Genomic DNA, 57671 nt, shown 5'->3' with positions numbered 1-57671 from the left:
TATGTAAAAGGTTGATCAGATCTTGGGTCTAAATCAATTATAGATAACCTGTTATGACCAAATGTAATTTGATGTCCATTTTTATAAGTTTGCCAACCCATTTTGTCTGGACCCCTAAACGCTGTTCGCTTAAGTTTGTCTTGGACTTGTTGTTCATTGTAATTTAGGGTTGTTCCGTAAATTCCACACATAAATTTATACTATTTGGTTTTTTTTTTTGAAACAAAAATAGATATTAAATCCACTTATTCTTAATTATGCCTGTCAAATGTACTTTTATGCTATGAAATGTTTTTGGTTTTCTTTTTTTTCTTTCTTCTGAACAATTTACTACAATTTGACATACATCCAAATTGTAGTAAATATAAGAACCTCGTTGTTAAAGTAATTATGTATAGTCATCAAAATTGCTGTTAATGAAATTGTTAAGAGTAATTTGTAAATTTTCGTTTTATGATTTTTAAAGAAGCAACATAGATTAAATTAGAAATCATGAAATAAATTAAAACCAGAATAAGAAGCAGTATCAATAGCTTGCGTTTCTTACCCAAAAAATAATATACGATAGGGAATAATTAGGAGAAATAACTTAAATTATTTCCAAAACTAGAGCCAAAAGTGAAGAGATGGATGGCTCCTCAAAGTAAAAGGATTAATAAAAAGTATTTAATTATTTTCATGCCATTTTATTAAAGAGTCGTTTCGGAATATAAAATATAAATAGGAAGAAACAAACAGCAAATTTTGAAAAATTTAATTTTAAATCCCTGTCAGAATAAAATAACCATGATTTTATATATTTAAATGCTTGCCATCGAAAATATTTATACTTAAAAATATTCCTTTTGTTTACGTCCTTTAGTGCATAGTACGCACTGTAATACCCGCTTCGTGATACTTGTTTTCTTGTTTTTTTTGATGTTATCAGGCTGTTTGATGACACATGGGCTTTCAAGAATACAACATTCATACACAAGAAATCATATTTTTTATTAATTCTATTCCAGGTTTGGCTCTCTTGAACGTGAGCTTCCGAATCAGAATATAATGGATGGGCTTGTAATATGTTAGTTCGCCACGAAGCCCATTTATCGCCTACAAGTTCCTTTTTTATATCTAATACTCGTGTTTGAAAACTAACTTTCCATTTGTTTTCAGGGAATTTATCTCCTTTTATATTATCATCCTCATCAACAACTAATGTCCAAACTGAAGCTATGTTATTTTCAGTTTGATTTATTTCATCCCAAATTTTCTTTAAATCTTTGAATGTATTGGCAACGAATGTATCATCACTATCCGCAATTATGGTGATTGGATACGCGCATTTTTCTAAACCGAAATTTACAGCTTTCGGTTTTCCTTGATTAAAAGGTAATACGTAATATTCAATTGAGAACTCTTGAGTTTCATTTTTCCATTGTGTTATAAGTTCTTTAGTACTATCAGTACTTGCATCGTCAACAACAATCCACTTGAATCCCTTAAAGGTTTGGTGCTTTAGAGATTCATAAACACGATGAATAAGATCCTGTCTATTAAATGTTGGTGTAATAATATTAAACATATTGTTTATTAAGTTTATTAATATATAAGTATAAAATTAGACTATTAACTATAGAAACTATGGAGGTTGCCAGAGCTAAACCATAAACTCCCATTAAATCTATAAGGATAAAATTAAATGTAATATTTAAAAGTAAATTCATTACAGATGCTAGAACCATGAAATTATTCTTATTGATCGCAGTTAAAAATTTCACCATTATTAATCCCACAATATAAGATGGAATTTGAAGTAAATACATTTGCTGTATTTTGGATACGATAACAGTATCATCTCCTGTAAATGCATTTCTTTCAAAAATCAGCCAAATTATTGGTTGTGAAACGACTACCAAGATAACCATGATTACAAGACCAACAACGATTAAATATTTTAGTATTTTCTTTATTTCTTTGAATAGTAATTCTTTGTTGTCTACAGCTTTTTTAGAAAAATATGGCAGAAGGACGTTTCCAACAGAAAGACCTACAATAGAAATTGCAAATGCTGGTATTTTAATTCCATAATTTAAAGCCGCTATGGAACCAACAATCAACTGTGCTGAAAAGTATTGGTCAATTATTGGGTTTATTCCGCTTAATAGACTAGATGAAACTTTAGCTGGCAACTGTCTAAATAAAATGATGATATTTGCGGACTTAAAATCCGGCATGTTCATAAACAAGATCCCTCGTTTAAATGCGGTAATTGCTAAAAAGACAAAGCTTAAAATACTTCCAATTAAAGTGCCTAGTGCGAGAACAAGATTTCCAAGTTGTTCTTTAAAAAAAACAAGACAAACAATGATTGACAGTGCTATAAAAATAGAGGAAATAGAGGAGAGTCTAAATTCATTATCGATTGTTAATAGTCCACTAATTAAAGAGGAAAAGCCCCAAAATATAATACATGGTGCCACGAAATAAAATTGAAGTTTCACGAGATCATAATAGCTTTGCGTATGATTTTCAAAAAAAACTTCTAAATAAACATCTGTAAAAAGTATGGCAAAAATTAAAAATAAAAGTGCGACACCAACAGTAATTAGAATACTGGTACTTTGAAAAGCACCAATATTTTTCCCCGTTTTTAATTCGCTAACATAGTTGGGAATAAAAACACTGTTAAAAGACCTTAAAAAAACACCACTTACAAAGCCAGGCAATAACATAGCAACATAAAACGTGTCCAGTAATTCTGAAAGACCAAAACTATCTGCTATTAGTATTTCTTTAAAAAAACCAAAAAAACTAACCAGCAAGGATGCAAACCCTACTGTTATCATGTTAGAAATTGTACTGCTTTTAAATAAATTTTTTATTACAATTTTAAGATTGAATTTTGAACTCAATTGAGGTGGTTTTGATTAATTCTTAATTGGATATAATAGTACAAAAAAACTTTATATGAAAAAAGCCAAAGATTAGTCTGTTTTTTAATTTATAAATCAAATTCTCATCTTACTTTGTATTTCAATCCATCTCAAACTTTTTTTCAAATTGAATTGTCTAGTTTTGTCTAGTTATTTATCAGCTAATAAATTCTGTGTTTAACATATAAGTGCAACAAACATATTCTATAAATAAAATACCAGTGCTATCATTTATATATAGTGCCAGGAATTTTATTTTAATAATTTTCTAAATGGCCACAAGGTTAATATCATAAATTTGACAACATTTGAATCTATGGCTTTTAAATAATCCTCTAAACTATATGGTAGATATCTTGACGCACGTAATAAAACATAAAGATTTTTTAAAAAGAATTTTGGAGTTTTCTAATGATATGTGCTAAAGCCTGTTAAATCCTGCAATACTATTAATGGCAGAACAAAAAGCTCTTCTATTAACGCTAGTTGAGCTCAATGATTTTTCAACCGATATGATCCTCTAAATTCTGCTCGCTGTAATTTCACTCTAACTTGTGTTTCGTTATATTGAATTGTTGAATTGTAAATTCCACAGATAGTTATTTATTATTTATGATGAAACTACTTGTTTCATCCTTTACTTGAAAATATAGCCATATCGATATAAAAATAACAATATAGTTTGTAAAATACGTATGAGTAACCATAAGGATTAATGCTAGTGCTATGGATAAATACAAATATTCAGAATTTGTGTAAAAATAGTGTAGGCTTTTAAAAAGTAACATTACATAAATCCCTACCATTAATAAAAAAGGAATAATACCGGCTTCACCAATGACCAATAAATAACTATTATGTACACCCACTTTATTCAACTCTGAACCAGATAAGGCATTATAACCATTACCAAAAAAGGGGCGTTTGTTTATCATGTCATAGTATTGAGACCAGGTTTCTGTTCTAGAGCCTTCGTTAATAGCACTGACACTTGAACTGCTTTTATTTTCAATCAGGTTATTCAAGGCTGAAAGCCTTACGGTATTTACTTGTAAGACAGCAGCAAAACTAAAAACAAGAATTAGTGCTCCAATACCCACCATAAAGTTGGTGAGATTTCTTTTGTCAACAAATATCGATATCAAATTGATGAGCAACCACAATACGATAAATGTTCTAGAAAATGTCAATAAACCCGCTAATGTACAAATAAATAACCCTAGATATTTCAATTTTTTGTCGGGCATGCTAGTACTAATACTATACCCAATTATACAGATAAAACCTGCGCCATTTGGGTTTAAATAAAAACCACTATAGCGACCATAACCATTTTGAAACAATATAGCTTGTAATAATATACTTATAGCTCCAAATAATATTACAAAATACAATTCTTTTTTAGAGATATCTCTGGCCAATTGAGAGCCACCCACAACGATAATAATAAATTTAATAAATTCATTTATGTATGATTTAAAATCAACTAAAAAGATTAAGCCACTAATAACAAAGTAGGCCATACCCAAAATAATAAAAGGAATTGCAGGAGCTTTTTTCTCTCTCAGAAAAAAATACAATATAAACAGACCAAATGTTAAATAACTTGAAGCACCACTAATAGATGGACCGAAGGCCATCAATAAAAAACTTGGAAGCATCCAACAAATTAGTGCCAGTAAGGTGTATTTTAATATTCTCATTTAACACACATGATTAAATTTCATTTTCATTAAAAAACCAATATATCTTGTTAACTATTGAATAATTTTATTGGCAATGTAGATATAAATATTAAGTTAGCAATAATTGTTTTTCCAATTTTAAATTTTAAAGACTTATCAGAATAATATAATTTTGACTTAATATATTCGAAAGACAAATATCAATAATAGTTTAGCCGAAATAATAATTTAAACCTAAAACTACAAATTCACCATTATTATTGACTGCTGAAAAAAGTAAGTCTGATTTATTAAAATAACCCTTCGAAATCAAACTCAATTACAAAATTTCGTTATCTTGGAAATTTAAACCTGTGAACCAGAATTTAAATACTAAACATTTGATTAGAAAGTTATTTCATGAAAAAAAAATTTTTAATATTAGTATTTGTAATCTTAATTAGCGCGACTTATGGTTTATTAGTTGGCGTATATCGAATTTTCCCATTTAATTTATTGCAACACACTAAAGATAGAATTGAAGAAAAATACTTAGAAGAAAATCTTGAAGTCGAAAATCAATATTCTAAGATTATACTCGAGGATTTAATCTCCGTATCACCAAATAATTTGGACTCTCTGAAAACTAAACTAAATACAATTCTATTTGGAACAAAAACTTTGCCAACTAATTTACCAGATTTAATTTTTGATATTGAAGACCAATTTTATTCTGACTTAACTAAATTGGATAAGATTGAACAATTCGAGATTATACAAAAGTATGGCATAAGCTCTATCGGGTATATTTTTCATCCCAAAAAACCAATAAACAGGCTTCTGATATATCATCAAGGACATGGAGGTGATTTCTCTTTGGGTAAACGAACGATAGATTATTTTCTTGAAAGGGGATTTACGGTATATGCGTTTTCTATGCCAGCAGTAGGAAAAAATAGCCGTCCTGAAATTTATTTAGATAAATTAGGAGGGTTTACACTTAATGATCACGAGAAATTTAAATACTTGGAAAACCCTTTACAGTATTTTATATCCCCAGTAATTACAATGATTAATTATTCAATAGATAAGAACTTTAGTGATATCAGTATGGTAGGAATTAGTGGTGGAGGCTGGACAACTACATTGGCAGCTGCTGTTGACTCGAGAATAAAATTCAGTTCTCCAGTGGCTGGAACCTATCCAATGTTTATACGCTTTCATAGACCAGATAAAGCTTATGGAGATTATGAAGAAACTTATGAAAAACTTGTGTCTGAAATAAACTATTTGGATATGTATATAATGGGATCTGTTGGAAAAAGTAGAAAACAACTACAGATTCTTAATAGATATGACTCATGCTGCTTTGATGGGACTGATTATCAAAGCTATGATAAATTCATAGCAGCAAAAAGTCAAGAATTTAATGGAGGGTCTTTCGAGGTGTTTTCGGACACTAGTCATTCAGAGCACAAAATTTCTGAACTAGCTTTGTCTAAAATATTTGAAACAATACAATCTATTCCTAACGAAAATTAATGCCTATTAAAACATACTTTTTTCGAATTAATTAAAACATCAAACTTTTGACTGTACTTTAATATTTTAAAAAAAGTAAATAATTATTACTGATAATATACTTGGAGTGTCATCGTAAATCAAATATTGATAAAGATAGTTTTATACTTGAGTAATCACTTACTGATGTCTCTGGTCAGATATAAAAACTTATGGCACTTTAGTCCATAGTGGTTTAATGTAATAATTTTCTAAATGGCCACAAGGTTAATATCATAAATTTGACAACATTTGAATCTATGGCTTTTAAATAATCTTTTAAACTATAGGGTAGATATTTTGACGCACGTAACAAAACATAAAGATTTTTTAGAAAGAACTTTGGAGTTTTAAAATAATATCTATTGAAGAACCAATTAAATCCTGCAATACAGTTAATGATAGAGCCAAATGCCCTTTTTTCTAAACTCATTGAACTTAAAGAATCATCAACTCCGATATGGTAAATCCGAAGCACTTTATTGATGTATTTGGTGACAAATCCTTCTTTTGCAATCAAACTCCAAATAAGACTTTCGGGAATGAAGCCTTTGGACAATATTTGTTGATTGACTTGAATTCCTTTTAAAACACTTGTCTTGGTAAAACCCCATTTTTCACCTTTAATACCATTAATAGCATGTGATTTAAAAGTATTACTGAAATAAGGGTCTGTAGGAAATATATCTCCGAGGCTATTACCAAATTGGTCCTGACATAAGGCAGTAACGGCTGATAATGAATCTTTTAAGTGAAATGGAACAGTTAAATATTCTTCATTGAATATTTTAAGCGCATCGGGCAGGCATTCATCATCACCATCCAAGGTCAATAAAAGTTCTCCCTTTGCTAAAGAAATGGCTTGTACAAAACAACTCATTTTGTGCTGATTTTCAATATTATTGATATAGTGAATAGTTAGAGGGGACGTTTTGATAAGATGTTCAACGGTGTCATGAGACTTATCGGTTGAACCATCATTAATAATGAGCCATTCAAAGTCCTTGTAGGTTTGATTAACCAATGATTGATGGACTCTTATAATTGTTTTTTCACAATTAAAAACAGGTGTAAATACCGTGAATTTATAGTGATAGGTTTCATCTGATACTTTATGATAGGTAGGAATCAAGTCCTTTAAATCCATAATCCTATTGTATTAATTTTTGAATAATCTTGTCCCATCTTTTAACAATGTTTTCAGTTTGATATTCCTTAGCATTAAGATAGGCATTCTCTCCGATATTTTTACGAAGATCTTCTGAAGACATTAAAAGGCTTAATTTTTTTTCTAATGAATTTTGGTCATTAACAGGGATTAAAAAACCGTTGGAACCTTCATTAATAATTTCTGAAGGTCCACTAGGGCAATTTGTTGAAATACAAGGTAATTCAAAATACATTGCTTCAATTAAAACATTTGGAAATCCTTCAGATTGCGATGTAAATGCAAAGATCTTTGAGGAGTTATAATAGTCATAAACTTTTGTGCTATTCCCTACAAAAGAGACCTTGGATTCTAACTCAAGACTTTTTGTTAGATTAATGTAGTTATGTTTTTCTAAACCTTCACCAACAAATATAAGACGCCAACCATCAGTATTAATATTGCTGAAAGCTCTTATAAGTAGGTCTTGTGATTTATTCTTGTCTAATCTACCAACACTTAAAACAATATTTTCCTTAGAAGTATTCCTTTTTTTATTGCTTATTAACTCACTGGATAAAGGATTAGGTAAAATTGTTAATTTTTTCTTTGTAGTAAACTTGCTGAAATATGATAGATTTTGCTTGGTCTGTACTACTATAAAGTCAGCTTTCTTATAGTTTGTTTTCCTCAAATAGGTCCATATTTTCCCGAGAACTTTAATATTAGGATTAGAACGCTCGCTGATAATACAAGGAATTTTTTTGCTTTTGGAAGCAATGATGGCTAATATGTTAGCTGTTGTGGTAAAACCAATAGTGAGATCAATTTCATTGTCTTTAAAAATAGTTTTCAATCTTTTTAAAAGATAGAAATTATTGTGAAGAGCTTGAAAAACATTTTTACTGATTAGTGGTCTATTAGCACATTTAATATGATTGATATTATTATGTAAATAATAAAAAGGTTCTACGTCCCAAAGCGTGATAACAATGATTTCATATGTATTGCAAAGTTCATTTGCAAGTGTTGAAACCACTCGTTCAGCTCCACCAGGTTCGAGACCTGGAATAACAAATGCAATTTTTTTTTTTTTCAAATGTGACACTAAATATATAGGCATATTAAAATGAGCCTAATTTAATTAATAATATTCAAATATATAAAAAAACAAGTTATTTTATAAAAATTATAACTAATAGGAATCTCTTAATATATGGCATGATGTTTCATACTGATAAGTTCGTCTGTAACAATGGTTAATAAATTATAATACTCAAATAAACAGAAACTATTTTTACTAATACTCATTGTTATGATAAAAGATTACTTGCAATTCTTAATCGTTTTTTTATCCTTCTTTTTTTCTATACCATCACGTTAAAGTGTTTAGTTGAGAACGTTTTAAATAGTTATTAAATGTGGTTATAAGCTAACTAGTAATCTTTCTTTGCAAATGGGGTTGTGGTTACGTAACAAATTATTTCAAATTATCTGATTTGGTTTTTTGATGAATTATAGAAATAATAAATTTATAGAAATCAAGCATTGTGATTTTTTTTTAAGTTTTCTTTTTATTAGATATTATAAAAATCTAGCGCTTTTTTAGGAGGGTAATTCTTACAAACGTTAAAGTTTGTTATGATAACGTCTAGTTGTAAAGTATAGTCCGTATATAAAACTTAAAGAGTATTTCACCCGAATAATATTACATATAATAGGATTAACATATTATTTGTAAGTAAATATTTACTTATATATTCATTTAATCGAATAATTAGTGCTTTAAACGGTTAAACAAAAATATTAATTTAGATTGCCTAGCATTTAAGCCCCAAAATTAATAGCAAATGATATCCCCAAATTTTAATTGGGATTCTTATGGAATCTCAAGAAACTTTTTTTGTTGCCTACTTATAACACTGATTTTTAGTTTTTCATTCAGCAGTTATGCACAACTCGCATTTCCATCAGCCCAAGGCTTTGGAAAACTTGCTACAGGTGGTAGAGGAGGAACAGTAATTAAAGTTACAAATCTAAATGATAGTGGCGCTGGTAGTTTAAGACAAGCACTGCAATACACATCGGGACCAAGAACCATCGTCTTTGAAGTAGGTGGTACAATTACATTAAATAGTGCTTTAAGTGTTACCAATGGTAATGTGACTGTTGCTGGTCAAACTGCTCCAGGTGATGGTATTTTAATTAAAGGGTCAATGGTAATAGTTGAAGATTCTAATGTTATTATAAGATACATAAGATTTAGACCAGGTCAAAGTGCCCCTAATAATGAAGCTGACGCTTTAAGCATAACAGCTTGGGGAAGTGATATTGTTGAAAATGTTATTGTAGACCATTGTTCAATGAGTTGGGCAAAAGATGAAAATTTTAATATAAGAGCTTCTGGGTCATCTGGTTCCGTAAGAAACATAACTGTACAAAATTCTATAGTATCTGAATCTACTTACGGTGTTTTATCGGGTGGAAGAACTTACAATATTACTTTCTATAAAAATATGTTTGCCCACAATCAAGAAAGAAATATTAGAAATAATTATCCTCTTGATAATGAACTTGCTTTTGAAATGATAAACAATTTGGTTTTTGGTTGTTTAAATGGTACTCAAATGTCTTTTGGTGCAAAATTTACTGTTATCAACAATGATTATAAAAGATCTAGTGAACAGATTCTTTATCCTAACGTAGTAGGTGGTACTACCGCAGGACAAGGAACTCCTGCAAACACTTATGCTTTTATAGAAAATAATATAGTGCCTAATGGTACAAATGAAATTAGTGCTAATTTAATACAGTATTTAGAAACTACTCCTTTTGCTAATTCAGGAATTGTTCCAATACCTGCTAATCAAGTTGCAAACAGTATCATGTCTGACGTTGGTTGTAGTTTGCCAAACAGAGACGCAGTAGATATTAGGCTTATCAATCAATACAATACAAATACAGGAAGCGTAGCAACTTCTGGAACTTATCCAACAATTTTAGGCGGTACAGCTCCAGTTGATACTGATGATGATGGTATGCCAGATGCTTGGGAAATAGAAAATGGTTTAAATCTAAATGATGCTTCAGATAGAAATATTGTACAGCCTGATGGTTATACAAATCTAGAATATTACCTGAATGGAATAACAATTGAAGTTGTGGGGAATCAAGTAAATATAAATGCTTCAAATGCAGCTATTTGTCAAGGCTCAAGCACAACATTAACAGCATCAGGAGCAGATTCTTATATTTGGAATACCGGAGAGACATCTACAAGCATAGAAATTTCACCAGATATAACTACAACTTATACGGTTACAGGAACACACTCAGATGGAAGTACAACTCAAGACGAAATAACAATTACGGTAAATCAAATACCAACTGCAAACGCTGGACAAGATATTGACATTTGTCAAGGCACAGAAGTTATATTAACTGCAACAGGAGGAACTTCTTATTTATGGAATACTGGAGCAACTTCAGCTTCAATCAACGTGAGTCCAAATATTACAACAACTTTCACGGTAGAAGTTTTTGAAAACACCTGCTCAAGCACAGATGAAATTATAGTTACTGTAAATGAAATTCCAAATATTGATGCAGGACAAGATCAAACGATATTTGACGGCGAAAGCGCAACATTGACAGCAACAGGAGCAGACTCTTATTTATGGAGCACAGGTGAAACAACACAAACTATATCGGTAAATCCTTTATTGGATACCTCATATTTTGTGACTGGTACAACTAACAATTGCGAAAACACAGATACTGTTACCGTTTTTTTGCTAGATGACAGTGTCGCTGCTAATGCTGGAAGCGATATGGAGATTTGTAATGGACAAACCACTACACTTACAGCAACTGGCGGAACAACATATCTATGGAGTACAGGAGCAACTACTGCTTCAATTAATGTATCCCCTAACACGACAACAATATATACAGTAACAGCGTTTAGTGTGTCTGGAAATAATTCAGAAGACACTAGTGTTACAGTGACAGTAAACGAGATTCCGGTTGCAGACGCAGGAAATGATATTGAGGTTTGCTTCGGAAATTCAGCAATACTAACAGCGTCAGGAGGATCTTCGTATGTATGGAGTACAGGAGAAACATCTCAAGCAATAACAGTTAATCTAACTGAAACTACAATATATTCAGTAGAAGTATTTGAAAATAATTGCTCAAGTACAGATCAGGTAATTGTCATAGTGAATGCGTTACCAAATGTAAGTGCTGGAGGTGATGTGACAATTGTTGAAGGAGCATCAACAACTCTAGTAGCCACAGGAGCTAATACCTATTTATGGAGTACTGGAGAAACTACTGAAAGTGTTTCTGTAACGCCAAATACTACAACAGTATACACAGTTACTGGGTTTTTAGGTGATTGTGAATCTTCTAATGACGTAACTGTTTCCGTAGAAACAGAAACGATTACCGCTAACGCAGGATCAGATGTTTCCATTTGTAATGGCGAAAGTACAACGTTAACTGCTTCAGGAGGATCAACTTATTTATGGAGTACTGGAGAAACAACAGCGAGTATTTCTGTAAACCCAAATATCACAACAACGTATGCGGTTACCGCTTTTAATGCTTCGGAATCTATTTCGGATGACGATTCTGTAATAGTGACTGTAAACGAATTACCAAATACGTCTGCTGGAGGTGATGTTACTATTACAGAAGGGGAGTCAACGATATTAATGGCAACAGGAGCAGAGTCCTATTTATGGAATACAGGAGAGACAACAACTAGTATTTCAGTAACACCAAACAGTACAACAACCTATACTGTAACAGGATTTAATAATGGCTGTGAATCAACAGACGACGTAACTGTAACTGTTGAAATAGAAAATGTCACTGCTAATGCAGGAGTAGAGGCTACCATTTGTAATGGAGAAACGATCACTTTAACAGCATCTGGAGGAAGTACTTATTTATGGAATACAGGAGAAACAACACCAAGTATTTCAGTTACTCCAAATACAACAATGACATATACTGTTACAGCTTTTAATGCCGCTGAAACAGCCTCTGACGATGCTAGTGTTACAGTAACAGTAAATGAATTACCAAATACATCTTCTGGAAGTGATGTAACCATTATGGAAGGTGATTCTACAACATTAACGGCAACAGGAGCAGAGTCCTATTTATGGAATACAGGAGAGACAACAGTTAGTATTTCAGTAACACCAAATGTTACAACAACTTACGCAGTAACAGGATTTTTAAATGATTGTGAATTTACAGACGAAGCTACTGTAACTGTAGAACCTTTTGAATTTACAGCTAGTGCAGGAGCAGATCAAGCGATTTGCCAAGGTTATGAAACCACACTTACAGCGAGTGAGGGGGATAGTTATCTATGGAGTACAGGCGAAACCACACAAAGCATTACGGTTAATCCAACAAATACTCAAACGTATACGGTTACTGTTTTTGATGGAGCTTATCAAGATGATGCAGAGGTTCAGGTTGGTGTAAACCCAAATCCAAATGTGATTATTACAAACGGAGCTAATGTTATGATTTTAGAGGGTGAATTTATTACACTTTCTGCAATTGGAGCTAATACTTATTCATGGAATAATGGCGCAACACAGCCAAACATTGCTGTTAGTCCGTTAAACACCACAACGTATGAGGTGACTGGATTTATCAATAACTGTGAAGATACCAAAGCCATTATTGTAAATGTATTAGAACGAGTACAAGCAGATGCAGGAGAAGATTTATTTATATGCGACGAAGAAACCGTGACGCTTACAGCTATTGGTGGTGACGCGTATTTATGGAATAATGGCGAAACAACACAAACTATAGAAGTATCTCCAGATGAGGATACAGAATATTCTGTTTTAGTTTATAATGCATTGGATAGTGATGAAGATACGGTTATGGTTTTTGTAGAAGAGTGCAGTAGTACAGTAGAAATACCTGTTGAAAGCGAAACGTTTGATTTTATGATTTACCAAGATCCTACGAGCGACATATTGAAAGTTAGAATAGACGGTTTACAGTCTGTAACGGCTAGAGGATATTATATTTATGATTTATCAGGTAAAATTATACATACCGAAACATTTAATCCATCTGAGATGGAAGAGTTGTCCCAAATGACGAGAGAATTAGATGTTTCCGCTTATTCTATAGGTATATACGTTGTTAGATTAATCTATAACGATACAAGTTTAATAAAGAAAATCCCAATAAGGTAATAAAATAGTTAGTTGAATTGAGTTTGAAACCATTGTTAGTATAATATATTAGCAATGGTTTTTTAATTGATTTTAATAGATTGAATAGTTGCACTAGAATCACAATTTTTAATCCATAGTTCAATGTCTTTATCATCAATTTCATTTTCTAGAAGGTAGATTTTACAAGAATCCCCTTTAGTATCACTTTCAGAAAAGTTAACACTACTTGTTTTTATTAATTCGGAAACAGTAAGTGTATCTAAACTATAATTTTGCATGACACGCTGCGTGTCTTCAGAATAAAAGCGTTCTTTTATGCTAATATTTTTGATAGTTCTAGCATTAGGACTGTAATCACAAGATGTTTTTTTTCCGCCTAAAAAAAAAGCTAATAAAATTAAACCAATGGAGAATCCTCCCAAATAGTAACCTATTCGATGTAGTAGTTTCATGCGTTTTTATTTATTGTTTTTAAAGATCACACGTTGTTCGCAATTGATTATTCACTTGTGTAGTTGCGTCTTTAACATGTTAAGTTTATAACAATGATATTATTTTTACTAGAAAATTAACAGGTTGAGGTCACTGCAGTCTAAATCAAACCAATCTGCTACAGATTTGTTGGTTAAGATTCCGTGGTAAAAATACAACCCATTTTTTAAACCACGATCAAAACGAATGGCATTTTCTATACCACCATCTTCGGCAATTTTTAAAAGGTAAGGCGTAAAGATATTACTCAATGAGACAGAGGCAGAGCGCGAGTATCTTGCAGGAATATTGGGCACGCAATAATGCGTCACACCATTATAATCAAAAGTAGGTTTGTCATGATTTGTAACTTCACTAGTTTCAAAACAGCCGCCCATATCTATACTTACATCTATGACCACAGATCCAGATTTCATAGAATTAACCATAGCTTCTGTAACCACAATAGGTGACCGATTATTGCCTCGCACAGCACCAATGGCAACATCACATCGCTTTAAAGCTTTCAATAAATTTTTGGGCTGTAACGTTGAGGTGTATAATGTACGACCTAAATTGGATTGTAAACATCGTAATTTGGTGATTGAATTATCAAAAATTTTAACATTAGCGCCAAGACCAATAGCAGATCTTGCTGCAAATTCGCCCACAGTTCCTGCACCAATAATCACAACTTCGGTAGGTGGCACTCCACTAATGTTACCAAGCATGAGTCCGTTTCCTCCATTGATATTAGATAAGAGCTCAGAAGCAATTAATATGGAAGCAGTGCCAGCAATTTCGCTCAATGAGCGTACGGCAGGATAAGCGCCATCCTCATCTTTGATAAATTCAAAGGCTAATGCTGTTATACGTTTTGCTGCTAAAGCTTGAAAATAACTCTTACTTTGTGTTTTAAGTTGCAATGCAGAGATTAAAAGCGTCTGCGGATTGATTAATTTAATTTCATCTATAGAAGGTGGTTCAACTTTTAAAAGAATAGGGCAGGAGAACACTTTTGAAGTGTCTTTTGTAACTTCTGCACCAGCTTCGCTATAAGATTTATCCTTAAAATTAGCACCTTCGCCAGCGCCAGACTCAATCATTACACGATGACCATTAGAAACTAAAGCTGAAACGGCATCTGGAGTTAAACATACTCGTTTTTCTTGAAAATATGTCTCTTTAGGGATGCCTATAAATAAATCACCCTTCTTTTTATAAACTTCAAGCATTTCTTCTTGAGGTAATAGCTGGGCCTTTGTAAAGGGAGATAATGATGTGCTCATTGAATTTTTAATTATTAACTCAAATTACAAATAATTATCTGTTATTTGCAATTTTAGTTTTTATATATTCCTTGTAGATTATTTTCTATGTATCAGTTTGGTTTGCAAAATAGTTCAACTGGAGACGTTGTAATTTAAATATCGATTTTATTGACGATATTTTGGTGTTTTTAGATGATTATATGCAATAGTATATTACAGAGTTAAGTTTTTTTAGGTGTTCATTTGGTAGTTCTGGATTTGAAGATTTTATGGATATGATTTATTTTGCTAATATGAAAAAACATTTAAAAAAATAGATGCTTTAAAATCAAACATGAATAAATAAGAGTTTTTAAAGAAACTAATATTCTTAAAAGACAAGTAATTAATTGTCTTTGTTGCCTTGTCAAGTTCCACTAAAATCTCATTAAGTAACGCATTTTTTTCATCAGACTAATGCTGGTTGAGTTTATTATCGATATAGTATTGAATTTCGGCTTTAGTTCTCACCTCAGGTTTTAATAAATTCTTAACAAACATCTTATCTTGGCCAGTAATTAACCAAACGAGATTAATTTGTGGGTATACTTTAGCTATACGCTCTATAACATTACTCCCCACAGACGCATTGTTTTTTTGCATGCGCAATGTGTAACTATTTCCAGTTCCAATGGACAGATCAAACTGTCTTGCGCTCATTTTTAGAGCAGGTAATAATTGGATGATTCTATTAATTGTGTTATTCATTATAATTATGATAGAGTAAGTCGTATTCTTACTGTACAAATATATTTTTTTTATTTAACAATCTATTAGCATAGACTATTTTCTATATTTTAAATATATGTTTTTTTTGACATTTCCGATTATGGGATCATGCAAAAGTTAATTCGCAATTTATTATGACATAATATTAGTTTGGAAAATTTTTCTAGAGATGCCAGCGTTTATCTTTGGTTTTATAAGGCTCAAGAACATTAAATTAGGGAAGGAGTTGTTTTTAGTCCCACTTGCTAATTTAATTAGGACTGTTATCTAAAGAGTAAAAGGTGTTTAATTATATAAAAAGGAAGCCAAAGCTAAGAGCCGTTATTGACTGCTTTTCTTTGTGTCAAGAATAAATTATGGAAATGTCTACGTGCCTTTAAATTTTTAAGTTGCCAAGGTGAATAGCCATACGTCCCTATAACTATATCTTCAAAGTAGATAGCACTTATGATGGATATGGAAATAAAAGCATTAACATCAAAAAGACTTTTAATACCTAAAATTTATTACTATTTTATTAAATAAAAGCTAGTCTCTGGGGATTTGAAATCAATGAAGGTAATTTGTTTAAAGTAGTTTACATGTTTTAAAAATACTGCTTAATTGTACCCCAAATTCCCTTAGGCTTCATCATGAATTCTTCTTCTAATTCTTGCATGGTTTTGTCGGCATCGTTTATTTTGTCAAACATTTTAGCTCTAATGAGGTATATTGAAGGAATGACTATAGCCATAATAGGTAACATATAAATCAAATCAAAATTATCAAAAAATATAACATCATCATTTATTGTACCTATTGACTGATACAGATACATCGAGATTGGAACTAAAATAGAATGATACCACCAATGACGACATGTGAAAAACCATATAAACAAAAGAAACAATGGAATAATTTTCGTCATTATCATCCAAAAACTTGTCCTTACATCTTCATAAAATCCTGAGTCATATGTGAATAAAAAATTATCCCAGATTTTGACTTCAGGGACATACACATAAGAATAGAAAAAAATGGGAGTTATAGATATTAAAACACCTAATACACTCCCATTAATTATACTTTTAGAATTGCTTTTTTTAACCGTGTGTTGCAATTTTAACTTTTCTTTTGTCGATTTCAGTTTTAACTTGTCCATCTAAGTTGATTAAATCAGTTGCATGAGCAGTAAATAACATTCCTCCGAAAATTGCAATAGCGAGAACATACTTTTTTGTATTCATAATATAAGGGATTAAATTAATTAATTATTCAAATATAAGAATGCCTTATATCTAAAACTGTTAAAAGGAGTGTTAAAAAACACTCAAAAATCGCCTTATGATTACGGTTTTTCCGTAGTCTACAACTATGATGCGGTGTGAGGTTGCTAATTTATTTTCAATATTTTACTGCTTTTTGCTGGTTTTCTGGGTTAATATTATGTTTTTGGCTCAATTTGAGGGATCTTGAGGTCTTACTTTTGTACGAAATATCTATAGTATTTATGTCCTCTGGTAAAAGATTTTGCACATTTTGAGGCCATTCTATAAACACCCATTTTGAGGTATATAAATAGTCTTCAAACCCAAAATTTAAGGCTTCTTCTTCATCACTGATTCTGTATAAATCAAAATGATAAATAGAGTTATCTTTTAAATGGTATTCATTTACAATAGAAAATGTTGGGCTACTCACGTCGTCTTCACAACCTAATGATTTTACTAAGGATTTTATAAGTGTTGTTTTACCAGCACCCATGTCTCCATAGAAAAGAATGGTTTTTGAAGAAATATGATCTAATATTTGTTTTGCAACAATCTCTATATCTTCTATGTGATATTCTAGTTCCAATAATTTTGACATCATTTAATGGTCAAACAGGTTTATAGCCTAATTTCAACTGCAATAATAGGAATAATTATTTAGAAAAACTAAGAAAAAGTGTATTTCGTCGAGGATATTTGCATTACGTAGATTATTGGAGCTTAGTAATTTATCGTTTTTGAGATGAATCAAAGTGAGTTTGTAGAAATTATTAAAGGCTATAAATAGACCTATCTATAACCCTTTATTCACGTGTTTTTTTAGAGTTAAATCATGTCACTTACTCTTAATTTTTAGGATTCATGACCACAAATGGAATAATCATTTCCTCCAAAGACACGCCTCCATGTTGATATGTATTTTTATAGTATCCCACATAATGATTATAATTGTTTGGATAGGCTAAGAAGTAATCACTCTTTGCGAAAATAAAAGAGCTGCTCATGGTAAGTGAAGGTAAATGAATAGATTTTGGATCTTTAGCGACTAAAACCTCACGATTTTCGTAGGTTAAGCTGCGTCCAGTTTTATAACGCAAATTCAAACTTGTATCACGATCACCAATAACTTTTGATGGATTCTTTACATTTATAGTGCCGTGATCGGTAGTTAAAATTAACTTAAATCCTAAATTTTGAGCTTGTTGTATTATTTCTAATAGTGGTGAGTTTTTAAACCAGCTCACAGTTAGAGAACGATAGGCTTTATCATTGGATGCTAATTCTTTAACAACATCCATTTCTGTTTTAGAATGGGAGAGCATGTCCACAAAATTATAAACGATGACAGACAAGTCATTATCTTTAAGTGATTTGAAATTCTCAGCCAATTTTTTTCCAGCTCTTAAATTTGTGATTTTATGATATTCTGTTTTTAAGTTTTGTAAACCTAAACGTTTAAGTTGTGCTTGTAAAAATTCATATTCATGCATGTTTTTACCACCTTCGTCGGTATCGTTTTTCCAAAGATTTGGGTGTAATTTCTCCATATCTAAAGGCATTAATCCCGAAAATATTGCGTTTCTTGCATATTGAGTAGCCGTAGGTAGGATGCTATAAAACGGACTTTCAGATTCCTTCTTATAATAATTGTTAACGATAGGTTCAAACGCTTTCCATTGGTCATAACGTAAATTATCAATCACAATTAATAAAGTAGGCTGCTCTTTACTTAATTCTGGTACAACCTTATCTCTAAATAGGTTATGCGACATTGTAGGTGCATCCACATTAGGCTCAAACCAACTTGGATAATTTTTTTCTATAAATTTTCCAAATTGAACATTAGCTTCGTTTTTTTGAGATTCCAAAATCTCTGTCATACCGACATCTTCAATATCTTCAAGTTGCAATTCCCAATACACCAACTTCTGATACAAATCACTCCATTCTTCAAAAGTATTTACCATAGACATATCCATAGCAATCTTTCTAAATTCTTGTTGGTAGTTAGAAGTTGTTTTTTCTGAAATGAGCCTAGAGTGATCTAAGTTCTTTTTTAGACTTAATAGAATCTGATTTGGGTTTACAGGCTTAATTAAATAATCTGCAATCTTATTACCAATAGCCTCTTCCATAATATATTCTTCCTCGCTTTTAGTAATCATCACGACTGGAAGATTAGCACGACGTTCCTTAATTTCGTGCAAGGTTTCTAAACCTGTAAGGCCTGGCATGTTTTCATCTAAAAACACAATATCAAAACTGGTATCGTCTATAATATCAATAGCTTCTGTTCCACTTTGACACGTTGTTACCTTATATTGTTTTTGTTCTAGAAAAATGATATGTGGCTTTAAAAGATCTATTTCGTCGTCAACCCAAAGAATATTTATAGTGTTCATGTATATTTGTTTATAATTAATATGATACCATAGTTTATGGTATAAAATTTTTCAGTTTGAAGACAAGTAACAAACTTAAAATCTTTAACGATCCAATTTACGGATTTATTACGATTCCCAATTCGGATATTTTTGATTTAATTGAGCATAAATATTTCCAAAGATTACGTAGGATTTCTCAAATGGGATTATCATACCTTGTTTATCCTGGAGCTCACCATACAAGATTTCATCACGCTATAGGTTGCATGTATTTAATGCAAAGAGCAGTTAATGTGCTTCGTTTTAAGGAGGTTATGATTTCTGAAGAGGAAGAAAGAGCACTTTATATCGCTATTTTATTACATGATATTGGTCATGGACCATTCTCTCACGCGATGGAACACAGTATTGTAAATGGAGTTTCTCATGAAGTGATTTCTATGCGTTTTATGCAAAAACTCAATAAAGAATTTAACGGAAGTTTAACGCTAGCCATTCAAATTTTTAAAGGCAATTATGATAGACCATTTTTATGCGAGTTGATATCTAGCCAATTTGATATGGATAGAGCAGATTATCTCAAGCGTGATAGTTTTTATACAGGTGTTGCCGAAGGTAATGTAAATAGCGAACGATTAATTACTATGCTAAATGTTGTTGATGATAGACTGGTTGTTGAAGAAAAGGGGATTTACAGCCTTGAGAAATTCTTGGTTGCGCGACGTTTTATGTACTGGCAAGTCTACCTCCATAAAACAAGTTTGGTCGCCGAGCAATTACTGACTCGGGTTTTAAAGAGAGCTAAAGAGTTAACTGTTAAAGGTGTAAATTTAAGAGCAAGTGATGCCCTATCTTTTTTTCTTCGGAATGAAATTACAAGTAACAATTTTGACGACCATACTTTAGAAACCTTTTCTAGATTGGACGATACAGATATTGTGTCTGCTATGAAAGATTGGCAATATCATGATGATTTTATCTTAAGTCATCTTTGTAGCATGATTATTAATAGAGATTTATTGAAGATTAAACTAAAAAACAAACCTATTAAACCTTCAACTTTAGATAAACATATCACTAATCTAGTCTCGAAATATAATATTTCAAAGGCTGATGCAGCATACTTTGTCTTTATTGATGAAATCTCAAACCTGGCGTATCAATCTAAAAAACAAAAAATTAAAATTTTGCAGAAATCTGGAAAAGTGGTTGATATTACAAAGGCATCAGATCAGTTCAATATTAAAGCATTGTCTAAAGCAGTTACTAAGTATTACATCTGTTATCCGAAAGAATAGGATCCAGTGTTTGGTATTCCGCTTTAAGGTGTCGTATGTAGTTGATTATTCTTTACAGTTTTGGTTTTTCCAAAGGATCATAACTATACCTAAGAATAAGAAACCGTTAAATGCAATGAAATTTTTAATTAAAAATTCCTAGAGGAGCAAATTTAGCTAATCAATCTTTAATTTATAAAATCTTGAAGTTTTTGAATTTCCGAAGAAAAACCAGATTATTTCAGAGGTTAATAAGTAATTAAGTGACCAATTAAAATACGTTAAAGCACAACACAACAAGAAACAACTCATTATCTAACCTTTTAAACACAAACAACTGTAAATAATTTCCGCATTTTTCCTATTTTTGCTCGTATGAACTTTACAGCACAACAAATAGCTGGAATTTTAGAAGGCGAGGTCGTAGGTAATCCTGAGGTTGAAGTTTCTAAACTTTCAAAAATTGAGGAGGGTACAGAAGGCTCTTTGACCTTTTTGGCAAATCCTAAGTATAATTCATACATATATTCTACCAAAGCGTCAATCACCATAGTTAATAAAACATTTGAACCAGAAAATGATATCTCAACAACCCTTATTAAGGTTGATGATGCTTATCAATCGTTTTCAAAACTTTTGGAATACTATAACCAAGTGAAATTTAACAAACAGGGTATTGAACAGCCATCGTTTATCTCAGAATCTGCTAAATTAGGAAGCGATGTTTACATCGGTGCTTTTAGTTATATTGGAGATCAGGTGGTAATTGGTGATCATGTGAAAATTTTTCCTAATACTTATATAGGAGATAACGTAACTGTTGGAGATCATACGATATTGTTTTCTGGAGCTAAAGTATATTCAGAAACCATTATAGGAAAACACTGTGTTATCAATTCTGGAGTTATTATTGGTGCAGATGGTTTTGGTTTTGTTCCAGATAAAAATGGAGAGTATAGTAAAATGCCGCAAATAGGTAATGTGATTATAGAGGATTACGTAGATGTCGGAGCTGCGACAACCATAGATAGAGCAACATTAGGTTCTACAGTGATACGAAGAGGAGTAAAATTAGATAATCAAATACAAATAGCACATAATGTTGAGATTGGTAGAAATACAGTTATAGCTGCTCAAACAGGAATTGCTGGATCTGCTAAAATTGGTGAAAATTGCTTAATAGGGGGTCAAGTAGGTATTGCTGGACATATTACTATTGGCAACAATGTGCGTGTGCAAGCACAGTCTGGCATTGGGAGACATGTAAAAAATAATGAAGTATTACAGGGGTCTCCATCATTTACATTTGGAGATTGGAATAAATCTTATGTACATTTTAAAAATTTACCTAAGATTGTTAAAACCATTAATGATTTAGAAAAAAAACTAAATGGCAATAATTAAAACAGACATTAAACAAAAAACGATAGAGAAACAAGTTTCTCTTAAAGGTGTTGGTTTACATACAGGAAAAGAGGTGACAATTACATTTTGTCCTGCACCAGTAAATAATGGGTTTTCTTTTAAAAGAGTAGATCTTGAGGGCTCACCTGTGATTGAGGCAGATGCCAATTATGTGACCAATACTCAACGAGGTACCTGTTTGGAAAAAAACGGTGTAATTATTCAAACTTCAGAGCATGTACTGGCTGCTTTAGTCGGTCTAGATATTGATAATGCTATTATAGAACTCGATGCTTCAGAACCTCCCATTATGGACGGTTCGTCAAAGTTTTTTGTTGAAGCTATTGAAAAGGCAGGTATTATTGAGCAAGATGATTTTAGAGAAGAATATGTTGTTTCTGATGTGATATCGTATATTGATGAAGAATCAGGAAGCGAGATTATCGTTATGCCTTCTAAAGAATACCAAGTCACTACTATGGTTGACTTTGGTACCAAAGTTTTAGGGACTCAAAATGCGACCTTAAATCATATGTCAGATTTTAAAGCAGATATTTCAGACTCTAGAACCTTTAGTTTTTTACATGAACTAGAAATGTTATTAGAAAATGGTCTTATTAAAGGTGGTGATCTTAATAATGCTATTGTGTATGTGGATAAAGAATTATCCCCAGAAACAATGGAAAAACTAAAAGTGGCTTTTAATAAAGATTCGATAGCAATAAAGCAAAATGGGATCTTAGATAATTTAACGCTTCACCATCCTAATGAAGCAGCAAGACATAAGCTTTTAGATGTTATAGGTGATTTATCTTTAGTTGGTACGCGCATTAGAGGAAAAGTAATTGCCAACAAACCTGGGCATTTCATCAATACCCAATTTGCTAAGAAACTGTCTAAAATCATAAAAAATGAACGTCGTAATAACGTTCCTCAAATAGATTTGAATCAAGAGCCTTTGATGGACGTGATGCAAATTATGGACATGTTACCTCACAGGCAACCCTTTTTATTACTAGACAAAGTTTTTGAATTATCAGATTCTCATGTCATAGGAATGAAAAATGTGACTATGAATGAAGAATTCTTTAAGGGTCATTTCCCTGGAGCACCAGTAATGCCTGGCGTTTTGATTGTAGAAGCTATGGCGCAAACAGGAGGTATACTAGTATTGAGTACTGTTCCAGATCCTGAAAATTACTTAACATTCTTTATGAAGATTGATAAAGTAAAATTCAAGAAAAAGGTAGTGCCTGGAGATACGCTTATATTTAAGTGCGATTTAATAACGCCAATACGTCGTGGTATCTGTCACATGCAGGGCTATGCTTATGCTAATGGACAATTGTGTGCAGAAGCAGAATTAATGGCACAAATTTCTAAAGTCAAATAAAATAATATTTGACGTATTTTTAACGAATCAAATAAAATTTCTTTAGTATTACGTGATACTTTAGAGATGAAAGAACATTTAAAAATGAACAGTGCTAAGATAAAATAGTAATACATTTCTATACATTCTTGGCGAATACATTTTACTTTTGAGTAAAAATAAAAACTAAAAAATGAACCAACCTTTAGCATACGTACATCCTGGAGCAAAAATCGCGAAGAATGTAGTTATTGAGCCTTTTACAACTATTTACAGCAATGTTACAATTGGAGAAGGAACTTGGATTGGAAGTAACGTAACGATAATGGAAGGCGCAAGAATTGGAAAAAATTGCAATATTTTCCCAGGTTCTGTTATTTCTGCTGTACCTCAGGATTTAAAATACGATGATGAAGATACGCTTACAGTAATAGGGGATAATGTTACTATAAGAGAGTGTGTTACGATTAATCGAGGCACTACAGATAAAATGAAAACGGTGATTGGGAATAACTGTTTGATTATGGCATATTGCCATATTGCCCACGATTGTATTGTTGGTAATAATTGTATTTTTTCAAATAACAGTACATTGGCGGGACATATTAATGTTGGTGATTATGTGGTTTTGGCAGGAATGACTGCTGTACATCAATTTGTGTCTATTGGTAATCATGCCTTCGTGACAGGCGGATCTTTAGTTAGAAAAGATGTGCCACCATACGTGAAAGCTGGTCGTGAGCCATTATCCTATGTAGGTATTAACTCTGTAGGTTTGCGTCGCAGAGGGTTTACGACAGAGAAAATTAGAGAAATTCAAGATATATACAGAATGCTATATCAAAAAAATTATAATAATACTCAGGCTTCAGATTTAATAGAAGCAGAGATGGAAGCAACTCCAGAACGCGATGAGATTCTTCAATTTATTAAGAATTCACATCGCGGAATTATGAAAGGATATTTCAAATCAAATTAATTTTTTTTCTTCGGAAAAAGGAATACACATAAGAATAGCGTTTGAGTAATAACTCAATAAAAAAACAACTTAATAACATATAATATATGGCAAGTACTTCAGATATAAGAAACGGATTATGCATAAGATATAACCATGATATTTTTAAGATTATAGAATTTTTACATGTAAAACCAGGTAAAGGACCAGCTTTTGTTAGAACAAAAATGAAAAGTGTTACCACAGGTAAGGTTTTAGACAACACCTTCTCTGCTGGACATAAAATTGAAGATGTACGCGTTGAGACACATAAATTTCAATACCTATATAACGACGGTGAGTTTTATCACTTTATGAATGAAGTAGATTATACACAAATTCGTTTATTAGAAGCAGCATTAGACCGTCCAGATTTAATGAAAGAAGGAGAAGTCGTTACGGTATTGATTAATACTGAAGATAATATGCCACTATCGGTAGATATGCCCGCGAGTGTAGTTCTTGAAGTGACATCAACGGAACCTGGAATTAAAGGTAATACAGCAACAAATGCAACAAAACCTGCAATAGTTGAATCAGGAGCAGAGGTTAATGTTCCTTTGTTTATAAATGAAGGTGATAAAATAAAAATAGAAACCGAAAAGGGGACTTATAAAGAACGCGTAAAAGAATAGAAACTAGTAGTCAGTAATCAGTCTTCAGTTAGCAGTGCTTACTAGAAAGACTGATTACTGAAAACTCACCACTGAAGACTAAAAATATGAAGTTTCCAAAGGCGCAGACACTTAAACAAATCGCTCATCTTATTTCTACTGAATATATTGGAGCAGATGACTTTCCGGTTTTAGGAATGAACGAAATTCATGTTGTAGAATCTGGAGATATTGTTTTTGTAGATCATCCAAAATATTACGGTAAAGCATTAGAAAGCGCTGCTACTATTGTATTAATTAATAAAAAAGTAGATTGCCCAGAAGGAAAGGCACTCCTAATAAGTGATGATCCTTTTAGAGACTTTAATAAATTAACGCTTCACTTTAAGCCCTTTCAATCGTCCGATATTGCCATTTCTCAAACAGTTAAAATTGGTAAAAATACAATTATTCAACCCAATTGCTTCATAGGAAATAACGTTGTTATAGGTAACCATTGTACTATTCATTCAAATGTTAGTATTTATGATGATACTGTTATTGGAGATAACGTCACTATTCATGCAGGTACAGTATTAGGAGCAAGTGCGTTTTATTATAAAAACAGGCCGGAAGGTTATGATCAGTTAAAATCTGGAGGACGAGTAATCATTGAAAACAATGTGGACTTAGGAGCTCTTTGTACCATTGACAAAGGTGTTACAGGAGATACTATTATTGGAGAAGGTTCTAAGTTAGATAATCAAATTCAGGTTGGTCATGATACGCGAATTGGTAAAAAATGCTTGATAGCGTCACAAGTAGGCATCGCAGGTTGTGTAATCATTGAAGATGAAGTGACTATCTGGGGACAAGTAGGAATTACCAGCGGAATTACCATAGGGACAAAAGCAATAATTTCTGCAAAAGCGGGGGTTAGTAAATCACTAGAAGGACATAAAAGCTATTTTGGTGTTCCTGCAGATGATTTTAGAAGCAAGTACAAAGAAATTGCAGCGATTAGAAAAATTCCTGAAATTCTTGAAAAATTAAAAAACTTATAAATGTCAGCAAAACAAATGGTCAAAGCATTTTATGACTTAGACTTGGCTAAAGACGAAGGTGTTATAAATCATTTTCATAAAGATTGTGAATTGAAATGGCATAGTAGTAAAGGCTATACAAAACTAGATTTACAGGGTTTACAAAAGATGCTTGAAGGTGTGAAAGCTTCTTTTCACTCCTTTAAATATAGATTAAGTCATCTTTTAGAAGATGCTAATACAATAACTGCTAGATATACCATTTATGTAACATCAATTGAGCGACCAAAAAAAGAAGACGCTTTAGCACACTTTATATCTATTTGGGAAGTCAAGGATGGTAAATTATATAGAGGATACGAGATGAGTCAATTGGCTGATGACACACCAGAAAGTTTAAATTCTTATGCTGAAATAAAAGTTTAAAAAGGTTTAGAAATCATAAGCAATATCTTATTTTTGTAGTCGCATTCAGAAAATCATTCTCTGTATAAATAAAAAAGTAAAAATCAAAACTATAAATAGCCTATAATTTCTCATAACGGTACATTTCCGGAGAAAAAAAGGCAATAAAACAAACACAAATGAGCGTTTTAGTTAATAAAGATTCAAAAATAATTGTTCAAGGATTTACAGGTAGTGAAGGTACATTCCACGCTGGTCAAATGATTGAATATGGAACAAATGTTGTTGGTGGTGTTACTCCAGGAAAAGGAGGTCAAACTCACCTAGACAGACCTGTTTTTAATACGGTTGCAGATGCTGTGAAAGAAGTTGGAGCAAATACTACTATTATTTTTGTTCCGCCTGCATTTGCTGCAGATGCAATTATGGAAGCTGCAGACGCAGGTATCAAAGTGATTATTACAATTACAGAGGGTATTCCTGTTGCCGATATGATTAAAGCGTCAAACTACATAAAAGGAAGAGATTGTAGATTGATTGGCCCTAACTGCCCGGGAGTTATCACTCCAGGTGAGGCTAAAGTTGGTATTATGCCAGGTTTTGTTTTCAAAAAAGGTAACGTTGGTATCGTATCAAAATCAGGTACTTTAACTTATGAAGCTGCAGATCAAGTTGTAAAACAAGGATTGGGAATTACCACTGCTATTGGTATTGGAGGAGATCCTATTATAGGGACAACAACTAAAGAAGCTGTTGAGTTATTGATTAATGATCCAGAAACTGAAGCGGTTGTTATGATTGGCGAAATTGGAGGTCAATTAGAAGCAGATGCTGCGTATTGGTATAAAGCGAGTGGAAGTAAAAAACCAATTATTGGTTTTATTGCAGGAGAGACTGCACCTGCAGGACGCACAATGGGTCATGCTGGCGCAATTGTTGGAGGAAGTGATGATACTGCTCAAGCAAAAAAGAAGATTATGAGAGCTTGTGGAATTCATGTTGTAGAATCACCTGCTGAAATTGGAAAGAAGGTAGCAGAAGTAATGAATAAATAAGATATTTCCTGTTAAAATAAACACAAATAACATACATTATAATTCCGTTGACTGTACATTTAGTCAACGGAATTTTTTTTTAATCAAATCAATCTTTATGAAACACATCAAACTATTATTGATGCTTTGTATCGTCGCTCTGGCTTACAATTGCAAAACTGAAAAAGAAAACAAGGATTTAGCTTATGCTGTAGAATTCAATACAGATGCTAATGGGTTCTCTTACGAGGCTGTCGCTAATGATCCAACTGGTTTACGGTTGTATACTCTGGACAACGGGTTAAAAGTCTATCTAAGTAAAAATGTAGAAGAACCAAAAATTCAAACTTATGTTGCTGTAAGAGCGGGTTCAAATTACGATCCAAAAGAGTCTACAGGTCTTGCTCACTATCTTGAACATATGGTTTTTAAAGGTACTGATCAGATTGGATCTGCAGACTGGGAAAAAGAGAAAGGGTTCTTAGATCAAATTTCAGATTTATATGAGCAACACAGAGCCGAAAATGATCCTGCAAAGAAGTTAGAATTATACAAAAAGATTGATGAAGTGTCTCTCGAAGCTTCAAATCACAGTATTGCTAATGAATATGATAAAATGATGGCTTCTTTAGGAGCTACGGGAACTAATGCATACACTTGGTTTGAACAAACAGTATATACTAATAAAATACCAGCAAACGAATTAGATAAGTGGTTACACTTAGAAGGAGAGCGTTTTAGTCAATTGGTATTACGTTTGTTTCATACAGAATTAGAAGCAGTCTTTGAAGAATTTAATAGAGGTCAAGATAATGATGGTCGTAAGCAATATGCCGCAATGCTAGAAGGTTTATTTCCAAATCATCCTTATGGTCAACAATCAACTATAGGTATTGCAGAGCACTTGAAAAATCCTTCAATGGTTGATATTCATAATTATTTCAATACGTATTATGTGCCAAATAATATGGCAATGGTATTGGTTGGTGATATTGATTTTGATGACACGATTAAATCGGTAAATGATGTCTTCGGAAAATTTGAAAAGAAAGAAGTCGTTCATCCTATATTACCAATAGAAGAATCAATTACTTCACCAGTTGTAAAAGAGGTTTTTGGTCCAACGTCTGAAAGTCTTTCTATTGCATTTAGAACGGAAAGCGCTGGTTCAGAACAAGAAAAACTAGTCACTATGGCAGATATGATTCTTGCTAATGGAAACGCTGGACTTATAGATTTAAACTTAAATCAAAAACAATTGGTGCAATATGCTGGTTGTAGTCCAACATTCCTTAAAGAATATGGGTACCATACTTTTAGTGGAGCACCAAAAGAGGGACAAACTTTAGACGAGCTTAAATTGTTGCTTCTAGCTCAAATTGAAAAATTAAAAAAGGGTGAATTTGATGAATGGATGATGAATGCTGTCATTAATGATTTAAAATTAAGTCAAACTCAGCAATATGAAAACAGTTCTGCTCTAGCAGATATGTATGTGGATGCTTTTATAAAGGATGAGAATTGGAAGAATCGTGTTCAGTTTTTAGATGATCTTAAGAAAATCTCTAAACAAGAATTAGTTGATTTTGCAAATACTTTTTATAAAGACAACTACGTGGTTACTTATAAAAGGCAAGGTGAAGATGCGTCTATTGTAAAAGTACAAAACCCAGGAATTACACCAGTTAATGTAAATAGAGAATTGAGTTCTCCATTTTTAGTGGATTTTGGTAAAATGAAATCTAAACCATTACAGCCAAAATTTATTGATTATAAGAAAGAAATCAAAGAAACTAAATTAGATAATGATATTAAAGTCGCTCATATTAATAATGAGAGTAACGACTTATTTGATATGAATATCATTTTTGACATGGGAAGTGATAACGACAAACAGCTAGGACTCGCAGCTGGATATATGGAGTATTTAGGGACTGATAAATATTCTGCGGAAGAATTGAAAAAAGAATTCTACAAATTAGGTGTTAATTATTATGTTAGTGCAGGAGCAGAGACAACCTATGTTGGATTAAACGGGTTAAAAGAAAACTTACCAAAAGGATTAGAGCTTTTAGAACACCTTTGGAACAACGCTGTGCCAGATCAAGACGCGTACAATAAATATGCAGAATCTATTACAAAAGGGAGAGTAGATGGTAAGTCACAAAAAGGAAATATTCTTTGGAATGGTTTAATGAACTACGGTAAGTATGGAGATAATTCACGTTTAAGAAACATCTTTCAAACCAAAGAACTTGAAGCTATGGACCCTACAAATTTAGTAGATATTGTAAAAGGTATGAAGAACTTTGAGCAACGTATTTTTTACTACGGAAAAGATATTGATGCAGCTGTTGCAGCTTTAAATACAAGTCATAAAGTTGCTGAGGAATTAAAAACATATCCAGAAGCAATGGCTTATTTGGAGAAAGAAACTGGAGGAAATGTTTACTTCGTTGATTTTGATATGGTACAATCAGAAATGTTATTCTTAGCAAAAGGAGATCCTTTCAGCGCAGATAATATGGCGGCTTCAACATTATTTAACACGTATTTTGGTAGTGGTTTATCATCTATTGTTTTTCAAGAAATTAGAGAATCAAAATCATTAGCTTATTCTGCGTTTTCTAGTTACAGTACTGCAAGTAAAAAAGAGGATAACAACTACGTGATGGCTTACATGGGAACTCAAGCTAATAAAATGCCGCAAGCAGTTGATGCAATGATGGAATTAATGACCAATATGCCAGAAGCGGTAGAGCAATTCAATGCTGCTAAAGAAGCGACATTAAAAAAACTAGCAGCACAACGGATCACAAAATCCAGTGTGTTCTGGAATTACGAGCGACTCAAAAAATTAGGTATCGATAATGATAATAGAGAAGATATGTATAATACCATAAAAGATATGACTATGGCAGATTTACGTGATTTCTTCAATACAAATATCAAAGGAGAAAACTATAATGTAATGGTTATTGGTAGCAAAAAAGATATCGATTTTAAAGCATTAAAAAAGTTAGGAAAGCTGCAAGAAATGGATATTGATTATTTATTTAACTACGAGCAACCCCAAGAGGTTAAGATGTAATATTACTTCGGAAATATAAAAAACTCAAAAGCAGTCGCATTTATTTGTAGCTGCTTTTTTTATCCAAAAACCGCAAAAGATTTTGTGAAATTTTTATATGTTCTACAACATGTATTTCCTATATTTGAATACCAACTATTAAATAGTATATAATGAAGTTATTAGAAGGAAAAACAGCAATAATCACTGGTGCAAGTCGAGGTATAGGTAAAGGTATTGCGCAAGTTTTTGCTCAGCATGGAGCTAATGTGGCATTCACCTATAGCGCTTCGGTAGAAGCAGCAAATGAATTAGAGAAAGAATTAAAGGTTCAAGGAGTTAAAGCTAAAGGGTACCAAAGTAATGCCGCTAATTTTGACGAGTCTCAAAAACTAGTAGAAGATGTTCTTGTAGATTTTGGAAGCATAGATATATTAGTAAATAACGCAGGAATTACAAAAGATAATCTCCTCATGAGAATGGGAGAAGAAGATTTTGATAAAGTAATTGAAGTCAACTTAAAATCGGTTTTTAACATGACTAAAGCTGTTTTACGTACGATGTTGAAGCAACGTAAAGGGTCTATAATCAATATGAGTTCTGTTGTTGGTGTAAAAGGTAACGCAGGGCAAACCAATTATGCAGCTTCAAAAGCGGGTATTATTGGGTTTTCTAAGTCTGTAGCTTTAGAATTAGGGTCTAGAAATATTAGAAGCAATGTGATTGCTCCTGGTTTTATTGAAACTGAAATGACTGCTAAATTAGACGAAGAAATTGTAAAAGGTTGGAGAAATGCCATTCCATTAAAACGTGGCGGAAGTCCAGAGGACATTGCAAACGCTTGCGTATTTTTAGCTAGTGATATGAGTACTTATATTACAGGACAGACGTTGAATGTTGATGGTGGAATGTTGACATAATAGAACTATATTCATTGCAAACAGAAACAATAACATATATTATCATATCTGGAATCATAGCGCTATCATTAGCGCTTTTTCAGTATGCTTATAAAGCAAAACTAAAAGGGAGACGTGCTTGGCTATTATCAGCCTTACGTTTTGTGACCTATTTTTCAATCTTTTTATTACTTATTAATCCTAAGTTTGATAAGGTTTCCTATTATAATGAAAAGCCAAATTTGGTTGTGGCTGTAGATAATTCAGAATCTATAAACTATTTCGATCAGGCGCAAAATACATCAGATCTTATTAAGTCTTTGAAAGCTAATGAAGCTCTGAACGAGAATTTTAATCTGGAGTTTTATAGCTTCGGAAAAGAAATAAACCCAACAGATTCGTTATCGTTCGATGAGAAGCAGTCTAACATTGCGTTAGTTTTTGAACGTTTATCTGAAGTGTATAATAACTCCATTTCTCCAATGCTTATTATTTCTGATGGGAATCAAACCTACGGAAATGACTATGCTTATATGACAAAACGATATAAGCAATCCATTTTTCCAATTATTTTAGGAGATACAACTACTTATACAGATATTAAGGTTCAACAGTTAAATGTGAATCGCTATGCGTATTTAAAAAACAAGTTTCCGGTAGAGGTTATTGCTACTTATAATGGGAATGCGACAGTAAATACACAGTTGAGAATTTCTACAGGAAATACCATAGTGTTTTCTAAACCATTAACGTTTAGTAAATCACAAACTTCACAAATCGTAAACGTTACTTTACCTGCTAATAGAGTAGGTGTGACAAGCTATAAAGCTCAAGTAGTTCCGCTAGAAAATGAAAAAAACACCATCAACAATGTCAAAAATTTTGCGGTTGAAGTGATAGATCAAAAAACGAAAGTTGCGATAGTATCTGATCTATTACATCCAGATTTAGGTGCCCTCAAAAAATCGATAGAAAGTAATGAACAACGCAATGCAGATATCCTGTCTACGGTTGAATTTTTAAATAAATCGGCAGATTATCAATTGGTTATTATGTATCAACCAACGAATAACTTTAGAGCATTATTCAATGAAATTGAGAAGTTAAAACTCAATAAAATTGTTATTACTGGGACGAAAACAAATTGGTCTTTATTAAATCAATTGCAAAGTAATTATAAACAGGAATTAACGAATCAAATCGAGGAGTATCAACCAAGTTTAAATCAAAACTATTCAACATTTATAATTGATGATTTGAGCTTTGGAGAATTTCCGCCTTTAAAAGGAGCATTTGGTGAAACCTCATTTGCGGTACCTTTCGAAACTATTCTTTATAAAACTATTAATGGCAATCAAATTGACGAACCTCTTTTTGCCACTTTTGAGATTAATGATAAACGTGAAGCACTAATAATGGGTGAGGGTTTATGGAGATGGAGAGCGCAGGCCTACATTAATGAGAATTCATTTAATACGTTTGATAATTTTATGGGAAAACTGGTGCAGTACCTAAGCACTAATAAGCGCCGGACACGATTAAATGTAAATTATGAATCTTTCTATAACGGTAATGATAATGTGAGAATCACTTCACAGTTTTTCAATAAGAATTATATATTTGATGATAATGCAAATTTAAATATTACTCTAAAAAACAAAGACACAGATGATGTTAAGTCATATCCGTTTGTCCTAAAGAATACGGCCTACGAAATAGATTTAAGTGGTTTAGAAGCCGGGAATTATTCATTTACTGTAACAGTAAATAACGAGAATATATCAAAATCTGGCGAACTCAAAATCTTAGACTACAATGTTGAACAACAATTCTTAAATGCCAATGTTACTAAGCTTCAGGCCTTAGCAACAAATAGCGAAGGAACTTCCTATTTTATAGATAATACGTCGACATTAACTTATGATTTAATTAACGATTCTAGGTTCGCTACAATACAAAAAAGCACTAAAAAAGTCGTACCTTTGATAGACTGGAAATATCTTCTAGCACTCATAGCGCTAAGTCTATCTATTGAGTGGTTTATAAGAAAATATAACGGACTTATTTAAAAACTAAAATCATGGAAAAATTACCAAAAAGTGGCATTATAGCGTTGATTGTTATAGTTCTATTATTAGTTGGATTATTTAAATCAGCGGTCACAATTGATTCTGGGCATGCTGGAGTAGTACACGAAACACTTGGTGAAGGTGTAGATCCCGACAAAGAAGCGTTAGGGCCTGGTTTTCATATTATAGCGCCTTGGAATCGTGTTATAGATTATGAAACGCGTCAACAAGAAATGCCTGAAAAAATGTCTGTTTTATCTTCTAATGGATTGGATATAAAATTAGATGCCTCTGTATTGTATGAGCCAGATGCTAAAAACTTAGGTAAATTACATAATCAAAAAGGAACTGAATATAAGAGTAGAGTATTACAGCCGGCCATAAGAAGTGCTGCGCGTAGTGTTGTTGGTCGTTATACACCTGAGCAATTATATTCAAGTAAGAGAGATGCTATTCAAGATGAAATCTTGGAAGAAACAAAAAAAATTGTTGAGCCTCAGTTTATTCAAATTAATGATATTTTAATTAGAGACGTAACCTTACCTTCAACAATTAAAGAAGCTATTGAGCGTAAATTAAAGCAAGAGCAAGAATCTTTAGAGTATGAGTTTAGATTAGTGACTGCTGCTAAAGAAGCTCAAAAAGTAATTATTGAAGCAGAAGGTAAAGCTGAATCTAACAGAATATTAAGTGCGTCATTAACTGATAAAATCTTACAAGATAAAGGTATAGATGCTACTATGAAACTCGCTGAGTCTCCAAATAGTAAAGTTATTGTTATCGGTTCTGGAGATTCTGGATTGCCAATTATTTTAGGTAACCAATAATATTTATTTGAGAGTATTTCTCATAGTCTTAATATTTAGTTTTTCTGGTTTTGTTCAAAGCCAGGATAAACGAGATCATTTTTAAAAAGCAAATATTACTGCAGTTAGTAACCGTTGAGTAAAAGTGAGTTTTACAGTCGTTAATAAAAAAACTGAAGGCTTACCTTGATTACAGTGACCAAAGTCCTTATCCTTGAAAAATAGGTTGAAAATTGGTTTAATCAATAATTTGAAACTGAAATATTAATATTATCATAAATCGTGTTTCAAGATTTGGAATTATGAATTTTAATTCGCAATCTTTGCACCTAATTAAATAACAACAATTTAATGATTCTTACTCAATTACATCATCATTTTCATACTGGCTGTCAAGCGAGTTGAAGATGTATTGAATAAAATCAAAACATATTTAAACCCGTTTGAGCTAATCAAACGGGTTTTTTGATTCGCAATTTTAGCTCAGACACAAAATAAAAGATACTCGCTTTCTCGAGACAAATTATGAGTAAACTTAAAATAGCAGTACAAAAATCAGGACGCCTTTATGACGATTCTATGAAGATTTTAAAAGACGTTGGGATTTCTATAGACAATGGTAAAGACCAATTAAAAGCATCTGCAAAGAATTTCCCTTTAGAAGTATTTTATCTTAGAAACGGTGATATTCCTCAATATTTAAAAGATGGAGTGGTTGATGCCGCAATTATTGGTGAAAATGTATTAATTGAAAAAGGCGATAAAATTTCAGTTGTTGAAAAACTAGGTTTCTCTTCGTGTAAGGTGTCCATTGCAGTGCCAAAAGCAGCCAAGTATAATGGTGTTGCAGATCTTGAGGGCAAGCGTATTGCCACGTCATATCCAAATACAGTTAATCAATTCTTAGAGAAGAATAATGTTAAGGCACATTTGCATATCATTAACGGTTCGGTAGAGATTGCGCCTAACATTGGATTAGCAGATGCAATTGTTGATATTGTTTCTAGTGGAAGTACATTATATAAAAACGGATTAAAAGAAGTTGAAATATTATTAAAATCTGAAGCTGTTTTAGCTGTTTCTCCTTTAATTTCTTCGGAAAACCAACAAATTTTAAATAAGTTACAGTTTCGGTTACAATCTGTTCTGCGCGGAAGACAAAGCAAATATGTCTTGTTAAATGCGCCAAATGATAAGATCGAAACTATCGTAAACATTTTACCAGGAATGAATAGTCCAACAATTTTGCCATTAGCTAAGGAAGGTTGGAGTTCGTTACACTCTGTAATTAATAAAAATGAGTTTTGGGAAGTTATTGATGAGCTTAAAAAAAATGGAGCAGAAGGAATATTGGTGTGTCCAATAGAGAACATGGTACTTTAATGTAAGACTCTATCTTTTTTTAAACATTAATTTAAACAATAGTAAAGAATCCACTAATGAATAAGACATATAATCCCAATAAGGCAGACTGGTTTGAATTACTAAAAAGGCCAACTCAAACTGTAGAGAATATAGAGAATACAGTTAATGAAATCTTCAATGATGTTCAGAGACAGGGAGACAAAGCAATATTAAAGTACACTGAAATGTTTGACGGAGTAAAATTGGAGGCGATGATTGTATCTCCAGAAGAAATCGAAAACGCATCAAATTCAGTTTCCGAAGAATTAAAACGAGCGATTCAGTTAGCTAAGCAAAATATAGAAACTTTCCATATAGCTCAAAAGACAAAGCGTGTTTCTGTAGAAACTTCCAAAGGTATTGATTGCTGGCAAGAAAAGCGACCTATTCAGAAAGTTGGGTTATACATTCCAGGAGGTACAGCTCCTTTGTTTTCGACAGTATTAATGCTCACAGTTCCTGCTAATATTGCTGGTTGTAAAGAGATCGTATTGTGTTCTCCTCCAAATAAAGAAGGAAAAATAGCCAATGAAATTATGTACACAGCGCACTTATGTGGTGTGACGAAAATCATTAAAGTTGGAGGTATTCAGGCCATTGCAGGTTTAACTTTTGGAACAGAAACCGTACCCCAAGTTTATAAAATATTTGGTCCTGGAAACCAATATGTAACGGTAGCGAAACAATTAGCAACAAAATATGGAGTAGCCATAGACATGCCAGCGGGACCTAGTGAGTTACTAGTTGTTGCAGATGATACAGCAAACGCAAGTTATGTCGCCTCAGATTTGTTAAGCCAAGCAGAACATGGAGCAGATAGTCAGGTTATTTTAGTGTCTACATCAAGACAATTAATGGACGCTGTTTCTTCTGAAGTTGAGAAGCAAATCAAATTGCTACCAAGAATAGAAATGTCTCAAAAAGCAATTGATAACTCTAAATTGATATATGTTGAGAATCACGACATTGCTTTAGATATGATTAATGAATACGCACCAGAGCATTTTATTATTTGCACAGAAAATGAAGATTTTTATGTAGATAATATTGCAAATGCAGGATCTGTATTTATTGGAAATTACACACCTGAAAGCGCAGGAGATTACGCCTCGGGAACAAATCACACTTTGCCAACTAATGGGTTTAGTAAAGCCTATTCTGGCGTCAATTTAGACAGTTTTACTAAAAGCATCACATTTCAGAAGATCACAAAAGAAGGTATTTTAAATATTGGTAATACCATTGAGTTAATGGCAGAGGCAGAAGGCTTACAAGCACACAAAAATGCGGTGACATTGCGATTAAAAGATTTAATTTCTGAGAAATCAGAAATGTCTAACTTAAAAATAAAGTAGCCTAATGGAGCGTCAACAATTTCAATTGGATAGTTTTTTAAGAGGAAATATCAAAGACTTAAAACCGTATTCATCAGCGAGAGATGAATACAGTGAGGTGTCTGGTGATATGGTATTTTTAGATGCCAATGAGAATCCGTTTCAAAATGGAGTTAATAGGTATCCTGATCCGCAACAGTATAAAGTGAAATCTCAACTCTCCAAATTAAAGGATATTTCTACAGATAATATCTTACTGGGAAATGGTAGTGATGAAGTGTTAGATTTAATTTTTAGAGCTTTTTGTGAACCTAATATGGATGCCATTATTACGTTACCACCAACATATGGTATGTATGATGTTTTGGCAAATATCAATGCAGTTAGAAATATTAAGATTCAATTAAGTTCAGATTTTGAGCCTAACTATGATGACGTTTTAAGCGCTGCAAATGCGAAAACCAAATTGTTGTTTCTATGTTCACCAAATAATCCAACGGCGAATAGCTTTAAAGCAGCTACTATAGAGAAGTTGATATTAAATTTCAATGGAATTGTAATTATTGATGAAGCTTATATCGATTTTTCAAAAGACGAGTCATGGATTAGAAGATTGAAAGAGTTTCCTAATTTAATAGTCACACAGACTTTGTCCAAGGCTTATGGGATGGCAGGAATTCGTTTGGGAGTTTGTTATGCTTCAACACAAATAATCTCTATTTTAAACCGAATTAAACCGCCTTATAACGTTAATGAATTAACGCAATTGAAAGCTTTGGAGCGGTTGTCTAAACCAATAGCGATTTCCGAAGAAATTAAGAGGATTCTAGAGCAACGTGACTGGCTTATTTTAGAATTAAAAAAGATTGAATTTGTAGACACTGTTTATGCATCAGATGCCAATTTTATTTTAGTAAAAGTCGATGATGCAAATACTCGTTATACGGGATTGATACAGCAAGGAATTGTAGTAAGAAATAGAACCAACCAACCACTTTGTGAAAACTGCTTGCGATTTACGGTTGGAACTCAACAAGAAAATATAAAATTAATTACAGCATTAACCAACCTGTAAGGTGTTCAAGACCTGAAAGGTTTCAATAAGAAACAATTATGCAGCGCGTACTATTTATAGACAGAGACGGAACCATTATAAAAGAACCAGCAGATGAACAAATCGACTCGTTTGAAAAACTAGATTTTTACCCAAAAGTATTTCAATATTTAAGTAAAATAGCAAAAGAGTTAGATTTTGAAATCGTAATGATTACTAATCAAGACGGCTTGGGAACTGACGTTTATCCAGAAAATACATTTTGGCCAGTTCACAACTTTGTACTAAAAACGTTTGAAGCAGAAGGTGTGGTTTTTAAGGAACAATTTATAGATAGAACTTTTGCAAAAGACAATGCGCCAACGCGAAAACCAAATACAGGTTTACTGACTAAATACTTTTCTTCGAATTATGATTTAGCGAACTCCTTTGTTATTGGAGATCGCTTAACAGATATAGAGTTAGCTAAAAATTTAGGCTCAAAAGGAATTTTTATAAATGATAATACCAATTTAGGAACTGATGAAATCACAGTGAAACGTGAGGCATTAGATCAATTTATAGCTATAGAAAGTAATGATTGGGAGGCCATTTATACCTTTTTAAAAGCAGACGCTAGAACTGGGAGTATTGAGAGAAATACCAATGAGACAAAAATTAAAATTGATTTAAATCTCGATGGCATAGGCAACAGTAATATTGATACAGGAATAGCTTTTTTTGATCATATGCTTGATCAAATTTCGCGTCACGGACAATTAGATTTGACTCTTAAAGTGGATGGTGATTTAGAAGTTGATGAGCATCATACCATCGAGGATACAGCAATTGCACTTGGAGAATTGTTCGCTGCGACATTGGGTAATAAACTAGGAATTGAACGCTATGGTTTTTCTCTACCAATGGATGACTGTTTTGCTCAAGCTGCAATTGATTTTGGAGGGCGTAATTGGTTAGTTTGGGAAGTAGATTTCAAACGTGAAATGATTGGTAAAATGCCAACTGAAATGTTCTACCACTTTTTTAAATCGTTTACAGATGGTGCTAAGTGTAACTTAAACATAAAAGCAGAAGGCACTAACGAACATCACAAAATCGAAGCGATTTTTAAAGCGTTTGCAAAAGCTATTAAAATGGCTGTAAAACGAGATATAGAGAAAATGATATTGCCATCCACAAAAGGAGTGTTGTAAATACTTTTAGTAAACATTAAAAAAAATAAAATTTCAAATTTAGAATCTTGGAGTGATTTTTTGGAATATGAAAATTTAGTTTTGGAATTTGTAATGACAAGCTTCAATGAAAAACAAATATGAATGGACAGTAAACCTTTGAAACTAGTAATAATCGATTATGGCGCAGGAAATATTAAGAGTATTCAATTTGCTTTTAAACGTTTAGGAGTGGATGCTATTCTTTCAAACAACCCTGAAGTCATTACATCTGCAGAGAGAGTTATTTTTCCTGGTGTTGGAGAAGCAAGTTCTGCAATGAAAATGCTTAAACAAAGTGGGTTAGATACACTTATTCCAACTTTAAAACAACCGGTTTTAGGTATTTGTTTAGGGATGCAATTGATGTGTAATTCAAGCGAAGAGGGAAATACAAAAGGCTTAGGTATTTTCAATGTTGATGTCAAACGTTACTCAAATGCAGTCAAAGTCCCTCAAATGGGATGGAATACTATAAATGAGTTAAAATCTAATCTGTTTAGAAACATAGAAGAGGATGCTTTCATGTACCTTGTACATAGTTTTTATGCAGACATGTGCCAAGAAGCCATTGCATCAACGACATATGAATTGAAATATGCCTCTGCATTACAAAAAGACAATTTTTATGGTGTTCAATTTCACCCTGAAAAAAGCAGTGTCGTGGGAGAACAAGTATTGAGGAATTTTTTAGAGCTTTAAAATTAAAGATCTACTGCTAGGTTTTTTAAAATCTGACAGATATGAAAACAAATATTAATTAAAAGAGATTTCCACCTTCGTGGGAAGTGAACATGAGAATTATACCAGCAATAGATATCATCGATGGAAAATGTGTTAGACTCACAAAAGGTGATTACAGCACAAAAAAAATATACAACGAAAACCCTATTGAAGTTGCTAAGGAGTTTGAGGCAGCAGGAATTCAATATCTACATTTAGTAGATCTTGATGGAGCCAAAGCTCAACATGTTGTCAATTATAAGGTATTAGAACAAATAACATCTAAAACGACATTAAAAATTGATTTTGGCGGAGGTTTAAAAACTGATGAGGATTTACATATTGCTTTTAATTCTGGAGCAAAACAAATTACAGGAGGAAGTATTGCGGTCAAAAATGCTGGAATATTTGAGGGCTGGGTTAATAAATATGGAGGCATAAAAATAATTCTTGGTGCAGACTGTAATAATGAAAAGATAGCTGTAAGTGGTTGGCAGGAGCAGAGTGACATGGATGTGATTCCGTTTATAACATCCTATGAAAACAAAGGGATAAAGTATGTGATTTGTACCGATATTGCCAAAGACGGCATGTTACAAGGGCCTTCGTTTGATTTATATAAAAGAATTTTAAACGAAACAAAAGATATCAAGTTAATAGCTTCTGGAGGTGTGACTTCTATTGCTGATTTAAATGTTCTCGAGGATTTAGGTTGTGAAGCTGCTATTATTGGTAAAGCACTTTATGAAGGTCATATTAAATTGAAAGACTTAGAATCACATTTTTAAATTATGCTCACAAAAAGAATTATTCCATGCTTAGATATTAAAAACGGTCGTACTGTTAAGGGGGTCAATTTTATAGATTTACGTGATGCTGGAGATCCAGTAGAACTTGCTAAGCAATATGCGAATCTAGGCGCAGATGAATTAGTGTTTTTAGATATTTCTGCAACTTTAGAAGGTCGTAAAACAATGCATGACCTGGTTTTGAAAGTTGCAGAACAAGTTAATATCCCTTTTACTGTTGGCGGTGGGATTTCATCTATTGAAGATGTTGATGATTTATTAAAGTGTGGTGCTGATAAAATTTCCATAAATTCAAGTGCTATAAAGCGTCCAGATTTAGTAAATGAATTATCTAATAAATTTGGCAGTCAGTGCGTTGTTGTAGCCATTGATGCGAAACAAATAAACAATCAATGGATTGTCCATTTAGCAGGAGGAACGATACCAACAGCACTAAATCTATTTGATTGGGCAAGAGACGTTGAGCAAAGAGGTGCTGGAGAGATTTTATTTACGTCTATGAATAATGATGGAACAAAAGCTGGATTCGCAAATGAAGCTTTAGCTAAACTTTCAGAAACTTTAAATATTCCAATCATCGCTTCTGGAGGCGCAGGAACAGTTCAACATTTTGTAGATACATTTAAAGAGGGTATGGCGGATGCTGCTTTGGCTGCTAGCGTTTTTCATTTTGGTGAGATTGAGATTCTGGATTTGAAACGAGAATTAAGAAAGAATGATATAGAAGTACGACTATAACTGTATCGTCATTCTTTATGGACGCTAAGGATTGTTGAAATAAAAGTATATTTTAGAGTATGTCTAAGCAGAGTTCCATGAAGTCTGTTTTGGAATACATAAACAATTAAATTACAATACGTATACTGCCTTTGCAGTAATGATAACTTTAATTAAAATAGTTCCTTAATAAGAAAGGAGTAATAGAATATGAATATAGATTACAATAAAAATAACGGACTCGTACCAGCAATTATTCAAGATGCTTCAACCCATAAGGTATTAATGTTAGGTTATATGAATGACGAGGCTGTAAAGAAAACAATTGAAACTACATTAGTGACGTTTTTTAGTAGAACGAAACAACGTTTATGGACTAAAGGAGAAGAAAGTGGTAATGTGCTAAATTTCGTTGGAATGAAGTTAGACTGCGATAGCGATACTCTTTTAGTACAAGTCAATCCTCAAGGGCCAACCTGTCATAAAGGTTCTGATACGTGTTGGAATGACGATAATACTCAAAGTTTTGGGTTTCTTTCAGATTTAGAAACTGTAATTGAGAACAGAAAAAATAATGCCACAGAAGACACCTCTTATATCGCTTCTTTATTTGCTAAAGGGATCAACAAAATAGCTCAAAAAGTAGGAGAAGAGGCCGTGGAAGTCGTTATTGAGGCAAAAGATAATGATGATAAACTGTTTTTAGACGAAAGTGCAGATTTACTATTTCATTATATGATTTTATTACAAGCTAAAGGTTTTAAATTGAATGATGTTGTAGATGTTTTAAAAAGTCGTCAGAAATAAAAAGTAAGCCATCACAATTGTGATGGCTTTTTTTCTAATGATGATAAATAGAAAGTTTAATCGTGCATTAGAACCACATAAAACTCTTATTAATTTTACAGAGCGTCTTTTTCAATGATTTCTAAAGTTTGTTCAATCCAATCTCTATCAAAATCTAATGGTATTTCTGGAGAGACTCCTTTTCCTTCGTATTGAATATATTTATGGAAATTCATATCTGTGGGCGTTATCATGAAATGTCCTGATGGTGTGTCATAACTTTTGCCATAGTTTGTGCCATATGCAATGACTCCATAAGTAGTTTGGCCCAGATGAGTGGCGCCTTTAATGTCTTTAAGTTTTGTTGTGAATTGTTCACTATTACTCCCTGTAAAAGAATTAGTTAGAACATGTATTTTTGCCTTACTTTTTTTGAATAATTTTATAAAAGGATCTGAGTGCTTTTTGTTACCACCACCATTACTTCTCAAATCAATTATAATATGTTTTGCATTAAATGAATTCTTATGTTTTTCATAGAATTCTTTAAATGCTTTTTTGTTTTTAGATGAATTACTAAAGCTACCAAAATACACATATTGTACATTCTTATTAATTTGTTTAAAATCCCAATTCGATTTATTTTCTATTTCGATTTCTGCATTATCGGTATTTCCTTCCTTTTTATAGCTCCATATTCTTCCGTTTTCAAAAGACATGCTTTTAACTAATCCTGGTGTTCTCGTTTCTGTGTTATAATAATACACATCGTATTTTAATCCATTGGTACGCGTTAAATAAAATTTGATTTCACCAGCTTCCCATTGATTTATTTGACTCTTTAATACGACACCAATGAAGTCCCTTTTATTATCTGCATAATAGATTCCTATTTTTTGTTGATCTCCATAATTGTAAATTCCCTCTAAGTCGCCAATTGCTTTTTTAGATAATTCCTCTTTCAATTCTGAAAGATTTCGCAATGTTTTAGGATGATTTTTAAAGAGTTCGCTAGTTTTAAACGCACTCAATTTAGCACTATCTTTTGCGTTTTCTGTAGTTAAATAAGTATCCTTAAAACGCAGAGAAGCATGTACATCATTTACTAAAGACATTTGTTTTAATAGCATTTTATAACAGGCTTCAACTAAAACAGGTTGTTCCATTTTTTCTGAAAGTGACGTATATAAATTTTCGAATTGGATTTCTTTGTCGCCTTTAATTTGTTTTTTGTAAGACGGCATTTTTTGAATGTTTTGAACAACGAAATCTAAATCGGTATTACAGTCGCAAGTTTCAACTTGTGAAAAAACAGATGTGATTGTGAATAGGAATACGATACTAAATGTCATTAAATTTTTCATGATAAATGATTTTTATGTGATTAAACTTTCTGGGGCAAATGTATTTTATAAATCACACAGTATTCAGTAATAATAAGCGTTTGGGGCGAAATGATTCTGTCCTGTGGCAGAATTACAATGAAACTTTTATCAATTATTTATTCTTTAAATAAACGATTATTAAAGGAGTTGAATGTATCGCGTTTTTTAGAACATGAACTTATAATCAAACGCTTAAAGTTTCTTTTACGTCCTCTAGGTATGTTTTTGAAATAGGCACTTCAATGTCTTGAGCAAGTAACAAAAAGTGTTTTCCTTTTTCGGTTTTCCAAGATTTGAAATGGAACGGATTAATAACAAAGCTGCGATGCGTTCTTAATAATTCGGGAAATGAATTAGATACTTTTGACAGTGTATTTCTAATGAGACTTTTTTTAAGCATTGTTCCGTCAATATAAAAAACTTCCACATAATTATCTGAAGATTGAATGCAAATCAAATCATTCAGAAGTAATCGCAAACTTTCGTAATGACCTTCGCCTTGAATTTCAATTTTTTGTTCTTCGAGTTTCTTATTTTTATATTTTCCGAAGGCAAAACGACCAATAATCAAAATGGGAAGAATTACGGTTAAAGCGGGTAAAAATATGCTTGTGAAATGATATCCTAAAGTGTAAGGGTTTGGTTGACCATAAACAATTACGTAGAGATATAATAATCTCGCAAATATCATGGAAACAACTACGAAAACCAATAAAAATATAAACTCATGGATACGTTGCCACTGCAATTTATATTTTTTGTAGAGCCAATTTTGAAATGGGATAAAGCATAGATAACTTATGGCTGTAATTAGACCGTAGAGCGGTAAATAGATTAATTTCTCACGATCATTAAATTCGTTAACATCCATAGGTTCTGTAAAATACAGAAACAGAAAAACCCATAACGCAAGACCTAGGGCTATTAGGATATGGTGTTTTATCGAGGGGTCAAATGGATATTTTTTATACACTAGAAATTTTTATGCTTAAAAATAGAACTTCATTCTATAATTACCAATAACAAAGCCGGCAAAAATTTTGTAAAAACTCATAAAATAGCGTTCTTGCCCTTATGATTGATAAACGTTACTACTATTTAATTAAGATTCAGTTTTTGGGCTATCGTTTTCATGGTTGGCAGAAACAACCTAAGTTAAAAACGATTCATTTAATGATTGATAGAACGTTTAATTTTATTCTTGATGGTGTGGCATTTAAAACTTTAGGATCTGGTCGTACAGATGCCATGGTATCTGCGAATGAAACAGCTTTTGAGTTATTTATCTATGAAAAAATTGAAGATGAAGCTGCTTTTTTAGCGTTATTTAATCACAATCTTCCACAAGATTTGAGAGCTTTAGCTATTAAAGAAGTTGATGCAACGTTTAATATCATCCAGCATTCAAAAATTAAGGAATATATTTATTTATTTACTTACGGACAAAAGTGTCATCCCTTTTGTGCTCCACTAATGACGACCATTCTGGATGATTTAGATCTGGAGTTGATGATACAAGGAGCGCGACTATTTGAAGGCACCCACAATTTTAAACCCTACTGTTTTAGAGCAACAGACAAAGGTTTATATACAAGAACAATAGACAGTTGTGAGCTTATAGAAAATAGTTTATTCACAGCTAATTTCTTCCCTGAGAAGACCTATACACTTATTGTAAGAGGAAAAGGTTTTGGGAGAAACCAAATCCGTTTGATGATGGGGACACTTATTAAATTAGGTAGAGGAGACGTAGACTTGGCTTATATCGAAAACTCATTAAAACCAGAAAGTATTGAGGTCATGGATTATGTAGCTCCCGCTTCTGGTTTAATATTAAATTCGGTGGAGTTTGAGTGATTATTTTTTTCTTGCAAGGACTTATTAGGAATAAAAATTTTTCAAAAATTGAGAAAGTTTTATGTGACTACTCTTTAGAGGTTTACTGCTTTTTACCGATCAAAAAACTAATAAATACCAAAGCACAAAACATAATACATAATACATTTTTCTAGAAAACACCAAATCACGCTCAGTACAATAAATATTCCCATGGTTTGATTACTATGTAAATAATCTCTACGAAATGAGGTGATGAGTATAACTAGTCTTTCAAAAAACACTCCAGAAGGAATTGTAATAAAAGGAATCAAGATTGTTAATAACCCTACACATTTTAGTCATGAAGTTATTTTATTGAACCAAAATAATTGCAATAACAAGCAAAAAATTAGCGGTCGTAGTTGCATGAACCAATAAGCCCAAGCATAAGGACCAGTTGCTCTCTTGCTAAAAAAAAACCAACTTGGTTTGACCAATAATAACTAACTATGAAAAGTAGGTGTATTATAAAATAAATTACAGAAAGTGCTCTTATCGTTTTTATGGATTTGTTTCTAAAACTAAGGACTAGCTTATTTTTAGTAAACGTGTTAATAATTAGTGAAACTATAACCACTATTGAAAACCCACTAAAAAAGCCATCTAAAAAAGGGTAATTGTTTCTAGGATGTCGTAAAAATAGCTGGCCATTGAGTATTAGTTAAAAGATAAAAGTAACGGTTTAATTAAGCGCAGTATTTTTTTAAGGAATGTTTTTGGCATCACAAGAATTATTCATCTGAGTAAACACTGTATAAGATTCATTAAATACTGCCTACTAACTTAAATCTTCAATCTAGAAGAAGCCATCACATTTTGCTCAGCGTAAGCGCCATCTAAATACTTTAAATGCCCAACAATAGCAATCATCGCAGCGTTATCTGTTGTGTATTCAAACTTTGGGATGTATGTTATCCATCCAAATTTGTGTTCTCCGTCTCTTAAGGCTTGACGAATTCCCGTATTTGCTGAAACTCCACCACCAATAGCAATATGTTTGATACCTGTTTCTTTTGAAGCTAATTTTAGTTTATCAATTAAAATACCGATAATCGTATATTGAATAGACGCACAAATATCGTTTAAGTTCTCTTCAATAAAATTAGGGTTTGCTTTCACTTGTTTCTGTATAAAATATAGTATGGCAGTTTTTAATCCGGAAAAACTAAAATTCAATCCGCTCACTTTAGGTTTTGTGAATTTAAATGTTTTAGGGTTTCCTAATTTAGCGAGTTTATCAATTGCTGGACCAGCAGGATAACCTAAACCCAATAGTTTTCCACTTTTATCAAAAGCCTCTCCAACAGCATCATCGATGGTTTCTCCAATAACATCCATTTCGGAATATGACTTTACTTTTACGATCTGCGTATGACCTCCAGAAATTGTCATTGCTAAAAACGGAAATGGCGGTTTTTCAAAATCATCTTCTTCGATAAAGTGCGCTAAAATGTGAGCCTGCATGTGGTTGACATCTATTAACGGGATCCCTAAACCATAAGCCAATGACTTTGCAAATGAGGTGCCTACTAATAGAGAGCCCATCAAACCAGGACCCCTAGTAAATGCAATAGCGCTAAGCTGTGATTTGTTGACCTCTGCTTTTTTTAGTGCTTGATCCACGACGGGAACAATATTTTGTTGATGTGCTCTAGACGCTAATTCTGGTACAACACCACCATATTCTTCATGGATTTTTTGACTAGCCACAATGTTACTTAAAACTTTACCGTTATGCATAACAGCAGCAGCAGTATCATCACAGGACGACTCAATAGCGAGAATATATATATTTTGTAGGCTCATTAATATAAATTAGGCACAATAATTGTTAATTTTGAGGACAAAGTTATAACTTTCAAGGCATATCAAAAAATTCTTTAAAATAGTATCAAAGATTTTAGCAATTATTTTGCTATTGTTCATCATTTTGGTGCTAATACTTTCTATTCCTGCAGTACAGACCAGTTTAGGGAAATATGTAACAAGTACTATCAATGAAGACTTTGGTACTCATATAAATATAGGTAAAATTGGATTGCAATTGAATGGCGATGTAGAACTCAAGGAAATCTACATTGAAGATTACAGAAAAGACACTTTGATTGCTGTAGAGGAGATTAATACATCAATTCTAAACTATAGAAATATTATTGATGGTACGCTTAATTTTGGAGATATTGATATTATAAACTTGACATTCAATGTTAAAACATATAAAGGTGAAGAGAATACAAATCTTGATGTCTTTGTAGATAAATTTGACGAGAATAATCCAAGAAAAGATAAAAGTACTTTTTTATTATCCTCTAGCGATGTTTCTATTTATGAGAGTACATTCAGGTTAATTGACGAAAATAGAGAAACACAGAACGTATTAGAGTTTTACGATCTTAATATTAATTCAACAAACTTTATCATTTCAGGAAGTAATGTGAATGCAAGAATAAACACCTTAAATTTCAAGGATAGCAGAGGTGCTTATGTTAAAAATATGGTGACCGATTTTGAGTACACTTTAAACCACATGATTTTTGATAATTTAAGTATTAAAACTGAAAAATCTAATCTCGTCGGAAATTTGCGTTTTGATTATAATCGCGAAGATTTTAAGGATTTTGAAGATAAGGTTAAAGTCAAGGCTAACTTTAAGGATGCGGAAATTTATCTCAATGATCTCAATACATTTTACAATGAATTTGGAAGCAATCAAAAAGCAATTATAGATGTCAATTTATCTGGTACTTTAAATGATTTAACTGCAGAAAACTTAAGGCTAAATGCCAGTGGGAGAAGTAAAATATATGGGGATATTAATTTTAAAAATTTATTAAGTAAAGAAGAGGGCGACTTTTCAATGAATGCTAGATTTGATAATCTATCTTCAAATTACTATGATTTACGAGCTTTGTTACCCAATATATTAGGTGAATCGATACCATCAGTATTTTCAAAACTTGGAGATTTCCGAATAACAGGAACCTCATACATCACAGATACAACTATAGATGCAGATATTAATATTCATACAGATTTAGGTTTGATTGTGTCTGATATGAAAATGACTCGTATTGATGATATTGATAATGCTAGTTATATTGGAAATATTGTTTTTGATGAGTTTGATTTAGGTGGGTTACTTAATGACCCAAATATAAAAACAACATCTTTTGATTTAGATGTTGATGGCAAAGGCTTTACACTTGAAAATTTGAGTACTCAAGTTGCAGGTGAAGTCTTTCAAATAGAATACAATAATTACAATTATAAAGGTGTTGATGTTTCTGGAAAACTAGGAAATCAAATTTTTAACGGCCTTTTAGAATCTAAGGATGAAAATTTTAAGTTTAAATTTGATGGTCTTGCAGATTTATCTAATGATATCAAAGCATTCGATTTTAATGCCAATGTAGAATACGCTAATCTAAGAGCACTAAATTTTATTACTAAAGACAGTATTTCAGTATTTAGAGGAAAAGTAAGGACCTCAATGAGAGGCTCTACAATTGATGATGCATTTGGTACATTAGAGTTTGAAAACACAACCTATATTAATGAACATGACGAATACTTTTTCAAAGATTTTAAAATAGAATCTAAATTTCTTGATAAGAAGCATAGCGTAACAATTAATTCTCCAGATATCATTGAAGGAACCATGAGCGGAGATTTTAGATTTGCAGATATAGGCAAATTGGTTGAAAATTCGGTTGGTAGTATTTATACTAATTATGTTCCAAATGAAATTGAAACAGATCAATATTTAGAATTTAATTTTAAAATTTATAATAAAATTGTTGAAGTGTTTTACCATGATTTAGAGCTTGGACCTAATACAACTGTAAAAGGGCGAATTGAAACAGATGAGAAACAATTCAATGTTACGTTTAATTCACCACAAATTAAACTTCTAGATTATTTTGCGAATGATATCTCAATTTTAATTGATAACAGTAATCCTTTATTTAACACGTATATTGAGATAGATACCTTAAGTACAAAGTTTTATGATGTCTCAAAATTTAGTTTAATTAATGTAACCCAACGCGATACATTATTCATTAAATCTGAATTTAAAGGAGGTCAACAAAATGTTGACGATTTTAATCTTAATATGTTTTATACTATCGATGAGAATAATAAGTCTGTTGTAGGTTTTAGAAAATCTGAAGTTGTATTTAAAGATAATAGATGGGTTATTAACGAAGATAAAAACAAACTCAATAAAATTGCATTCACGCGTGATTTTAAGAATTTTGATATTAGTGAAATGGTCATGAACCATTTTGAAGAGCGTATTGAACTATCAGGACAAATTTTAAGTGATAATTATAAAGATTTAAAGTTAGATTTCACAGATGTTGATTTAACTAAAATCACACCTAGAATTGATAGCTTATCTCTTGAAGGTCGCGTTAATGGGAAATTAGACATCCTTCAAAAAGAGGGTGTGTATTTGCCAAGTTCTACAATAGTTATTAGTGATTTGAAAGCTAATGATTATGAGTTAGGAGAGCTTAACGCTCGTGTAAAAGGGAATCAATCCTTAACGAGTTATACGGTTGATGTTACGCTAAAGAATGATAACTTAAAATCTTTAGATGCAAAAGGATTGATAGATGTAGATGGAAACCGTATCGATTTAGATGTGATCTTTGAAGAGTTTTTATTAGATCCACTAGATCCATTTGGAGCAGGTGTAATCACCAATATTAGAGGTTTAGTCTCAGGAAGAGCGAAGGTTACAGGACAATTAAACGACCCTCAATTTAACGGCGATTTATTGTTAGACAACGCAGGAATAACGATACCATATTTAAATATAGACTACAGCTTCGATTTTGATTCTCAAGTAAAATTAGAATCACAGCGTTTTATATTTCAAGAGGTTGAAATCACTGATTCTGAGTTCTTTTCAAAAGCGACTTTAAACGGTTTCATTGCACATCAAAATTTTTCAGATTGGAAATTAGGTTTAGAAATTGATACAAATCGTTTATTAGTTCTAAATACAGCTTATGATGAAGAAGAGTTGTATTACGGGACAGCATTTGTAAATGGACAAGCAGATATATCTGGACCTACAGATAATCTAAAAATAGAATTTAATGGGAGTACGGCTCAAGGTACAGTCTTCAAAATTCCTTTAAGTGACCTAGAGAGTTATGGAGACAACTCTTATATGCACTTTTTAAGTCCACAGGAGAAAGAAGCACGTTTAAGAGGAGAAACTAGTAATAATACGGAAGTAAAAGGATTAGAGTTGGAATTTAACCTTTTTGTAAATCCTTATGCAGATATCGAAATTGTAATTGATAAAAGCTCAGGCAGTACTATTCAAGGTAAAGGTAATGGTAACCTGCTTTTTGATATTAATACCAACGGAAAGTTTCAAATGTTTGGAGATTTTCAAATTGTAGAAGGGACTTATAACTTTGCCTATGGAGGCTTAGTGCAAAAGAAACTAACGGTAGAGCCTAATGGTTATATTCGTTGGGAAGGTGACCCACTAAAAGCTCAAGTAGGTTTAACAGCAGTTTATAAAGCACAAGCTAACCCCTCAGTATTATTAGATAATCCCATAAATAGAAATATAGACGTTGAAGTAAAAATCAATTTATCTGGTCAGCTAGAACAACCAGATCCAGACTTTAGTTTCAATTTCCCTGAAGTAGATTCTAATATTAGGTCTGAGCTAGATTATCGATTAGAAACTAAGGAATCTCGGGAGTTTCAGGCACTTAATGTATTATCATTTGGGTCTTTCGCCAGTGAATTTAATCTTGGTCAAAATGCATATGGAACCATATCAGATCGTGTCAATTCTCTCTTTAACAGTATTCTTGGCGGAAGTAAAGACGATAAAATACAAGTTGATTTAAATTACACTGCAGGACAGCAAACTACTGATTTTCAAACCAATGACGAGATTGGACTTACGTTAAGTACAAACATTAGTGATAGAATTCTTATAAATGGTAAAGTAGGAGTTCCCATTGGTGGAGTTAACCAAACGGTAATTGCTGGTGACGTTCAAATTGATATACTATTAAATGATGATGGAACACTAAAGGCAACGTTTTTTAATAGAGAAAATAGTATTAGAAACTTTGGAGAAGAGATTGGATACACACAAGGAGCAGGTTTCGCTTACAATGTAGAATTTGATACCTTCAAAGAATTGTTGAAAATCATCTTTACAGGAAAAAATAAAGCGAAAGACAAGCCAGAAGAAGAGAAAACGAAAGAAAACGAGGAGAAGTTCACTCCAGATTATATAAATATTACGTCATCAAAAGACTCAAAAAGCAATTAATCCTCTCCATTTTTAACAATTTAAATATTATTTATTAACGAAAACGTTTGAGTTTTTGTAGTCCTGTTAAATAAAGATCAAATCCATTTTTATTCTTATTAATGTTTACTAGATTTACTTTTCCAACATAAAATATATGTCAAAAAAGATAAAGAAAATTGGTGTTTTTACTTCTGGAGGAGATTCTCCCGGAATGAATGCTGCGATAAGATCTGTAGTGAGAACCTGCGCATTTCATAATATTGAGTGTGTTGGAATCTATAGAGGTTACGAGGGTATGATTGAAGGTGATTTCAAATCTATGGATGCTCGAAGTGTGAAAGGAATCATCAATAAAGGAGGAACCGTTTTGAAATCTGCACGTTCCTTAGAATTTATGACTCCTGAAGGTAGAAAAAAAGCACATCAACATCTCCTAGATGCTAATATTGACGGATTGGTTGCTATTGGTGGTGATGGTACATTTACAGGAGCAATGGTTTTCAATGAAGAGTTTGATTTTCCTGTAATGGGAATTCCTGGTACTATAGATAATGATATCTTCGGAACGTCGCATACATTAGGTTATGATACGGCATTAAATACGGTAGTTGAAGCTATAGATAAAATCAGAGATACTGCAAGTTCACATAATAGATTATTCTTTATTGAAGTTATGGGACGAGATGCTGGTCATATAGCATTAAATGTAGGAATAGGAGCAGGAGCAGAAGAAATTCTAATTCCTGAAGAAGATTTAGGCTTAGAGCGTTTATTAGAATCGTTACGTCGCAGTAAGCAATCTGGGAAATCATCAAGTATTGTTATCGTCGCAGAAGGAGATAAAATAGGCAAAAATGTGTTTGAACTTAAAGATTATGTTGAAGAGAATATGATAGAATACGATGTGCGTGTTTCTGTTTTAGGACACATGCAACGTGGTGGTTCTCCATCTTGTTTTGATCGTGTACTTGCAAGTAGAATGGGAGTTAAAGCTGTAGAGTCTTTATTGGATGGTAAAACTAATTTAATGGTAGGTTTATTAAGTGATAAAATTGCAGTGACGCCTTTGGATCAAGCAGTTAAAGGGAAATCAGAAATTAATATGGAGCTTTTAAGAGTTTCAGATATCATGTCAACGTAATAGTTGTCCACATAATTAAATACTAATAGAAATAAATAAATAATTAATATGTCAAATTTAAAATTAGGAATTAACGGTTTTGGAAGAATAGGTAGAATCGTATTTAGAGCAACAGTAAAACGTGATGATGTCGATGTAGTTGCAATTAACGATTTGTTAGATGTAGAGCATTTAGCATACTTATTAAAGTACGATTCTGTTCATGGAAATTTTGATGGGACGGTTGAAGTTAAAGATGGGCATTTAGTTGTCGATGGAAAAACAGTGAGAATTACTGCAGAAAGAGATCCTAAAAACTTAAAGTGGGATGAAGTTGAAACAGACGTGGTTGCAGAATGTACAGGTATTTTTACTAGTTTAGAAACAGCAGATTACCATATTCAAGCGGGAGCGAAGAAAGTTGTAATTTCTGCACCAAGTAAGGATGTACCAATGTTTGTTATGGGTGTAAATGATAATGAATTAACAAGTGAACATACGATTGTATCAAATGCTTCATGTACAACAAATTGTTTAGCGCCTATGGCTAAAATTATTGACGATAATTTTGGATTGGAAGAAGCCTTAATGACAACGATTCACGCAAGTACTGCAACACAATTAACCGTTGATGGACCATCTCCAAAAAATTACAGAATGGGACGTTCAGCTATCTTAAATATTATTCCGTCTTCTACAGGAGCAGCAGTTGCTGTAGGCAAAGTTATCCCTAAATTGAATGGAAAATTAACAGGTATGGCATTTCGTGTACCCACCGCAGATGTGTCTGTAGTAGATTTAACGGTTAAAACAACAAAAGAAACATCATTAGAAGAAATCAAAGCAGCTTTCAAAAAAGCATCTGAGGGTTCTATGAAAGGTGTTTTAGGATATACTGAAGACGCTGTCGTATCTCAAGATTTTGTAAGCGATGCACGTACAAGTATTTTTGATGCCGATGCATGTATTGAATTAAACTCAAAATTCTTTAAACTTATATCTTGGTACGATAATGAGTTTGGGTACTCTAATAAACTTGTAGATTTAGCTCAAAAAGTAAATTCTTTATAAGATTCATTTATAAATCCGTAGGTCTAGTTTTCTATCCTACGGATTTATGTTTTTAAATTAGCTTATGATTTTAATAGTTGATAGTGGTTCTACAAAATGCGATTGGATTGTAGTAGATCATAAAGGAGTGCAACTTCAAGAAAAAATACGGACTAAAGGGCTTAATCCTGCAATTTTAAAGGAGAAAAAGCTCAAAAAAATTATTAGAAAGAGTGATGAGCTCATGGCTATTAAAAACCAAGTCACTCATGTGTTTTTCTATGGTGCTGGTTGCGGTACAGAACAACCAAAAGCAATGTTGGCCAATGTACTACAGCTTATATTCTTAAACGCAATCATAGAAGTTCAAGAAGATACTATGGCAGCAGTGCGCGCTACTATTAATACTGATGATGAAGCTGCAGTTGTTTGCATTATGGGGACCGGTTCTAATTGTAGCTATTATGATGGTAAACGATTACATCAACGTGTTATTTCTCTAGGTTATACATTAATGGATGATGCTTCTGGTAATTACTACGGAAAAGAGCTGATCAAAGACTATTATTATAATTCAATGCCAGAAGATATTAAAGTGGCTTTTGAAGACCGATACAATTTGGAAGCCGATTATATAAAGTATAATCTTTATAAACAACCAAATCCTAACGCATATTTAGCAACCTTTGCAGAGTTCATGTTTTTGAATAAGGATTCTAAATACATCAAAAAGCTTATCAAAAACGGAATTAGACAATTTGTTAAAAACATGATATTTCAGTATAAAGAGGAGATAAAAACTGTTCCAGTACACTTTGCTGGCTCAATTGCATTCTTTTCAGAGACAGAAATTAAAGAAGTTGGAGAAGAATTAGGGTTTATCGTTGGTAATTTTGAAAGACGACCAATTGAAGGGTTAGTCGCTTATCATACTAAGGATTTATAGTGAAAAAAAGTAAAAAACTATCTAATAAAAAACGCTTCTTTAGTGCACTATATTGTGAAGTTATAGGGTAATGAATAACAACGTAATTCTATATCTGTCTTCATATTATGAATATCTTGCAGATGGTATGTTTTAGAAAGTTAGAGGGTAGTTGTTCAATTTCTTAACACTCGTCTAGTTGCTTCCAAATTAGTAATCCGTTCAAATAGCGTATTTTATTCTCTAAAAAGAAAAATTTAAATATTGTGTTTATGTGCCTCATCCTTTATCTTCTCAGGGCTAACGGTGTTTATAATAAACAAAAAAGAGAACAACGAATTTTATGCTTTGTCCAAATGCAAGGGCTTAGTACGAAAAAACTCAACAAAATCCTATACATAACATATAAAACTAAGTTGAGTTTCAACACTTAAATTTGTAAAATTTTAATCCTCCACAACGTGTAAAGTAGGCGTTTTGTTAACCCATTTTCCGTTTTTAGATTCACCAAGAATAAGAACATCTTTACTATGCTCATATTCTTTAATAGTTCGCATCATTTGATCCTTAGTGTCTCTGTGTAGCTTGATTCCAGTATTTTTACCTTTATTTCTAATTTCTAAATAAAATCCATCTCTAAATTTTATAGGTCTTGTTGGAGGTCTTCCCATGTATTTGTATTTCTTTTCTTAAGGTTGCATATTAGTAAAAAAAAAATAAATATGCAAGTGAATGATTAATATTTCAAAAGTAATTTTAATAGAGGTGTAAAATATCGGATTTCAATAGTCTATACTAATTAGCAAATAGGTGTCTGCTATACCAAAAAGTTTTAATACATTTATCTGCATTATAATGTGTCCTATTTATGAAAGTAAAAAAAAAAAAGTCGTACAAAACATCTAATCTTCCACCAGGAACTGTCACATATAAGGGCGAAAAGCAATCTACAATAACAAATATTGAGATTGTAAATTATTCTAAGGACGAGTTTACAAGTTTAAATTCTAGTGCTATTGAAGATGCTTTTAATTTTGAAGGGAATGATCAAGTAACATGGATTAATATTAATGGACTTAATAACGTAAGAGATATAGAAACTTTGGGTTTGCACTATAAATTGCATCCTTTAACCTTAGAGGATATCGTTAATACTGGTCAAAGACCAAAATTAGAAGAGTTTGAAAACTACATGCTTGTAGTTTTTAAAATGCTATTTATTAAGAATGATGACGAGATTCATTACGAACATTTGAGTTTGATTGTTGGAGAAAATTATGTACTAACGTTTCAAGAGGCTGATGGAGACGTGCTTGATGACTTACGAGAGCGCTTAAGTTCTGCAAAAGGACGCATTCGTACTCAAGGTTCAGATTATTTAATGTATGCTATTTTAGATGCAGTTGTGGATAATTATTTTACTGTTATTGAAGTTTTAGGTGATAAAGTTGAAGAATTAGAAGGTTTCCTATTTCAGTCTAAAGATGCAGATGATCGTACACCAGGACAAATTCAAAAATTAAAACAAGAAGTTTTAAAAATACGACGGTCAATTTATCCGTTGCGAGAAGTCATTAGTCGCATGGAAAAAACAGACTGTGCCTTTATTGAAGAAAAAACACATAATTATTTACGTGATTTATACGACCATATCATTCAAGTAAGTGAATCTGTAGATTTATATCGGGAAATGATTTGGAGTTTAATGGATATGTATATGACCATCATAAGTAACAAGATGAATGAAATTATGAAGGTGCTAACTATCATTGCCACTATTTTTATACCGTTGACTTTTGTTGCAGGTATTTACGGAATGAATTTCAAGAATATGCCAGAGCTTAATTCAGATGATGGATATTTTATATTGTTAACAGGGATGTTTATTCTTTTTCTTTTTATGTTAATTTATTTTAGAAAAAAACGGTGGCTTTAATTTTTTTTAAAACAAATCTTTCGAAGTACTTTTATTATTTAAAAAACAGCGCATGACATCACCAAAATTTTCTAAAGATATTCTTGATTTTTTTGAAAAACTAGAAAAAAATAATAACAGAGATTGGTTTAATGAAAATAAGCCAGAGTTTAAAGTATTAGAAACAAAAGCAAAAAAAGCCTACAAGGCTATCTATGAGAACTTAAATAAACACGACGTTGTGGATGGTTTTAAATTATTTAGAATATATAGGGATGTCAGATTTTCAAAAAATAAATTGCCTTATAAAATCCATTTTGGCGGATCTTTCAATAGAAAAAAACCAGACCTTAGAGGCGGATATTACGTTCATATTCAGCCAAATAATCAATCATTTATAGCTACAGGTTTTTGGCAACCTAACAAGGAAGATTTACTT

At 32.2% G+C, this 57671-nt stretch carries 46 protein-coding genes (1 of these 46 running past the window's edge); 29 read left to right on the top strand and 17 right to left on the bottom strand.

What is annotated here, in order from left to right:
- From asnB to ACJAZK_RS08055, 4 genes are all read right to left on the bottom strand, one after another.
- On the bottom strand, nucleotides 1-191 hold the 5' end (the start) of the coding sequence (gene asnB / locus ACJAZK_RS08070; RefSeq protein ID WP_415223486.1) for an asparagine synthase (glutamine-hydrolyzing). The gene continues 1654 nt to the left of window position 1, outside the view; only the first 191 of its 1845 coding nucleotides appear in the window; it begins with the start codon at nucleotides 189-191; its stop codon lies beyond the left edge, outside the window.
- A 485-nt stretch (nucleotides 192-676) separates the two neighbouring features.
- Complete coding sequence (locus tag ACJAZK_RS08065; protein WP_415223485.1) at nucleotides 677-1567, bottom strand: glycosyltransferase family 2 protein; 891 nt, start codon at nucleotides 1565-1567, stop codon at nucleotides 677-679.
- Nucleotides 1560-2897, bottom strand: coding sequence for a murein biosynthesis integral membrane protein MurJ (gene murJ / locus ACJAZK_RS08060; RefSeq protein ID WP_415223484.1), 1338 nt, complete (start codon nucleotides 2895-2897; stop codon nucleotides 1560-1562). The genes ACJAZK_RS08065 and murJ overlap by 8 nt, the downstream gene beginning before the upstream one ends.
- A 620-nt stretch (nucleotides 2898-3517) precedes the next feature.
- Nucleotides 3518-4621 (bottom strand): O-antigen ligase family protein, encoded by a 1104-nt coding sequence (locus ACJAZK_RS08055; protein WP_415223483.1) that lies wholly within the window; start codon nucleotides 4619-4621, stop codon nucleotides 3518-3520.
- Nucleotides 4622-5002: 381 nt separating this feature from the next.
- Between ACJAZK_RS08055 and ACJAZK_RS08050 the strand changes: the two genes are divergently transcribed.
- Nucleotides 5003-6124 (top strand): alpha/beta hydrolase family protein, encoded by a 1122-nt coding sequence (locus ACJAZK_RS08050; RefSeq protein ID WP_415223482.1) that lies wholly within the window; start codon nucleotides 5003-5005, stop codon nucleotides 6122-6124.
- Nucleotides 6125-6338: 214 nt separating this feature from the next.
- On the opposite strand, the gene ACJAZK_RS08045 is transcribed toward ACJAZK_RS08050, so the two are convergent.
- Both ACJAZK_RS08045 and ACJAZK_RS08040 read right to left on the bottom strand, forming a co-directional pair.
- Nucleotides 6339-7289 (bottom strand): glycosyltransferase family 2 protein, encoded by a 951-nt coding sequence (locus ACJAZK_RS08045; RefSeq protein ID WP_415223481.1) that lies wholly within the window; start codon nucleotides 7287-7289, stop codon nucleotides 6339-6341.
- Nucleotides 7290-7293: 4 nt separating this feature from the next.
- The gene (locus ACJAZK_RS08040) at nucleotides 7294-8388 is read right to left on the bottom strand and encodes a glycosyltransferase family 4 protein (protein ID WP_415223480.1); all 1095 of its coding nucleotides are present in this window, start codon (nucleotides 8386-8388) and stop codon (nucleotides 7294-7296) included.
- 751 nt (nucleotides 8389-9139) lie between these two features.
- Here ACJAZK_RS08040 and ACJAZK_RS08035 point away from each other — a divergent pair.
- Nucleotides 9140-13528 (top strand): T9SS type A sorting domain-containing protein, encoded by a 4389-nt coding sequence (locus ACJAZK_RS08035; protein ID WP_415223479.1) that lies wholly within the window; start codon nucleotides 9140-9142, stop codon nucleotides 13526-13528.
- 62 nt (nucleotides 13529-13590) lie between these two features.
- Here ACJAZK_RS08035 and ACJAZK_RS08030 read toward each other — a convergent pair whose 3' ends face one another.
- From ACJAZK_RS08030 to ACJAZK_RS08000, 7 genes are all read right to left on the bottom strand, one after another.
- The gene (locus ACJAZK_RS08030) at nucleotides 13591-13962 is read right to left on the bottom strand and encodes a hypothetical protein (protein ID WP_415223478.1); all 372 of its coding nucleotides are present in this window, start codon (nucleotides 13960-13962) and stop codon (nucleotides 13591-13593) included.
- Between the two features lie 108 nt (nucleotides 13963-14070).
- A complete protein-coding gene (locus ACJAZK_RS08025; RefSeq protein ID WP_415223477.1) occupies nucleotides 14071-15270 on the bottom strand; it encodes an alanine dehydrogenase in 1200 nt (399 codons plus the stop codon).
- A gap of 435 nt (nucleotides 15271-15705) precedes the next feature.
- Nucleotides 15706-15999 carry a hypothetical protein gene (locus tag ACJAZK_RS08020; protein ID WP_415223476.1) on the bottom strand — a complete coding sequence of 98 codons (294 nt, stop codon included), beginning with the start codon at nucleotides 15997-15999 and terminating at the stop codon, nucleotides 15706-15708.
- 607 nt (nucleotides 16000-16606) lie between these two features.
- On the bottom strand, nucleotides 16607-17119 hold the full coding sequence (locus tag ACJAZK_RS08015; protein WP_415223475.1) for a hypothetical protein: 513 nt from the start codon (nucleotides 17117-17119) through the stop codon (nucleotides 16607-16609).
- Entirely contained in the window at nucleotides 17103-17246 is a 144-nt protein-coding gene (locus ACJAZK_RS08010) for a hypothetical protein (protein WP_415223474.1), read from the bottom strand. Before ACJAZK_RS08010 ends, ACJAZK_RS08015 begins: the two co-directional genes overlap by 17 nt.
- A 157-nt stretch (nucleotides 17247-17403) precedes the next feature.
- Nucleotides 17404-17871 carry a tRNA (adenosine(37)-N6)-threonylcarbamoyltransferase complex ATPase subunit type 1 TsaE gene (tsaE, locus tag ACJAZK_RS08005; protein ID WP_415223473.1) on the bottom strand — a complete coding sequence of 156 codons (468 nt, stop codon included), beginning with the start codon at nucleotides 17869-17871 and terminating at the stop codon, nucleotides 17404-17406.
- 244 nt (nucleotides 17872-18115) lie between these two features.
- A complete protein-coding gene (locus ACJAZK_RS08000; protein ID WP_415223472.1) occupies nucleotides 18116-19672 on the bottom strand; it encodes a PglZ domain-containing protein in 1557 nt (518 codons plus the stop codon).
- A 56-nt stretch (nucleotides 19673-19728) separates the two neighbouring features.
- On the opposite strand from ACJAZK_RS08000, the gene ACJAZK_RS07995 reads away from it, so the two are divergent.
- The 20 genes from ACJAZK_RS07995 (at nucleotide 19729) to hisIE (ending at nucleotide 42682) form a co-directional block, all read left to right on the top strand.
- Nucleotides 19729-20952 (top strand): HD domain-containing protein, encoded by a 1224-nt coding sequence (locus tag ACJAZK_RS07995; RefSeq protein WP_415223471.1) that lies wholly within the window; start codon nucleotides 19729-19731, stop codon nucleotides 20950-20952.
- Between the two features lie 354 nt (nucleotides 20953-21306).
- A complete protein-coding gene (gene lpxD / locus ACJAZK_RS07990; protein WP_415223470.1) occupies nucleotides 21307-22335 on the top strand; it encodes a UDP-3-O-(3-hydroxymyristoyl)glucosamine N-acyltransferase in 1029 nt (342 codons plus the stop codon).
- Nucleotides 22322-23728 (top strand): bifunctional UDP-3-O-[3-hydroxymyristoyl] N-acetylglucosamine deacetylase/3-hydroxyacyl-ACP dehydratase, encoded by a 1407-nt coding sequence (locus ACJAZK_RS07985; protein ID WP_415223469.1) that lies wholly within the window; start codon nucleotides 22322-22324, stop codon nucleotides 23726-23728. Before lpxD ends, ACJAZK_RS07985 begins: the two co-directional genes overlap by 14 nt.
- Nucleotides 23729-23900: 172 nt before the next feature.
- Nucleotides 23901-24686: an acyl-ACP--UDP-N-acetylglucosamine O-acyltransferase gene (gene lpxA, locus ACJAZK_RS07980; protein WP_028870967.1), complete on the top strand. Its 786-nt coding sequence runs from the start codon at nucleotides 23901-23903 to the stop codon at nucleotides 24684-24686.
- 86 nt (nucleotides 24687-24772) lie between these two features.
- A complete protein-coding gene (gene efp / locus ACJAZK_RS07975; RefSeq protein WP_415223468.1) occupies nucleotides 24773-25339 on the top strand; it encodes an elongation factor P in 567 nt (188 codons plus the stop codon).
- 86 nt (nucleotides 25340-25425) lie between these two features.
- Nucleotides 25426-26361: a UDP-3-O-(3-hydroxymyristoyl)glucosamine N-acyltransferase gene (locus ACJAZK_RS07970; protein ID WP_415223467.1), complete on the top strand. Its 936-nt coding sequence runs from the start codon at nucleotides 25426-25428 to the stop codon at nucleotides 26359-26361.
- On the top strand, nucleotides 26362-26766 hold the full coding sequence (locus ACJAZK_RS07965; protein WP_415223466.1) for a nuclear transport factor 2 family protein: 405 nt from the start codon (nucleotides 26362-26364) through the stop codon (nucleotides 26764-26766). It abuts the gene before it with no gap.
- Between the two features lie 158 nt (nucleotides 26767-26924).
- Complete coding sequence (gene sucD / locus ACJAZK_RS07960; protein WP_415223465.1) at nucleotides 26925-27800, top strand: succinate--CoA ligase subunit alpha; 876 nt, start codon at nucleotides 26925-26927, stop codon at nucleotides 27798-27800.
- A gap of 97 nt (nucleotides 27801-27897) precedes the next feature.
- On the top strand, nucleotides 27898-30870 hold the full coding sequence (locus ACJAZK_RS07955) for a M16 family metallopeptidase (protein ID WP_415223464.1): 2973 nt from the start codon (nucleotides 27898-27900) through the stop codon (nucleotides 30868-30870).
- 152 nt (nucleotides 30871-31022) lie between these two features.
- On the top strand, nucleotides 31023-31769 hold the full coding sequence (fabG, locus tag ACJAZK_RS07950) for a 3-oxoacyl-[acyl-carrier-protein] reductase (RefSeq protein WP_415223463.1): 747 nt from the start codon (nucleotides 31023-31025) through the stop codon (nucleotides 31767-31769).
- A 14-nt stretch (nucleotides 31770-31783) separates the two neighbouring features.
- Nucleotides 31784-33817, top strand: coding sequence for a VWA domain-containing protein (locus tag ACJAZK_RS07945; protein ID WP_415223462.1), 2034 nt, complete (start codon nucleotides 31784-31786; stop codon nucleotides 33815-33817).
- An 11-nt stretch (nucleotides 33818-33828) separates the two neighbouring features.
- Entirely contained in the window at nucleotides 33829-34644 is an 816-nt protein-coding gene (locus ACJAZK_RS07940; protein ID WP_415223461.1) for a prohibitin family protein, read from the top strand.
- A 504-nt stretch (nucleotides 34645-35148) separates the two neighbouring features.
- Nucleotides 35149-36006, top strand: a complete 858-nt coding sequence (gene hisG, locus ACJAZK_RS07935) for an ATP phosphoribosyltransferase (RefSeq protein WP_415223460.1) — start codon at nucleotides 35149-35151, stop codon at nucleotides 36004-36006.
- A gap of 56 nt (nucleotides 36007-36062) precedes the next feature.
- Nucleotides 36063-37382 carry a histidinol dehydrogenase gene (gene hisD / locus ACJAZK_RS07930; RefSeq protein WP_415223459.1) on the top strand — a complete coding sequence of 440 codons (1320 nt, stop codon included), beginning with the start codon at nucleotides 36063-36065 and terminating at the stop codon, nucleotides 37380-37382.
- Nucleotides 37383-37386: 4 nt separating this feature from the next.
- Complete coding sequence (hisC, locus tag ACJAZK_RS07925; RefSeq protein ID WP_415223458.1) at nucleotides 37387-38436, top strand: histidinol-phosphate transaminase; 1050 nt, start codon at nucleotides 37387-37389, stop codon at nucleotides 38434-38436.
- A 38-nt stretch (nucleotides 38437-38474) separates the two neighbouring features.
- The gene (gene hisB, locus ACJAZK_RS07920; protein ID WP_415223457.1) at nucleotides 38475-39608 is read left to right on the top strand and encodes a bifunctional histidinol-phosphatase/imidazoleglycerol-phosphate dehydratase HisB; all 1134 of its coding nucleotides are present in this window, start codon (nucleotides 38475-38477) and stop codon (nucleotides 39606-39608) included.
- A 138-nt stretch (nucleotides 39609-39746) separates the two neighbouring features.
- Nucleotides 39747-40328: an imidazole glycerol phosphate synthase subunit HisH gene (gene hisH, locus ACJAZK_RS07915; protein ID WP_415223456.1), complete on the top strand. Its 582-nt coding sequence runs from the start codon at nucleotides 39747-39749 to the stop codon at nucleotides 40326-40328.
- Nucleotides 40329-40420: 92 nt separating this feature from the next.
- Nucleotides 40421-41137 (top strand): 1-(5-phosphoribosyl)-5-[(5-phosphoribosylamino)methylideneamino]imidazole-4-carboxamide isomerase, encoded by a 717-nt coding sequence (hisA, locus tag ACJAZK_RS07910; RefSeq protein ID WP_415223455.1) that lies wholly within the window; start codon nucleotides 40421-40423, stop codon nucleotides 41135-41137.
- 3 nt (nucleotides 41138-41140) lie between these two features.
- Nucleotides 41141-41896, top strand: coding sequence for an imidazole glycerol phosphate synthase subunit HisF (gene hisF, locus ACJAZK_RS07905; RefSeq protein WP_415223454.1), 756 nt, complete (start codon nucleotides 41141-41143; stop codon nucleotides 41894-41896).
- Nucleotides 41897-42085: 189 nt separating this feature from the next.
- A complete protein-coding gene (gene hisIE, locus ACJAZK_RS07900) occupies nucleotides 42086-42682 on the top strand; it encodes a bifunctional phosphoribosyl-AMP cyclohydrolase/phosphoribosyl-ATP diphosphatase HisIE (protein ID WP_415223453.1) in 597 nt (198 codons plus the stop codon).
- Nucleotides 42683-42777: 95 nt separating this feature from the next.
- On the opposite strand, the gene ACJAZK_RS07895 is transcribed toward hisIE, so the two are convergent.
- Both ACJAZK_RS07895 and ACJAZK_RS07890 read right to left on the bottom strand, forming a co-directional pair.
- Nucleotides 42778-44025, bottom strand: coding sequence for a S41 family peptidase (locus tag ACJAZK_RS07895; RefSeq protein WP_415223452.1), 1248 nt, complete (start codon nucleotides 44023-44025; stop codon nucleotides 42778-42780).
- A 205-nt stretch (nucleotides 44026-44230) separates the two neighbouring features.
- Nucleotides 44231-44917, bottom strand: coding sequence for a LytTR family DNA-binding domain-containing protein (locus tag ACJAZK_RS07890; RefSeq protein WP_415223451.1), 687 nt, complete (start codon nucleotides 44915-44917; stop codon nucleotides 44231-44233).
- Nucleotides 44918-45120: 203 nt separating this feature from the next.
- Between ACJAZK_RS07890 and ACJAZK_RS07885 the strand changes: the two genes are divergently transcribed.
- Nucleotides 45121-45903, top strand: a complete 783-nt coding sequence (locus tag ACJAZK_RS07885) for a tRNA pseudouridine(38-40) synthase TruA (protein ID WP_415223450.1) — start codon at nucleotides 45121-45123, stop codon at nucleotides 45901-45903.
- A gap of 804 nt (nucleotides 45904-46707) precedes the next feature.
- Here the strand turns inward: ACJAZK_RS07885 and tsaD are convergent.
- Entirely contained in the window at nucleotides 46708-47730 is a 1023-nt protein-coding gene (tsaD, locus tag ACJAZK_RS07880) for a tRNA (adenosine(37)-N6)-threonylcarbamoyltransferase complex transferase subunit TsaD (protein WP_415223449.1), read from the bottom strand.
- Between the two features lie 112 nt (nucleotides 47731-47842).
- Between tsaD and ACJAZK_RS07875 the strand changes: the two genes are divergently transcribed.
- From ACJAZK_RS07875 to ACJAZK_RS07860, 4 genes are all read left to right on the top strand, one after another.
- Entirely contained in the window at nucleotides 47843-52240 is a 4398-nt protein-coding gene (locus ACJAZK_RS07875) for a translocation/assembly module TamB domain-containing protein (protein WP_415223448.1), read from the top strand.
- A 136-nt stretch (nucleotides 52241-52376) separates the two neighbouring features.
- Nucleotides 52377-53363: a 6-phosphofructokinase gene (gene pfkA / locus ACJAZK_RS07870; protein ID WP_415223447.1), complete on the top strand. Its 987-nt coding sequence runs from the start codon at nucleotides 52377-52379 to the stop codon at nucleotides 53361-53363.
- Nucleotides 53364-53411: 48 nt separating this feature from the next.
- Nucleotides 53412-54413: a type I glyceraldehyde-3-phosphate dehydrogenase gene (gene gap / locus ACJAZK_RS07865; RefSeq protein ID WP_415223446.1), complete on the top strand. Its 1002-nt coding sequence runs from the start codon at nucleotides 53412-53414 to the stop codon at nucleotides 54411-54413.
- A gap of 64 nt (nucleotides 54414-54477) precedes the next feature.
- Nucleotides 54478-55338 carry an N-acetylglucosamine kinase gene (locus tag ACJAZK_RS07860; RefSeq protein WP_415223445.1) on the top strand — a complete coding sequence of 287 codons (861 nt, stop codon included), beginning with the start codon at nucleotides 54478-54480 and terminating at the stop codon, nucleotides 55336-55338.
- Nucleotides 55339-55763: 425 nt separating this feature from the next.
- On the opposite strand, the gene ACJAZK_RS07855 is transcribed toward ACJAZK_RS07860, so the two are convergent.
- A complete protein-coding gene (locus ACJAZK_RS07855) occupies nucleotides 55764-55988 on the bottom strand; it encodes a hypothetical protein (RefSeq protein WP_028870943.1) in 225 nt (74 codons plus the stop codon).
- Nucleotides 55989-56185: 197 nt separating this feature from the next.
- Here ACJAZK_RS07855 and corA point away from each other — a divergent pair, with 197 nt between their 5' ends.
- On the top strand, nucleotides 56186-57253 hold the full coding sequence (corA, locus tag ACJAZK_RS07850) for a magnesium/cobalt transporter CorA (RefSeq protein WP_415223444.1): 1068 nt from the start codon (nucleotides 56186-56188) through the stop codon (nucleotides 57251-57253).
- 52 nt (nucleotides 57254-57305) lie between these two features.
- Nucleotides 57306-57671 (top strand): TIGR02453 family protein (locus ACJAZK_RS07845; protein WP_415223443.1); only part of this gene is annotated, 366 nt, incomplete at its 3' end.

The organism is Psychroserpens sp., from assembly GCF_047633235.1.
Taxonomy (GTDB): Bacteria; Bacteroidota; Bacteroidia; order Flavobacteriales; family Flavobacteriaceae; genus Psychroserpens.
Note: the sequence above shows the minus strand (reverse complement) of the source record. Positions and strands in the feature narration are given on the sequence as shown.

What these genes read in the sequence shown, in the direction of transcription:
- ACJAZK_RS08065 (WP_415223485.1), bottom strand. Translation starts at nt 1,567, where the DNA reads ATGTTTAATATTATTACACCAACATTTAATAGACAGGATCTTATTCAT.
- ACJAZK_RS08055 (WP_415223483.1), bottom strand. Translation starts at nt 4,621, where the DNA reads ATGAGAATATTAAAATACACCTTACTGGCACTAATTTGTTGGATGCTT.
- ACJAZK_RS08050 (WP_415223482.1), top strand. Translation starts at nt 5,003, where the DNA reads ATGAAAAAAAAATTTTTAATATTAGTATTTGTAATCTTAATTAGCGCG.
- ACJAZK_RS08045 (WP_415223481.1), bottom strand. Translation starts at nt 7,289, where the DNA reads ATGGATTTAAAGGACTTGATTCCTACCTATCATAAAGTATCAGATGAA.
- ACJAZK_RS08035 (WP_415223479.1), top strand. Translation starts at nt 9,140, where the DNA reads ATGATATCCCCAAATTTTAATTGGGATTCTTATGGAATCTCAAGAAAC.
- ACJAZK_RS08030 (WP_415223478.1), bottom strand. Translation starts at nt 13,962, where the DNA reads ATGAAACTACTACATCGAATAGGTTACTATTTGGGAGGATTCTCCATT.
- ACJAZK_RS08025 (WP_415223477.1), bottom strand. Translation starts at nt 15,270, where the DNA reads ATGAGCACATCATTATCTCCCTTTACAAAGGCCCAGCTATTACCTCAA.
- ACJAZK_RS08020 (WP_415223476.1), bottom strand. Translation starts at nt 15,999, where the DNA reads ATGAATAACACAATTAATAGAATCATCCAATTATTACCTGCTCTAAAA.
- ACJAZK_RS08010 (WP_415223474.1), bottom strand. Translation starts at nt 17,246, where the DNA reads ATGAATACAAAAAAGTATGTTCTCGCTATTGCAATTTTCGGAGGAATG.
- tsaE (WP_415223473.1), bottom strand. Translation starts at nt 17,871, where the DNA reads ATGATGTCAAAATTATTGGAACTAGAATATCACATAGAAGATATAGAG.
- ACJAZK_RS08000 (WP_415223472.1), bottom strand. Translation starts at nt 19,672, where the DNA reads ATGAACACTATAAATATTCTTTGGGTTGACGACGAAATAGATCTTTTA.
- lpxD (WP_415223470.1), top strand. Translation starts at nt 21,307, where the DNA reads ATGAACTTTACAGCACAACAAATAGCTGGAATTTTAGAAGGCGAGGTC.
- ACJAZK_RS07985 (WP_415223469.1), top strand. Translation starts at nt 22,322, where the DNA reads ATGGCAATAATTAAAACAGACATTAAACAAAAAACGATAGAGAAACAA.
- lpxA (WP_028870967.1), top strand. Translation starts at nt 23,901, where the DNA reads ATGAACCAACCTTTAGCATACGTACATCCTGGAGCAAAAATCGCGAAG.
- efp (WP_415223468.1), top strand. Translation starts at nt 24,773, where the DNA reads ATGGCAAGTACTTCAGATATAAGAAACGGATTATGCATAAGATATAAC.
- ACJAZK_RS07970 (WP_415223467.1), top strand. Translation starts at nt 25,426, where the DNA reads ATGAAGTTTCCAAAGGCGCAGACACTTAAACAAATCGCTCATCTTATT.
- ACJAZK_RS07965 (WP_415223466.1), top strand. Translation starts at nt 26,362, where the DNA reads ATGTCAGCAAAACAAATGGTCAAAGCATTTTATGACTTAGACTTGGCT.
- sucD (WP_415223465.1), top strand. Translation starts at nt 26,925, where the DNA reads ATGAGCGTTTTAGTTAATAAAGATTCAAAAATAATTGTTCAAGGATTT.
- ACJAZK_RS07955 (WP_415223464.1), top strand. Translation starts at nt 27,898, where the DNA reads ATGAAACACATCAAACTATTATTGATGCTTTGTATCGTCGCTCTGGCT.
- fabG (WP_415223463.1), top strand. Translation starts at nt 31,023, where the DNA reads ATGAAGTTATTAGAAGGAAAAACAGCAATAATCACTGGTGCAAGTCGA.
- ACJAZK_RS07940 (WP_415223461.1), top strand. Translation starts at nt 33,829, where the DNA reads ATGGAAAAATTACCAAAAAGTGGCATTATAGCGTTGATTGTTATAGTT.
- hisG (WP_415223460.1), top strand. Translation starts at nt 35,149, where the DNA reads ATGAGTAAACTTAAAATAGCAGTACAAAAATCAGGACGCCTTTATGAC.
- hisD (WP_415223459.1), top strand. Translation starts at nt 36,063, where the DNA reads ATGAATAAGACATATAATCCCAATAAGGCAGACTGGTTTGAATTACTA.
- hisC (WP_415223458.1), top strand. Translation starts at nt 37,387, where the DNA reads ATGGAGCGTCAACAATTTCAATTGGATAGTTTTTTAAGAGGAAATATC.
- hisB (WP_415223457.1), top strand. Translation starts at nt 38,475, where the DNA reads ATGCAGCGCGTACTATTTATAGACAGAGACGGAACCATTATAAAAGAA.
- hisA (WP_415223455.1), top strand. Translation starts at nt 40,421, where the DNA reads ATGAGAATTATACCAGCAATAGATATCATCGATGGAAAATGTGTTAGA.
- hisF (WP_415223454.1), top strand. Translation starts at nt 41,141, where the DNA reads ATGCTCACAAAAAGAATTATTCCATGCTTAGATATTAAAAACGGTCGT.
- hisIE (WP_415223453.1), top strand. Translation starts at nt 42,086, where the DNA reads ATGAATATAGATTACAATAAAAATAACGGACTCGTACCAGCAATTATT.
- ACJAZK_RS07895 (WP_415223452.1), bottom strand. Translation starts at nt 44,025, where the DNA reads ATGAAAAATTTAATGACATTTAGTATCGTATTCCTATTCACAATCACA.
- ACJAZK_RS07890 (WP_415223451.1), bottom strand. Translation starts at nt 44,917, where the DNA reads ATGGATGTTAACGAATTTAATGATCGTGAGAAATTAATCTATTTACCG.
- ACJAZK_RS07885 (WP_415223450.1), top strand. Translation starts at nt 45,121, where the DNA reads ATGATTGATAAACGTTACTACTATTTAATTAAGATTCAGTTTTTGGGC.
- tsaD (WP_415223449.1), bottom strand. Translation starts at nt 47,730, where the DNA reads ATGAGCCTACAAAATATATATATTCTCGCTATTGAGTCGTCCTGTGAT.
- pfkA (WP_415223447.1), top strand. Translation starts at nt 52,377, where the DNA reads ATGTCAAAAAAGATAAAGAAAATTGGTGTTTTTACTTCTGGAGGAGAT.
- gap (WP_415223446.1), top strand. Translation starts at nt 53,412, where the DNA reads ATGTCAAATTTAAAATTAGGAATTAACGGTTTTGGAAGAATAGGTAGA.
- ACJAZK_RS07860 (WP_415223445.1), top strand. Translation starts at nt 54,478, where the DNA reads ATGATTTTAATAGTTGATAGTGGTTCTACAAAATGCGATTGGATTGTA.
- ACJAZK_RS07855 (WP_028870943.1), bottom strand. Translation starts at nt 55,988, where the DNA reads ATGGGAAGACCTCCAACAAGACCTATAAAATTTAGAGATGGATTTTAT.
- corA (WP_415223444.1), top strand. Translation starts at nt 56,186, where the DNA reads ATGAAAGTAAAAAAAAAAAAGTCGTACAAAACATCTAATCTTCCACCA.